Source organism: Bradyrhizobium sp. S3.7.6 (assembly GCF_054061875.1).
The window spans coordinates 1235913-1291971 of record NZ_JBSSEQ010000001.1 but is presented as its reverse complement, the minus strand read 5'-3'; the positions used below and the strand labels follow the sequence as shown (position 1 = coordinate 1291971).

Genomic DNA, 56059 nt, shown 5'->3' with positions numbered 1-56059 from the left:
CGCAGATACTGGGCGTGCGGAGCCATGCTCATGGATTCCTGGCCGCCGGCGACCACGATCTCGGAATCGCCGTTGAGCAGCGCCTGGTAGCCGAGCGCGACGGTGCGCAGGCCCGAGCCGCAAAGCTGGTTGACGCCCCAAGCCGGGCTCTCCACCGGAATGCCGGCGGCAATCGAGGCCTGGCGGGCCGGGTTCTGACCCTGAGCCGCGGTCAGGATCTGACCCATGATGACTTCGGAGACCCGGCCAGGCTCGATGCCACCACGCTCCAGCGCGGCCTTGATGGCGATGGCGCCGAGGTCATGGGCGGGAAGGGTCGCGAACGCTCCGTTGAAGCTTCCGACCGGGGTGCGGGCGGCGCTGACGATGACGACATCGTCTGACATGGGCATCTCCTGGTGTTGAAAGGGGGCAGGCGGGGCTGGGGAAACGGCTCGCCAGTCTCGAATGGCATCCTGTTAACGTCGTTGAGGCATGTCAATCGGCCGGCGACCGAATTCATGCCGCAACGCATTCAAAATAGCGTTCTTGGCGCTTTCGCAAGCACGTTTTTGCTGCCCGATTAACCGTGGCGCACAAAACGGTAGCGTGACCCCTTTGAAAATGCTTATTTTGTTGCGTTGCGTACTCTTCCCGCCCTGCGGCATTATCCGCCGGGTTCCCGTTCTCCGCGCTTGCAAGTGAGAGCCCATGGCGAAATCAGACCAACCCACCACCATCAAGAAATACGCGAACCGCCGGCTCTATAACACCGGAACGAGCACCTACGTGACGCTCGAAGACCTCGCCGCCATGGTCAAGGACGGAGAGGATTTCCTGGTCTACGACGCCAAGACCGGCGACGACATCACCCGCTCCGTGCTCGCCCAGATCATCTTCGAGCAGGAGAACAAGGCCGGCCAGAACCTGCTGCCGACCACCTTCCTGCGCCAGCTCATCCGCTTCTACGGCGACAGCATGCAGATGGTGGTGCCGAAATATCTGGAGCAGTCGATCGCGACGCTGACCCAGGAGCAGGAGAAGTTCCGCAAGCAGATCGCCAACTCGCTCTCCGGCACTCCTTTTGCTCCGTTGGAAGAACAGGTCCGCCGCAACATGGAGCTGTTCCAGCAGACCTTCTCGATGTTCAAGCCGTTTGCCCCCAACGCGGGCCGTCCGGCGACCAGCCCCGAACCGGAGGCCGACGCAAGCGCTGCGGCGCCGACGGACAGCAGCAACATCGACGACCTGCGTCAGCAGATGAAGGACATGCAGGAACGCCTCGAGCGGATGTCGAAGAAGGACGAGTAGGGATTTCGTTCGTGCCGGCGCGTCCACCTGCGGCGGGCGCGCGGGCCGCCGGTTCGTAACGGCGCGACGTGCGCGCTGTCGTCCCGGCCAGGCCGGAGCCGCCATGTCCGACCGCAGCACCCACTGGGACAACGTCTACGCCACCAAGGGCGAGGCCGAGGTAAGCTGGTTTCAGGACAGCCCAGCGATCTCCCTCGAGATGATCCGTTCGGCCCGTCCTGACCATGGCGCCGCCATCATCGACATCGGCGGCGGTGCTTCGCGGCTGGTGGACGCTCTCCTGCGGGACGGATACCGCGACCTCGCCGTGCTCGATCTCTCCGCCAACGCGCTTGAAGCGGCGAAGAAACGAATCGGCCGGGCGGCCTCAGCAGTCGACTGGATCGTTGCCGACGCCACGACATGGCGGCCGGGGCGCAGCTACAACGTCTGGCACGATCGCGCGGCATTTCACTTCCTGACCGATCCGCGCGACAGGGCCGCTTACGTCGAGCGCCTGCGGTCGGCGATTACGCCCGGCGGCCACGCCATCATCGCGACATTTGCGCTTGATGGCCCGGAGAAATGCAGCGGCCTTCCGGTGCAGCGGCACGATAGCGCGAGCCTTGCTGCGGAGCTTGGGCCGGAGTTCGAGCTGATCGAGACGCGGAGCGAGACGCACCACACGCCGTGGAAGTCGACCCAGGCGTTTCAGTTCAGCCGGTTTAAGCGACGCGGCTAGGACGAAGGAAAGTGCGGCGCCCTACGCCGCCAGCTTCACCGCATGCGCAAAGTCCCAATAGAGCTTGCGCGCTTTGGTGTAGAGCGGGCCCGGCTTCAGTTCGCGATCGTCGATGCGGATGACGGGGGCGACCTTGGCGAAATTGCCGGTCGAGAAGATCTCGTCGGCAGCGAGGAAGTCGGCATAGCGCAGCGTCTTCTCGACCACGGTAACGCCGTCGCCGCGCAGCAGGCTGATGACGCGCTGGCGCGTGATGCCGTTCAGGAACGTGCCGTTCGGGACCGGCGTGTAGACCACGCCGTCCTTGGCCATGAACACGTTGGAATTGCCGAACTCCGCGACATTGCCGAGCATGTCGAGCATCAGCGCGTTCTGGAAGCCGCGTCCGGCGGCTTCCGCGAGCGCGCGCGAATTGTTCGGATAGAGACAGGCGGCCTTGGCCTCGACCGGCGCGCATTCGGCGGTGGGCCTGCGGAACGGCGATAGCGTGATGGCGTTGCCGACGGGTTTCGGCATCGGCGCCTCGTAGATGCACAGGCACCAATTGGTCGTCTCGGGGTCGAACAGCACGCCGCCGCCCGAACCGTTCTGCGCCCAGTACATCGGACGGACGTACAGCTCGGCATTCGCGGTGAAGCGCGCGATGCCTTCGTGTGCGAGCAACAGCCAGGTGCCGGTGTCGACCACCGGCTTCAGACCAAAATTGATCGCGGATTGATTGGCGCGGGCGACGTGACGGTCGAGGTCGGGCGCGACGCCCTCGAACGCGCGCGCACCGTCGAACACGACCGAGCCGAGCCAGGCCGCATGCGTGCGCGGGCCCATGATCGGCACGTTGCCGTCGTGCCATTTGCCCTCGAAGAAGGTCCAGCTCGGCGAATATTCGATCGGTTTCTTGATCTCGGCCATGACCGGCCTCCCTTGGACATACCCGGGCACTATTGTCCCAATGTCTAAATGATTCCCTGCTGGGATATGGTGCGTTACCCTCTCCGACGAGGGAGAAGGATCCATGCCGCTCGATCCGCTTGCAAGGCGTTTGTTGACCATGATGGCTGCGGCCGCCCCGCAGGGGCGGAGCCGGCCGAGCGTCGAGGCACGGCGGCAGTCGCTGGCCAAGCTGATGCAGTTTGCACGCACTGATGCGCCGGATGTGACCACCGCCGACGGCACGCTTCCGGGTCCCGGTGGAGAGCTGCCCTATCGCCTTTATTCGCCCGCATCAGCCGGCGACCGCGCGCCGGGCTTCGTGTTCTTTCATGGCGGCGGGCTCGTGGCCGGCAGCATTGCGACGCATGACCGCATCGCGGCGGCGCTGGCGCATGTAACCGGCTGTCGCCTCGTCTCGGTCGATTACCGGCTCGCGCCTGAGCACAAATTTCCTGCCGCCGTCATTGATGCGATCGCGGCCACGGAGTGGGTCGCGCGGCAAGCTTCGTCGCTGGGCATCGACGCCGAACGGCTGGTGGTCGGCGGTGATTCCGCCGGCGCCACGCTCGCTGCGATCGTGTGCCAGGAAGCGATGCAGACCGCCGGCCTCTCGATCGTCGCGCAATGCCTGATCTGCCCGGTGCTGGATTTCGAGGAGACCTCGCCTTCACGCGAGGCATTCGCCGAAGGCCATCTGATCGATCGCGCCACCATCGAAGCCGATCTCGCCGATTACCTGCCTGATGGCATCGACACCGCCGACCCCCGCATCTCGCCCTTGCGCGCGACGCGGCTTGCAGGCCTGCCGACCGCGATCATCCACACCGCCGAATTCGATCCGATGCGCGACGAGGGCAATGCCTATGCGCGCAAGCTGCTCGCCGCGGGTGTCGCGGTCGAGCATGTCTGCCATGACGGCATGGTCCACAATTTCCACGCCATGGGCGCGATCCTGCCGCAGGCGCGGCTCGTGCTGTCGCAGATCGGCGAACAGGTTCGGCGGGCGGTGGAGAAATGAGGCACTTTCTTACCCTCTCCCCCTGTGGGAGAGGGTGGATCGCCGCGTAGCGGCGCTTCGCGCCACCTTCTCCCGCAAGGGGAGAAGAGAAGAAAGCATCACGCGCGCGCGCCGAGCACGGCCCGCGCCGCCACGACATATTCCAGCCAATGCGCATCCGCATAGCGCTCGGCCTGCCGTGCGCAGCTGACGTCAGGGGCATGGGCGGCGGCAATCGTGCGCGCGAATCGCTCTTCGGCGACCGTCACGTCGCCAGGCTCGGCCGACGGTACGCTAGCCGCCGCCGCGGTCGGAGCGACAGCGAGGCCCGCCAGACCAGTGAGCAGGATGCGGCGTGACGTGTTCATGGCTGTGTCCTTCCAATGTCCGGCCCGCACTCCGGCCGGCGCGTGTGTCAGTGCGATCACGGCAGGGTAGCCGCGCACATCCGTGCCGTCCATCGCTTACGGATACCGCTTGACCACCCGAGCGATCACGTTCCATCCAACAACGGTTCCGTCATCAAATCGCCACGCGTCGGATTGTCACGTGTCCCATCACAACCCATCGCATCGCCAGGCTTCACGCGCTGTCGCGATGGGACTGCTTTGTCTGACGATCTCGGCAGGCACTGCCTTCGCTGCCGACGATGAGGAAGACGCGCCGGCAAAGCCCGCTGTCCCCAACATCTACCTCGATCTTCGCACGATCCATGCGACCATCCCCGCCGGCACGCTCGGGCTCGGCTTCGGCAACACAACATTGTCGGCCGCATTCGAAGCGCTGGCGGTACGCAGAGGCACGACGCTGCCGAGCGGCTTGCCGGCGGCATCCGCAAGCGCGTAATGAGCGCGCAGGTCTTTGCCGACAAGGTTCAGTTCGGCCTCACCGTGAGCATCGGCATGGCGGAAGCCACCGTCAGCATGTCCGGCATCGACACGCTGATGGGAGCGGCCGATCATGCGCTCTACCAGACCAAGGCCGAAGGCCGCAATCGTTGCATCGCATGGGCGCCCCCGCCGCCTGCAAGCAAGGCGGGCGGAGTGATCGAAGGACGCGGCGTCTACTCCGGCACCGGCACGTCGAACGTGTTGAGGGTGACCGAGACCATGCAGTAGACGCCGACGAGATAGGACAGCTCGGCCGCGCCGTGCTCGCCGAACTCCTTCACCGCGGCGCGCCAGGTCAATTCCGGCAGCACGCCGCCGCCGACCAATGCGGCCGCCACGTCGTAGGCGACGGCTTCCTGCTTGGTGAGATCCACCGGCCGCTGCCCCGCGACGATGGTCGCGAGCTTCTCGTCGGAGAGGCCGCGCTGCTCGGCAACGAGCACATGAGCATAGAGCTCGTAGCCGGAGCGGAAATGCGAACCGGTGACGAGGATCGCGACCTCGCGCACCGGCGCAGGCAGCAGCGGGTTCGACGCGATTGCCTTGACCAGCTCCCACACCGGCTTGCCGAAACGTGGCTCGCAGACCCAGGGATTCCACGGCCCCAGCAGCGCGCCGTCGTCGCGCATGTTCACGAAGCCCTTGAAGTGGTCCTTGATGCCGGCTCGCATGTCGTCATAGAGCGGCTTCTGTTCGTCGCTCAGGTCTTTCGGATCGAGAATGGGAAGGCGCACGGCGGGGATCTCCTCGTTGAGAAGAGGCGAAGCTCACCCGCGTGTGCGTGCAAGGCAAGTGAAGTTGCCGTGACGATCGTGCCATTTTGGAAGTGGCAAGGAAACGTCGGCTAGGATGCCTCGGGGCTTGGTACGATCTGCGGATTTGCGACGTCGTCGACATCGAGCGTCAGCGGCTCGCCCGTCGTGAGGAACGACGACAGGGCCGCCTCGAACGGCGCAGGATCGAGGCGGCGCCCCTTCAGCCATTCGGGCTCGTAATAGGTCTGCCGGTAGCGCTCGCCGGAATCGCAGATCAGCGTCACCAGCGACCCTGATACGTTCGCCTGTCGCATCTCCGAGGCGAGGCGGCACAGTGCCAGGAAGTTGGTGCCGGTGGAGCCGCCGACCGCGCGGCGCAGTCGGCGCGACAGCACGTTCATCGCCGCGATCGTTGCCGCATCCGGGATCTTCATCATGCGGTCGACCACGCCGGGGACGAAGGAGGGTTCGCAGCGCGGCCGGCCGACGCCCTCGATCAACGATGGGCGTTCGCAAACGTGAGAGCGGTCCTGCGTGCGGAAGCAATCGAAGAAGGCGGAATGCTCGACATCGGCGACGCACAGCCGTGTCGGATACTGGCGAAAGCGCAAGTACCGTCCGATGGTGGCCGAGGTGCCGCCGGTGCCCGCACCCATGACAATCCAGTCGGGAATCGGACGCGGCTCACCCTGCAATTGCGTGAAGATCGATTCTGCGATGTTGTTGTTGCCGCGCCAATCGGTGGCGCGCTCGGCAAAGGTGAACTGGTCCATGTAGTGGCCGTTCAGCCGGGTAGCGAGCGCGGCGGCTTCCGCGTAGAGCGCGCGGCCGTCGTCGATCAGATGGCAGTTGCCGCTATAATGCTCGATCGCGGCGATCTTCTCCGCCGAGGTCGTGCGCGGCATCACGGCGTAGAAGGGCACGCCGATCATCTGCGCGAAATAGGCTTCCGACACCGCCGTCGATCCCGACGAGGCCTCGACCACGGGCGTGCCTTCGCGGATGTGGCCGTTGCAGAGCGCGTAGAGGAACAGCGAGCGCGCAAGGCGGTGCTTGAGGCTGCCGGTCGGATGCGTGGACTCATCCTTGAGATAGATGTCGATGCCTGATAGCGCCGGCACGATCAGCCGGATCAGATGCGTGTCGGCCGTGCGGCACTCGTCGGCCTCGATCGCGGCGACGGCCTCGTCCACCCAACCGCGCCGATAGGCCGGCCCGGCCGGATTGAGTTGGCGGAAGGGAAATGTCTGCATCGCCTGAATCTCCCATGATGCGGATCGCGCATCAATAGCAGCTGCTCAAAACTCCAGCGGCGCGTTGTCGACAACCTCCTTCATCACGAAGAAGGTGCGGGTCTGGCGCACGCCGGGCAGCGCGATCAGCTGTTCGCCGTGGATGCGGTTGAAATCCTCCATGTCGCCGACGCGGATCTTGAGGAAATAGTCGAAGTCGCCGGCGACGAGGTGGCAGTCGAGCACGCATTTCAGCCTGGTGATCGCCTGCTCGAAGGTGGCAAAACTCTCCGGGGTCGAGCGGTCGAGCACGACGCCGACCATCACCAGCGTGTCCTTCGCCACCTTCTTCGGCGCGACCATGGCGCGGACCGCGGCGATGAAGCCGTCCTCGAACAGGCGCTGGGTGCGGCGATGGCAGGTGGCGGGGCTGATGGCGACGGTTTCGGCCAGCTCGGCATTGCTGAGCCGGCCGTTATTTTGCAGCAATCTCAACATCTTAAGGTCGGTACGGTCGAGCCTGGCGGCCATGGAAGAAGCTTTCGCTATTGGGCTCAAGTTCGGAAGAAAATAGATCCTTTTGACGATCGACTGCAAGCTTTACGACAGTTGCTGCGCAATATTTGAAAGCACATTTGTCCACGGCAGTGCTAGGCGCTTGAGCCAATTCAACGCCAATCGGGATGACCCAATGATGCTGGACAAATTCACGCGCTATCCGCTGACCTTCGGCCCGACGCCCATCGAGAAGCTGGAGCGGTTGTCGAAGCATCTCGGCGGCAATGTCGAGATCTATGCCAAGCGCGAGGACTGCAATTCCGGCCTCGCCTATGGCGGCAACAAGCTGCGCAAGCTCGAATACATCATCCCGGACGCGATCGCCTCGAACGCGGACACGCTGGTCTCGATCGGTGGCGTGCAGTCCAACCACACCCGCATGATCGCGGCGGTCGCCGCCAAGATCGGCATGAAGTGCCGCCTGGTGCAGGAAGCCTGGGTGCCGCACGAGGACGCCGTCTATGACCGCGTCGGCAACATCATGCTGTCGCGCATCATGGGCGCCGACGTGCGCCTGGTCGACGACGGCTTCGACATCGGCATCCGCAAGAGCTGGGAGCAGGCGATCGAGGAGGTGAAGGCGGCGGGCGGCAAGCCTTACGCGATCCCCGCCGGTGCCTCCGTGCACAAATTCGGCGGCCTCGGCTATGTCGGCTTCGCCGAGGAAGTGCGCAAGCAGGAAGCCGAGCTCGGCTTCAAGTTCGACTACATCGTGGTCTGCACCGTCACCGGCTCGACCCATGCCGGCATGCTGGTCGGCTTCGCCGCCGACGGCCGCGCGCGAAAGGTGATCGGCATCGATGCGTCCTTCACGCCGGCGCAAACGAAGGCGCAGGTGCTCTCGATCGCGCAGAACACCGCCAAGCTCGTCGAGCTCGGCAAGGATATCGTCGAAGACGACGTCGTGCTGATCGAGGACTACGCCTATCCTGCCTACGGCGTGCCGTCGGAAGAGACCAAGGAAGCGATCCGCCTCACCGCACGGTTAGAGGCGATGATCACCGACCCTGTCTATGAGGGCAAATCGATGCAAGGCCTGATCGACCTGACCCAAAAGGGCCATTTCGAGAAGGGCGCAAAGATCCTCTACGCCCATCTCGGCGGCGCGCCGGCGCTCAACGGCTACGGTTACGCATTCCGGAACGGCTAGCCAAAGACCGTCGTCCCGGGCGCGACGAAGTCGCGAGCCCGGGACCCATACCACAGGATCGCATTTGGCGGAGACTCGTGGTTACCGGCTTGCCCCAACCACATCGTCCTGCGGTTATGGATCCCGGATCTGCGCTCCGCTTCGCTGCGCTTGCCCGGGATGACAGCAGAGAGATTGACCGCTACCGCGTCTTGACGATCTGGAGCAGCTCGTCGCCGTAATGCTCGAGCTTCTTGTCGCCGATGCCGGGCACGTTGCGGAGCTCGTCGAGCGTCGTCGGCCACGCCCGGACGATGCCGTCGATGGTCGCATCGTGCAGCACGACATAGGCCGGCACGCCGCGTTCGCGCGCGATGTCCGAACGCCAGGACCTCAGCCGCGCCCGCAATTCGGGATCGACATCGCCCTGCGGCGCGTTGGCCGCAGGCGCGAGGTCACCACGGCGGGATTTTGTCCGGCTCGCGCGAACGCGCGTGCCCGGCGCCTCCTCGCGCAGCCACACCTCGGTCTCGCCACGTAGCACGCCGCGCGCGCTCTCCGTCAGTTTCAGCGCGCCGAACGCCTCGCTGTCGCTGTACAAATGCCCCATCGCCACCAGCTGCCGCAGCACGGTGCGCCACTGCTTCTCGTTCAGCTCGCGCCCGATGCCGAACACGGACAATTTGTCGTGGCCGAACTGCGTCACCTTTTCGGTGAGGCGGCCAATCAGCACGTCGATCAGCTGCATCGCACCGAAACGCTGCCCGGTGCGATAGGCGCAGGACAGCAGCTTCTGCGCCAGCACCTTGCCGTCGCGCATCTTGGGCGGCGTCAGGCAGTTGTCGCAGTTGCCGCAATTGTTCGCCGTCTCCGCCTCGCCGAAATAGGCGAGCAGCCGCTTGCGCCGGCACTGCGCGGTCTCGGCGAGGCCGACCAGTGCGTCGAGCTTGCCGATCGACACCCGCTTGAAATCGTCAGAACCGCTGGACTCGTCGATCATGCGGCGCTGCTGCACGATGTCGGAGAGACCATAGGCCATCCAGGCCGCCGACGGCTTGCCGTCGCGCCCCGCCCGCCCCGTCTCCTGATAATAGGCCTCGATGCTCTTCGGCAGATCGAGATGGGCGACGAAGCGGACGTCGGGCTTGTCGATGCCCATGCCGAAGGCGATGGTCGCGACGATGACGATGCCGTCCTCGTTGAGGAACCGGTCCTGGTTGCGCGAGCGTATGCCGCTGTCGAGCCCGGCGTGATAGGGCAGCGCCGCAATGCCGGCGTCGTCGAGCGCGGCGGCAACCTCCTCGACGCGATTGCGCGACAGGCAATAGACCACGCCGGCGTCGCCCGCGTGCCGCTCCCGGATGAATTCTTTCAATTGCGACACGGCGTTGCGCTTGTCGACGATCTCGTAGCGGATATTCGGGCGGTCGAAGCTGGAGACGAATTGCGGGCTGTCGGCGAGCCGGAGGCGCTCGACGATCTCCTTGCGCGTCAGTTCGTCGGCGGTCGCAGTCAGCGCGATGCGCGGAACGTTCGGAAAACGTTCGGCGATGATGGAGAGGCCGACATACTCGGGACGGAAGTCATGACCCCATTGCGAGACGCAATGCGCCTCGTCGATCGCGAACAGCGCGACCTTCGCCTGCGCCAGCAGCGCCAGGCAGCGCGGCGTCACCAGGCGTTCCGGCGCGACATAGAGCAGGTCGAGATCGCCCGCGATCAGGCGGCGCTCGATGTCGGAAGCTTCCTGCAGCGTCAGCGACGAGTTCAGCGCCGCGGCGTTGACCCCGGCCTCGAGCAGGCCGGCGACCTGGTCGCGCATCAGCGCGATCAGCGGCGACACCACGATACCGCAACCTTCGCGCAGCAGTGACGGCAGTTGATAGCACAGCGACTTGCCGCCGCCGGTCGGCATCAAGACCAGGCAATTGCCGCCATCCGTGACGTGCCGGATGATCTCGCCCTGTGCACCACGGAACTCCGGCAGGCCGAACACCGAATGCAGCACCGACAGCGCGTCGCGGCCGTTGGCCGGCGCAGGCAGCGGGGCGGTGGAGGGAGCGGACATGGGTGCGTCGGTGCAAGGCCGTAGGATTCGTCACAAGGCCAGTCGCATGACCGCGCGGGCATGGCAAGACTGTTTGGATGGCAGGCAGGACTCTTCCCCTCTCCCCTTGCAGGAGAGGGTGGATCGCCGCGTAGCGGCGAGACGGGTGAGGGGTATCTATCCACGGATTCGGTAAAGCTTGCTCTGTGGAGACATAACCCTCATCCGGCGCCATAGCCGAAGCTTTGCTTCGGCGTTCCTAGGAACGGCGGCCGAAGGCCGCCTATGCCACCTTCTCCCGCAAGGGGAGAAGGAAGAAGAAGCTACGCCCCGATCCGTCGTAGCGCTTCCGCGACCGTCACGATCGGCATGTCGCGCTTCCCGGCCGCCTCCAGCGCATGGCGCATCAGGTGCGGCGTGCAGCCGTAGGGGCTTGGCGCGTCGGCGACGTCGTGGCCGTAGAAGATCAGCCATCCGCCGCTCGCCACCGCCTCGTCGAAATAGCGATCGACGCCAGCAATATCGATCTCGCGATCGACCAGAGGCGAGGCGCGTAGGAACTGGAGGTCGATGACGTCGCGATTGACGCCGGGAAGGATGCCGCGCGCCGAGCGAAAGGCCTTTGCAAGCTGCGGCTTGCGCCAGACCGAGGCGATTCCATAGGGGTAGGCGAAGTTCTCCAGCACGATCGAGGAATCGATGGCGTGGAAATGGCTGCGGTTACGCTCGATCTCGCGCGCCATGGCGGCCTCGTCGAGATCGGCCGAGCTCTGGTGCGAAAAGGTATGGCAGGCAATCTCGTGACCGGCCCGGTGAAGCCGCACGATCGCGTCGTTCGACAGGCCGTGCCAGTGATCCGACGGACGATCGATCAGGCTGCCGGCGAGGTAATAGGTGCCGCGGCCACCATGCGTCTCCAGAAGCGCGGCGCCCTCGCCTGCGGCGCTATCGGGCGCGTCGTCAAACGTGAAGCTCACCATCGGCGCATGCGCAGGCAGCCGGTGCGGCGCGGCACGGAAATGCCGGGCCAGCCGATTGCTCACGCGTCCCTGGAGTGCCGACCACACGACTGCGTTTCCTGCGGTTCCCTATTTCTCTACTGAAACATTCGTGCGCTGGTAGAGGCAAGCCTAACGCCCGGGTAATCCTAATGCGGAACCAACGCCCTTCGTCTAGCGTGCCAGGACCGAAATATCGGCTTCCGCACCGAGATATTGCAGCCAGTTGCGGAAAAGCGCCGCCGCGGCGCTGCCGGCAGCGATATCGGCGCGCAGATTCAGCGCAGGCAGTTCGTTGGTGAGCGCCGGGTGGCGCTGTTGGGTCGCCTTCTTCTCGAAGCGGGCGAGCTTCTCTTCAGTCGCTGCGTCAAAATAACTCACGGGCAGGTGCGGATACGCCTCGCGCTCGCGCGCGAGATAGCGGCCGATGTCGCGCAGATATTCGCGCTGGAGCGACAGCGCATCGTATTCCGGGTGGCCCTGGAAGAAGACGAAGCGGCTGGCATATTGCCTGACGAAGATATCGATGCCGGCCTTTGCCGAACGCGTCAGCACCTGATAGCCGGCCTGCGTGAGATCGCTCTCGGCGATCTCGTTCAGGCGCGAATGCGAGACCTTGAGGGGCGCAGGCGCAGCGCGCGTCAGCGCATCGTTCGTCGCAGTTTCGCAGTCGAAAATGCCGTGACATTTGGCCGGGAGCCGCCGCCGCGCGATGCCGTCGAGATGCAGCACCGCCGCATGCGCGGCGAGGCACGACCAGATCGTCGAGCGCGTGTTGACCTTGGCCCAGTCGATCAGGTCGGTGAGGTCGCGCCAATACGGCTCCTGGTCGAGCTCGGGCGCGACCGGCTCGGCGCCGGTCACGATCAGCCCGTCGAACTTGTGGTGCCTGAGCTCGCTGAGTTCCGAATATTCGCTTTCGACATGCCACTTCGCCTCGGGCGACCGCTTCACCGAGGGCAGCGAGAAACAATGGAAACGGATACGGCGCGGACCTGCGGCCGCCTGGAGCAGCTTCATGAACTGCCGCTCGGTCGCCTTCAGCGCTGGATCCGGCATGTTGTTGATCAGGCCGATCGTGAGATCGGCGAAACCGTGGTCGCGCGCGAAATCGCCCTCGGCCGGCACCAGCGCCGGGCTCGATATACCTTGATCCCTGTCGATCAAGATCGTCATCGGCGCCGGCGCCTACTCCGCGGCCTGGAGGCGGGCCGACGGGCAGGCCTTCTCGAGCGCCTGATCGATGTCCGCGATGATATCTGCCGAATGCTCGATGCCGATTGACAGGCGGATCGTCTCCGGCAGCACGCCGGCAACGCGCTGCTGCTCCGCCGACATCTGCCGGTGCGTGGTCGAGGCCGGATGGCACGCCAGCGACTTGGCATCGCCGATATTGACCAGGCGTGTGATCAGCTTCAGCGCATCGTAGAAGGTCTTGCCGGCCTCCATGCCGCCCTTGATACCGAAGGTGAACAGCGAGGAGGCGTTACCGTCGAGGTATTTCTGAACGAGCGGGTAATAGGGGCTGTCCGGAAAGCCGGTGTAGTTGACCCAGGCAACGCGCGAGTCCTTGCGCAGGAATTCGGCGACCTTGCGCGCGTTCTCGACATGGCGCTCCATGCGCAGCGCGACGGTCTCGATGCCCTGGAGCAGCAGGAAGGCGTTGAACGGCGACAGCACCGATCCCATGGTGCGCTGATAGACGCTGCGGGCGCGTTCGATATAGGCGGTTCGGCCGAAGCGCTCGGCATAGACGAGGCCGTGATAGGAGGCGTCCGGCTTGTTGTAGCCGGGGAAGCGGTCGGCGTGCTTCGCCCAGGGGAAATTTCCGGAATCGACGATCGCACCACCGAGCGTGGTGCCGTGGCCGCCCAGAAACTTGGTGAGCGAATGCACGGCGATGTCGGCGCCGTAATCGAACGGCTTAAGCAGGATCGGGGTCGCGACGGTGTTGTCCACGATCAGCGGCACGCCGTGCGCATGCGCGATCTTGGCGAGAGCCTCGATGTCGCAGACATTGCCGGCCGGATTGCCGATGGTCTCGGCGAACACGGCGCGCGTATTCTCGTCGATCAGTTTTGCGATCGCATCCGGCTTGTCGCTCTCGGCGAAACGGCCGTTGATGCCCTGCCGCGGCAGGATGTGCGAGAGCAGCGTGTGCGTGGTGCCGTAGAGCTGCGGCACGGAAACGATGTTGCCGCCGTGATCGGCGACGTTGACGAAGGCGAAATGCAGCGCAGCCTGGCCGGTCGCGACCGCGAGCGCGCCGACGCCGCCTTCGAGCTGGGCGATACGCTTCTCCAGCACCGCGCTGGTCGGATTGGCGATGCGGCTGTAGCGAAAACCCTCGGCCTCGAGATTGAAGAGCGCGGCGCCGTGATCGGCGCTGTCGAAGGCATAGGCCGCGGTCTGGTAGATCGGCACCGCAACCGCGTGCGTGGTGGCTTCTGGCTCGTAGCCGGCGTGAATAGCGATCGTCTCGTTGCGCATCGTGCCACCTCCGCGTGGAGCGGGCCGCACTTATTGGCCTGTATGAGGCATGTGCGTTCTCCGCCGTTCCTCTGTTAGAGGCGGGTGGTAAAGCGGACAATAATTCGCCTAGAGATCGAGGAAGTAACCCTAACGATTGTTGGTGAATTGGCTAAAATTTGAATCGAATTGGATTAATGAATTGCTGCGAGCAAACGCGGCAGTGACGGTGCTTTCCCTTCTCCCCTTGCGGGAGAAGGTGGCGCGAAGCGCCGGATGAGGGGTATCTGTCCATACGGCTAAATGCTCGCCTGTGGGGAGAGACCCCTCATCCGTCTCGCCGCTTTGCCATAGCCGATGCAAAGCATCGGCGTTCTAAGGACGGCGGCCGAAGGTCGCCTATGCCACCCTCTCCCACAAGAAGGGGGGAGGGTGAGAGTACTCCCTACTCCATCGTCTCCCAGAGCCGGTGAGCGAGCACACCGGCACGCTTCTCGATCGCGGCCGCCGCATCGAGCGCGAGGTCCTCGCGATAGCGGCCGGCGATGAGCTGCACGCCGATCGGCTTGCCGTCATGCAGGGTCACCGGCACCACCGCGCCGGGCAGGCCCAGCACGTTGATGGCGGAGATGAAGCGGATCTCGCCCCAGAAGATTTCCTTCACGCGATCGGCACTGACGGTGTCGTCGCGCGGACCCGGCGTCGGCTTCACCGTGGTCGGCGCCAGCACGACCGGATACTCCTCGAAGAACAATTGCCAGGCGCGGATATGGCCGTTGCGTGCGGCCGTCGCCTGCATCCAGGCCTTGAGATCAAGCACATTGGCCTTGGTCTTCATGCCGCCCCAGGCCTTGTGGAAGTCCTCGGACGTCACCTTCAGCATGCCGGCCTCCTGCATCACCACGGTCTCGTTGGTGATGATGTCGCACCAGGTCTGCCAGACGCCGTCGATGTCGGGGACATCGACCTCGGTCACGCGATAGCCGGAACGCTCCAGGTGATCGGCGGCCTGCCGCAGCGCCGCGCGGACGGATGGATCGACGTCCATATCCTCCGGAATCCTGGCCAGTGCGACCTTGATCGGTCCCTTCGGCTTCGGCCCGGCCAGCGGCGCCGGCACCCACCAGGGATCGCGCGGATCGCGCTGGCTCATCACATCGAGCGCGAGGCGGACGTCGCCGACGTGGCGGGCGAGCGGGCCCTGCGCCGACATCAGATGCGCCAGCATCGGACGCTCGGCCGTGGCGCTTCCGTTGAAGGCGGGGATGCGGCCCTGCGTCGGCTTGATGGTGGCAACGCCGTTGCAGTGCGCCGGCCAGCGCAGCGAGCCGCCGATGTCGTTGCCATGGGCGATGGTGCCGATGCCGGCGGCCACCGCCGAGCCCGCTCCGCCCGAAGAGCCGCCGCAGGTGATGTTCGGGTCCCAGGGGTTCAGCGTCAGCCCGTGCAGCGGATTGTCGGTGAAGCCGCGGAAGGAGAATTCCGGCGTGTTGGTGAGGCCGATGACGATCGCGCCGGCTTTCTTGAGATTGCGCACCACGGGCGAGTCCGACGGCGCGACTAAATCCTTGTTGGCGGGCACGCCGTTGAAATTCGGCCGGCCTTCGTAGTCGACATTCTCCTTGATCGTGATGGGCACGCCGTGCAGCAGGCCGAGCGCGCCGCCCTTGGCGCGCTGCTTGTCGGCCGCATGCGCAGCCTTCAGCGCTTCCTCGCTGAGATCGACGATAACCGCGTTCAGCCGCGGATTGACGGCGCGCATCCGTTCGAGATGCGCTTCGACGGTCTCGACCGCGGAGATCGCGCCGTTGCGGATCGCGGCTGCGGTGTCGACCGCGGACCATTGCCAGACCGGACCTTTCGGACGGCGTGCCGTGGCCGCCTTACGCGGTGCCGGCTTCTTGACCGTCTTCTTGGCCGCCTTCGCAACGGCCACCTTGCGGGCGGTGCTCGCCTTGACCGAGGTCTTCGTTACTTTCCTTGCAACACTTTTCTTCTTCGTCGCCGTCTTCTTCGCCACGCCGCATCTCCAAAAAATTGCGCGGCGGAGGTTATGGAGATCACGCGAGCGTGTACAGGCGCGTTTCTGCATGGCGCGTCGCCGCGACGCTCTGCCACGGGCCGGCGCGAGTGACGCGCATGAACCTTTGGCCCCGCTGTCCTGACCCATATACTGGTTGAATAGTGGAACAAACCACCGCCAAGATTGTGTCATCAAGATTGTGCCATGGCGATTAGGTTTTTGACGTAGCTATTCTGACAGCGACGCATCGGAGCATTTGCCATGCTCGTGGAATTCGACAGCGGATACGACCAGCAACCCTTCCGCGATCTGTGCGCCGACTATCCGGGCGCTGAAACCTACGATCCCGACGATTTCCGGATTGAATGGGGGCCGATCTTTCACCGCGGCCGGCTCGACGGATCGGCGCGTGTGCTCGTCGTCGGTCAGGATCCCGCCCCAGCACGAGACGATCGTGCGCAGAATTCTGGTCGGCACCGCGGGGCGCCGCACTCAGGGCTTTCTCGCCAAGCTCGGCATCACGCGGAGCTACGTGATGGTGAACACCTTCCTGTACAGCGTCTACGGGCAGAGCGGCGGCAACAAGCACAAGAACGAGCCGGGCATCGTCGAGTATCGCAACAAATGGTTCAAGGCCGTGCTCGCGCCGGGCAATATCGAAGCCGTTGTCTCACTCGGCGGCCTCGCCGACGAGGCGTGGAAGTCTTGGCTCAAGACGCCCGACGGCGAGGCCTACAAGACCCTCGCCTATCAGCATATCACGCACCCGACCTGGCCGGAAAGCTCGGCCCACGATAACGCGACGCGGGCCGCGAACACGAAGATCATGCTGACCAAGTGGAATGCCGCGCTCGCGGCTCTCGCGCCTGGGCTCCAGCATCCCGACGTGCCGACGACGCTCGTGCCGTACGGCGACGCCTTCAAGCCGACCGAGCTCTTCGACATCATCGCAAAGGATCTTCCCGCCGGACTGCCGGCCTGGATGCGCGGAGACACGCCATGGGCCGTGCGCCAGGGCGCCGACGCGGCCACCAAGCGGCGCACGATCACGATCACCATCCCCGACGGAGTGATCCCATGAGCCCGGCTGCCAACCCGAAACGATGGGCCCTGAGCGGGCGGATCGTGACGATGACCACCGAGGGCGACGTCATCAAGAGCGGGACGATCTTCATCGAGGACAATCGCATCGCGGCGATCGTACCCAAGGGACAGCCGGCCCCGGCAGGCTTCGAGGCCGTCGTTGCAGTGGCGACCGGCGGCACCATCTATCCTGGCCTGATCGAGCTGCATAATCACCTGAGCTACAACATCCTGCCGCTCTGGCGCGTGCCGCAGCCCTACGGCAATCGCGACCAATGGCAGAATGCCAAATCGTACAAGACGTCGGTCACCGGCCCCATGAGCGCGATCGCGCTCGCCGACGACGGCTCGCTGCTGCCGGCCCTGGTCCGCTATGTCGAAGCCAAGTGCATGGTCGCAGGGACCACGACGAGCCAGGGGATCACGCTGTCGAACTGGAGCGGCACGATCCACAAATATTACAAGGGCGCGTTGCGCGCCGCCGAGATCGGCAGCCCGCCCGATCTGCCGCGGGCACACTCGAAGATTCCCGACATCGATGCCGAGGATTGGGCGAAGTTCGACAACGAGTTGAAATCGTCATCGTGCTTCCTGCTGCATCTCAGCGAAGGCATCGACACCAAGGCGCATAGCCACTTCCTCGCCTTGCGCAATTCCGAGGGAGATTGGGCGATCGAGCCGTCACTCGCCGGCATTCATTGCACGGCACTCGATGCGACCGACTTCGGAACGATGGCCGAAAACCATGCCAAGGTCGTCTGGTCGCCCCTGAGCAATCTCCTGCTCTACGGAAAGACGACCAATGTCGTTGCTGCGCGCACGGCCGGCCTCACCATTGCGCTCGGTTCTGACTGGTCGCCGTCCGGCAGCAAGAACCTGCTCGGCGAGCTGAAGGCGGCCAAGGTCGTGTCCGCGCATTTCAATCTCGGCTTCAGCGACTACGACATCGTCTCGATGGCGACGCGCAATCCGGCCGCGATCCTCAAGTGGGATACGAAGCTGGGAACGATTGCCAATGGCAAGTTCGCCGACCTTCTGGTCGTGAAGGGAGTCACCGGCGATCCCTACGCTCATCTGATCAAATCGCGCGAGCAGGACATCGTCCTGGTCACCATCGGCGGACGAGCCCGTTATGGGACGAAGACGGTCATGCAAAAGGCAGGCGGAATCGGCGAGGCGCTCAAGATCGGCAGCAGCGCGCGAGTGATCGACTTCACCTCGCCCGACCAGGATCCCGGGATCGAGAGGATCACGCTGGCGGAGGCGACGAGCCGCCTCCGTGCCGCGCTCGGCAATCTCGGCACCTTGCAACCGCACAGCCTCGCCATGAGTGATGCGATCGCCCGCGGAGCGGTGTCACGCACCGGATGGCGTCTCGCGCTCGACGAGCAGTTCGGCAACAACGTCCAGCTCCGCCCGCGGCTGGAATATAACGGCGTCAGGACCGGTCCGGATTTGGCGGCGGTCGCGGCAGCGGCCGAGCCGCTGCACCCGATCAAGCTGGATGGCCTCACGGTATCAGGCGATCCCGCGTTTCTGGACACGCTGAAGAACGAGCCGAATCTTCCAGCGGGAATCGCGACCGCGATCGCGGCCTTTTACTAGTTCTCCGTCACACCAGCGGTGGGTTAAGGCGCGCAAAGCCTTCCTGGATGCGATAGGGGTAGTAGGGATAAGGCGGCATCACGGCGCTGACCTCGTCGAGACGCGCGATCTGCGCAGCGCTGAGCGACCAGCCAACCGCGCCGAGATTGTCGCGCAACTGCGCTTCGTCGCGGGCGCCGATGATCACCGAGGATACGGTCGGACGCGACAGCAGCCAGGCGATAGCGATTTGCGGCACGGTGCGGCCGGTCTCCGCGGCGATCGTCTCAAGCACGTCGACGATGGCATAGAGACGCTCATCATCCACGGGCGGGCCGAACTGCGCAGTGGCGTGCAGACGGCTGCTCGCAGGGAGCGGCTTTCCGCACCGGATCTTGCCGGTGAGCCGGCCCCAGCCGAGCGGGCTCCAGACCAGCGCGCCGACGCCCTGGTCGCGTGCGAGCGGCATCAGCTCCCATTCGTAGTCGCGGCCGAGCAGCGAGTAATAGACCTGATGTGCGACATGGCGCGGCCAGCCGTGCCGGTCAGCGATGGAGAGCGACTTCATCAGCTGCCAGCCGGCGAAATTGGAGACACCGACATAGCGGAGCTTGCCGGCGCGTACGAGCGTATCGAGCGTGGACAGCACCTCCTCGATCGGCGTGAACGCATCGAAGGCATGGAGCTGGAGCAGATCGAGGTAATCGGTGCCGAGCCGCCGCAGCGCTGCTTCGACCGAGGCGACCAGACGATATCGCGAAGAGCCGGCATCGAGCGGACCATCGCCCATCGGCAGGCTCATCTTGGTGGAGATCAGCACCTTGTCGCGGCGTCCCCTGATCGCGGCGCCGAGGATTTCCTCGGATGCGCCGTTCGAATAGACATCGGCGCTGTCGAACAGGTTGACGCCGGCCTCGAGGCAGATGTCGACCAGCCTGCGCGCTTCGTCGGCGCCGCTGCGGCCCCAGGCCGAGAATAGCGGGCCTTGGCCGCCAAACGTGCCGGTGCCGAAGCTGAGGACGGGTACCCTGAGGCCGGAGGCACCGAGATTGCGATATTCCATGATCATTCTCCTATTCCGCCGGGCACGCCGCGACTGCGGACTGCGTTCGATCAAGCTGAAGGCTCCATAGCGCGAGCACGAGACCGACAGCCGTGATGCCGGCCGCGACCAGCGGCAGCGCGGAGAGACTGAGCCCGCGGTCGATGGTGACGCCGCCTGCCCAGGCGCCGAGCGCGTTGCCGAGATTGAAGGCGGCGATGTTGAGGCTGGAGGCGAGCGTGCGGCCGCTTGGCCCCGCCGCCTCCAGCACGCGAAGCTGGAGCGGCGCGACGGTCGCAAAGGCCGCAATGCCGAGCAGCAGGATCAGCGCAATGGCTGCGATCTTGACCGACAGCACGGCGGCAAGGCCAAGCAGCACGATGGCGAGCGCAGCGAGCGTGCCGATCAGGGCACGCGCGAGGCCGCGATCGGCGAGCTTGCCGCCGGCGACGTTGCCGATTGCGAGACCTGTACCGAACACCAGCAGGATCGGCGACACCGCGGCTTCCGAAAAACCGGTGAAGCGCGTCAGGATCGGCTGGATATAGGTAAAGACGACGAACAGGCCGGCAAAGCCGAACACGGTCATGGCAAGGCCGAGCAGCACCTGCGGACGGCCGAGCACCGCGACCTCCTCGGAGAGCGAGATCGGCTTGTCGCCATTGCCGACATCGCCGGGCACGAATGTGGCCACCACTGCGAAGGCGATCACGCCGATCACCGTCACCGCCCAGAATGCCGCGCGCCAGCCGAGCATCAGGCCGAACCAGGCGCCGAAGGGCACGCCCAGGAGCGTCGCGACCGTCAGGCCGATGAACATGGTCGCAATCGCCGACGCGCGCTTGTCCTCCGCGACGAGGCTGGTCGCAACGACCGACCCGACGCCGAAGAAGGTGCCGTGGGCGAGCGAGGTCAGCACCCGCGCCGCCATCAGCCATTCGTAGTTCGGCGCCAGCGCGCAAGCGGCATTGCCGAGCGTGAAGATCGCCATCAGGGCGAGAAGAACGGTTTTCCGCGGCATCCGCCGCGTCGCCAGCGTCAGGACAGGCGCGCCGACGAAGACGCCGAGCGCATAGCCGGAGATCAGCAGCCCCGCGACCGGCACGGAGACGTGCATGTCGGCGGCGACCTGGAGCAACAGGCCCATGATGATGAACTCGGTGGTGCCGATGCCGAAGGCACCGGCGGTGAGGGCGAGGACGGCGGGAGGCATGCGTGGCTCCAATGCGAGGGACGAGCCACGCAGATAGCCGCAGCGCAGCAAAACCATTAGGATGTCCGCAATCCAATCATTTGTGACGTGAATTCAACATGGCCCGTTTCGACACCAACCGCTCCGCCGAGATGGAGGTTTTCGTCCGCGTCGTCGAACTCGGCGGATTCACCCAGGCCGCGCGAAACCTGCGCCTGACGCCGTCGGGCGTCAGCAAGCTGATCTCGCGGCTGGAGACGCGCCTCGGCTCGCGGCTGATCAACCGCACCACGCGCAAGCTGACGCTGACGGAGGAGGGCCAGGCCTTCTACCAGCGCACCGTGCGCATCCTCGGAGAGATGGAGGAAGCTGAGCGCGAGGCGGCTTCAGGCGCGGCGCCGCGCGGCCACCTCACGGTCAACTGCAACATCCCTTTCGGCATGCTGCACGTCCTACCGCTGATTCCCCGCTTCCTGGAACGGCATCCCGAGATCACACTCGACCTCGTGCTGACCGACACGCTGATCGACCTGATGCAGGAACGGGCCGATATTGCCATCCGCGTCGGGCCCCTGAAAGCGTCACGCCTGGTCGCGCGAAAGCTCGGCACCAGCCGCATGGTCGTCGTCGGCACCCCGAACTATCTGGCGCGCTTCGGCACGCCGAAGACGCCGGCGGATCTCACCCAGCATCGCGGCATCGGCTGGACCTTTCCGCGCATCCGCGGCGGCTGGCCATTCCGGCGCGGCGACCACACCGAGGAAGCCATGCCGCCACCGGCCGCCCGCGCCAGTGACGGCGAAATCGCCCGCCGCCTCGCCCTCGGCGGCGTCGGCCTCGCCCGCCTCGCCCTCTTCCACATCGGCCCCGACATCGAATCGGGCCGTCTCGTTCCGGTCTTGCAGAACTACAATCCCGGCGACCGCGAAGACATCCACGCCGTCTATGTCGGCCACACCGCGCCCCTGCCCGCGCGCGTGCGCGCGTTCATCGATTTTCTCGCCGAGCATGTGCGGGTGAGCGACCCCGCGCTGAAGCGCGCGGGGGACGGGAGGTGGAGGGTGGCCTAGGGACGTCGAAATCGCGGCGATAGGTGCGTTCGGTGCTGCCCATCGTGTCATGGGAGCGGACCAACTATCCGTTGGCCGTTGCGCGCTGCGATCTTCGGCAGCATGTCCATGTGCTGCTCGCGCGGCTCGGGGATCCTGTGCAGATCGCGGAAGAATTCCTCGTGACGACGCGGCGTGGAGACGAGGATGTGTCTCGCGTCGGCCGGCCCCTCATTGGTGAAGCCGTGAACAACTCCTCTCGGCACGAGAATCCGCGAACCGGGTCCAGCGACCTCGGTCTGGTCTCCCACGAGGTATTTCACCTGGCCCTCCAGGAGGACGAACAGCTTGTCCTCCTCCTCGGAGATGTGGGCGGGTGCGCCGAAGCCCGGCTTGATGGTCATGTCCAGCACCGTGAACAGGCTTTCCTGCGGATTGATAATTTTCGTCGTGAGACCGGCAAATTCGGTCGTTTCGAACTTCGTCGTGATGACGCTCTGCATTGGCCAAGGCTCCATTGACTTCGGAGCTCGATAGATTGCATGCGGGAGGGCTGCGGATTAGTCCCCTTCCGCAAGCCACAGCGGCTGTAGTTCTGGCCAATTGGCATCGGAGTTTCCCGAAGACCAGTTCAGCTGCCCGAACGGTCCACCTCAAACTGTCGGCATGAACAACGACAACAACGAAAATCACCGCCCCGCAGCTGCAAGCTGTCGCTCGAACACACGGGTAAAATCCGCGACCTTGGCGCTCAGATCGGCCCGCGACGGATATGTGAGATGCAGGCGGATCGTCCCGGAGAACTGCTCTGGCAAAACCGGCACGACGAGCCCCGATGCGTATTCCACTCTGCAGAGGGCTTCCGGAAGCAGACCAATCCCCTGGTGATTCAGCACAAGCTCACGAGCAAGAGCGAAGGAGTCGACCGCGAGATGAAAGGCGGGCCACGTCGCCCCGCCCGGCAAGGAGCGGGATAGAAGGCGCAGCAATTCCGGCCTCGATGGCCCGATCAAGGTCGACGCGTCGCGAATATCGACGGGGATCCCGTGACGGCTCACATAGTCTGAGCTCGCATAAAGACCGAACTTCATGTCGATTGCGCCCTTGATCAGGGCTTCCTGAGGATTGGCCGCTCCGATGCGGAGCGCAATATCAATATCCCGGGAGATGAGATCGAGCACGTCGTTAGTGAGCGACACCTCAAAGCGCACATTGGGGTGATCGTTTCTGAAATCCCCGATCGCGGCTGCCACGATCCTGACCGGAAAGTCGGCCGGCAGCGTGATGCGGATTTCGCCGGCATACGGGTCGTCAGCACCGCTTACCCCCCGGAGCGCGTTGACAAGCAGGGCAAGCGCGCCAGCCGAACGCTGGTAGAGTTCTCGTCCTGCGGCCGTGAGGGCAAAAGCGCGCGTGGACCTCTTGAAGAGCCGCGCACCGAGCGCCGCCTCCAGGCTGCGGATGCGCAAGCTGACGGACGACCTCGGCGTGTTGGTTTCGCGGGCTGCCGCCGCAAATCCGCCGGCGCGCACGACAGCGACGAATGTCTGCAGGGAATTCAGGTCGATCGGCTGCGCGTCGGTGTGAGCGAGACTTGAATGTTCATTCCGATCATCCTTCTCGGCCTCTTCGAGAACGCTGCTGTGTGCCTTCATGACGTCCTGTTTCCGGTGATGGTCCGGCGCGCGCGGGAACTTCATGAGGGAAGGGAGCGGCAACCGATAGCGAACCTATGGACGGCAACAATGACCGGAGCGCACCAGGACTTGCGATGCAATTGAACGTGACCGTCGATTGATTGAGCAAGCCGCGATATCGTCAGCTCATCGTTCATGGTGGATGCTCTCAGGGGAGAGGGCGGGATGAATCCCGCCCTTTCATCGTCAAATGGTCGGATGAAGGTTGCGGACCGGGCTCACCTCCTCGAGGAGCGAGGCGACCTTGAGCACCGTCGATTCCGCCAGCCAGGAGGAGACTATTTGTACGCCGATCGGAAGGCCGTCGTGGCTCGTTCCAAACCGCATTGATAGAGCGGGCATTCCCGTCAAGCTGAACGGTGATGTGGCGCTCATGACGTGAAAGGGTGAAACCGTCACACCATCGACCACGAGGTCGTTGAGACCGTGTTTGGTCGCCGGGAACGGGGTCACCGGGCATAGCAGCGCATCGTAGCGCTGGAAGTATTCGGCGAAGCTGTCGCGAAGGCGCTCTATGGCCTGCTCGGCGGCGACGAAGTCGGCTATCGGCGTGTCAGGTGTATCGAGGACCAATTTGGCGTGCCTGAAGATCTGGGCCTCATGGCCGGCAGTGACGTTCTCGAACTCGCGCCGGGATTCCATCTGCTGGAGCTGCCAGAGGACGCTGTTGGCATCGGTCTGCTCCACCACCGGCAACCGGACCTGTTCGACGTGGTAGCCGGCATTGCTCAGCGCATGTGCCGCTGCCTTCACGATCGCGACCACTTCCGGATCGATGGGTCCGAAGAAGCCCGGAGAGGCCATCCAGCCTACGCGAAGCTCACGGGTCGATTTCGTACCTAGCCCTGTATCGAGGCTGGGCGAGCTGACCGAGAAGCCGTCGGCACCGTCAGGTCCTGCCATCAAGGAATAAGCGAGCGCCACATCGCGAACGGAACGCGCCATCGGACCGATGTGCCAGAAACGGCGCGGTACCCGAGGCCAGTGGCCCGTCATCGGCATTCGACCGTGAGTCGCTTTAAATCCGACGACACCGGTATGCGCTGCCGGGCCGCGCAACGAGATTGAGAGATCGCTGCCCACACCGAGTGGCGACATGCCCGCTGCGATGGCAGCGGATTCACCGCCGCTCGATCCGCCCGGAGTGTAATCGAGGTTCCAGGGGTTGTTCGTCTGGCCGGTCAGGAGATTGTCGGTTTCGATTGAGTAGGAAAATTCCGGGGGATTCGTTTTTGCGATGAGGATGGCGCCGGCGGCCTTCAGCCTGGCCACGACGGTGGCATCAGTATCAGGCACGCGCCCTCTGAAAATCGGCGAACCGCGCTGTGTCAGCACGCCCGCCGTGTCGATTCCATCCTTGGCCGTGAACGGAACGCCATGGAGAGGGCCGAGCTGGGCGCCCGATATCACCGCCGCTTCGGCCGTCCTGGCGCCTTCCATCGCGCCGTCGGCCAGCGTCACGATCGCATTCAGCTTGGGATTGACCGCCGCGATGCGGTCGAGATGCGCCTGCATGACCTCGACGGGCGAAAGCTCCCGTTGAGCGATCAGCTGGGCGATGCGGGTGGCGTCCATTCTAACGATGTTATCCATCATATCTGTCCTACCTGCCATTTGGTAGGCTGGTCATGTCCCTCGCATTTATGGACTTCAATCCCTACCTGCCATTTGGTAGGGACACGTTGAGGTGATCACGATGAGCGAAAATGCGAAGGAAGCGATCCTGGCTGCAGCGCGCAGGACAGCGCAGGCCCACGGGTATGGCGCGTTGAACTTCCGCGACATCGGGGCTGAAGTCGGCATCAAGGCTGCGAGCATCTATCATCACTTCCCCGGCAAGGCCGAGCTGGGTGCGGCGGTGGCGAGACGCTACTGGGAGGATACGGCGGCGAACCTCGAAGCTCTTTCAAAAGCGAACGGAGATCCAAGAAAGGCGCTCCGCGCCTATCCGGGACTTTTTCGTCGATCGCTCGAGCAGGACAATCGCATGTGCCTCTGCAGCTTCATGGCGGCCGAATATGATGATCTGCCGGACGCCGTCAAAACCGAGGTGCAAGCCTTCGCCGATGTCAACGTGGCCTGGCTGACCAGAATGCTCGCTGCGGCTTCAGTTCCCGCCAGCAAGCGTGAAGCAAGGGCGCGCGCGATCTACGCGGCCGTTGCCGGCGCGCAGCTGATGGCACGGAGCCGCGCCGACCTGAAATTGTTCGATGCGCTGATCGAAAGCTATCGCGGATCAGGCTTGATCCCGACTTGAGAGCCGATCCTGCCTGCGCCGTCCAAATGGCTGGCGGAGATGTATCTGGACATCTTTGGCTCCTTGACGCCGACGCTTGCGTGCCAATTGACGGTCAATTGGAGAACGTGCTCGCCTTGCGGACGAGCAGTTCATCACCCTTTCGGCTGATTTCGAGCGCGGGTGCCTGGTATGGCGTTGAGACAACGACGCGCTGACCGGGCGCCAGTACTGTCACAAAGCGGATCGGCGTTCCCGCTGCACCCTGTGCAAGAGTCGTGACGACGCGGAATCCATCGGGCTCGACCGTGTAGTAGGCGACGCCGGATACATCGCCGAGATTGATGCTCAGGCCCTCGATCGGCCGCAGGCCGTTAGCGTGTGCGGCCCCGAGTGAGGCGAAGGTGACGGCGGCTGCGAGAAGCGAGCTGCGGACTGACATAGGAACCTCCGTTGGCTTCGGCGGCGGGCGGGTTGCCCGTCTGGCTGATCGCGGCGGAATCGCGGTTTCCGTAAAGCTCGCGCAATTTGGTCTTCAGGACTTTTCCGGTCGCCCCGTGCGGAAGCTCGTCGACGAACAGAACATCGTCCGGCATCCACCACTTCGCGATCTTGCCCTCGTAAAAGGTCAGGAGATCTTGCGCCTCGAGCCTCGCCCCCTGGCGCCGGACCGCAAGCACGAGCGGGCGTTCGTCCCATTTTGGATGCGCAATACCAATCACCGCCGCTTCGACGATTTCGGGGTGGGCCATCGCCAGGTTTTCGAGCTCGATAGACGATATCCATTCGCCTCCGGACTTGATGACGTCCTTCGAGCGATCCGTAACCTGCATATAACCGTCGCTGTCGATCGTGACGACATCACCCGTGAAAAACCAGCCATCGGCACGCTCGCTTTCCGGCATCTTGTAATAAGCGCGGGCAATCCAGGGCCCCCGAACCACGAGGTCGCCAACTGCCTTGCCATCGTGGGGGAGTTTTCTGTTGTTGCCATCGCGAATGCCGATTTCGACCCCGAAAAGCGCACGTCCTTGTTTGACCTGGCGAGACCGCCGTTCAGCTCTCGACGAGGTCATGTGCTTGCGCAGTGGCTTCGAGATCGTCGCGAGCGGGCTGGTTTCCGTCATGCCCCAGCCATGCAGAACTTCTACTCCGTATTCGTCCTGCAGCGTTTCCATCAGGGAGGCCGGACATGCCGTGCCACCGATCAGCGCGCGATTGAGCGTCGTCGGCTTCACGCCGGCGCTTTGCAGGTATCGAACATAGCCCAGCCAGACCGTCGGCACGCCGCCGGCGAAAGTCACCCCGTGGTCCTCGAACAACCTGTGCAGGCTCTCACCGTCGACGTTTTGGCCGGCCATCACCAGCTTCGAACCCGTCGCCGTTGCACAATACGGCATTCCCCAAGACATTGCGTGGAACATCGGCGAGACAAGCGCGACCGTGTCATCCAGAGAAATGCGACAAGCGTCTGGGAGCGCTGCGGCGCAGGAATGCAGCACCGCGCTGCGATGGCTATACAGCACACCCTTTGGGTTTCCTGTCGTTCCCGACGTATAGCAAAGTCCGCATGCCGTGTTCTCGTCGAACTCGGGCCATGCATAAGCTTCCGAGCACCCGGAGAGAAATCCTTCATAGGATGGGAAGCCTTTGGCTCCCACGATCTTTGCGTCGCCCGCCTCGCCCAGATATATCCACGCTTCAACAGTCGGACATTGCGGCATTAAAGAGTGTACGAGATCGATAAAAGCCAGATCGAAGAATACAACCGCATCTTCGGCGTGGTTGATGATGTATATGATCTGGTCCACGAACAGCCTTGGATTGATCGTGTGGCAAACGGCTCCCATTCCGGAAATGCCGAAGTATAGCTCCAGATGCCGATAGCTATTCCAGGCTAAGGTCGCCACGCGATCGCCTGGCTTAATGCCGATCGAGTCCAATGCATTTGCGAGCCGAGAGCTGCGCTCGAGAAGGCCGCTGTAGCTCGTGATGTGATCGGGCTTGTCGGGAGTTCGGGAGACGATCTCAACATCGGGAAAGGAGCGCGCCGCGTGCATGAGAATGGACGACAGGAGCAACGGAGTTTGCATCATTAAGCCAAGCATGGCGAATGTTCCCTCGGTTTCAACGCCTTCACTTCAGCCGCAAGCGACTGTTCGTGCGGGCAGGAGATGGTCCGCACGGGTATCCATTTGGCGAGAGGTCTTCATCAGCCAGGACGACGTCTCGCCCGCCCTCGCGCCCTTGGGTGCCCGGTCCCCGAACACGCGCCTTCGCGCGAGACCTGAGAAGGATGGCGAGCTTGAAGTGAACGACTAGCAGCCTGATCGCAAAGGACGTGACGAGCCATATGACTGACAGGGGCATTTGTCTTCCAAACACGATTTAGATTCGATGCTGTGAATGAAGCTAAGACTCTGGAAGCTGGATGTCGTGAGCCGCCGGCGCCCTTTCACCGGTACTGGCACGCACCGCTCACTGCCACGTCGCGCCACCAACTCAGCCATCAGCTATTGGAACGAAAAGATATTCTTCCAGTCGTTCTTCATGCTGATGATGGTCCAGTTTTTCTTCCTGGCCTCAGCGTAGAGCGCGGGGGTGAAGGAACCGATCTTGGTATAGGGCAGCCCCTGCGCCGGACCATAAGCGTACTCACGTATTCCATCGTCGTGCAGTACAAGCATCGATAGTCGCGCGCCCTCCCCGGCACCCGTATATTCCAGCATCTGCTGGTCTCCAGTCGAGTTGCCAAATGAAGCGTTCGGACGCCGACCAATCATCAAGTGAATGCCCTCCGGTTTCCCGGCAGCGCTGTCATACAGCATGAGCCTGGGTTCACTAATGAGGACCGGCTTGCCGTCCTTGTCATAATCATATTTGACGGCAAGCGCCGACCCGACCACCTGCTCCGGTGGGATGCCGTAGACCTGCTGTGAATACAGGCGCACAAAATCCTGACCGAAGCCTGTGACAATGTAGGTCTTAAAGCCATTCGCCCGCAGGTAGGTCATCACCTCCAGCATCGGTTGGTAGACGAGTTCGGTATAGGGCCGCTTCCAGCGTGGGTCCTTCGCGGAGGAAAGCCATTTCTTTCCTTCGGCCTCGAACTCGTCAGTTGTTATGCCGGCGAGCGTGGCAAGGACGATCTTTTCGAGGTCTCGCATCGAAAGCCCGGCTATCGCTTCCCGGTTTCCCGAGAGCACCGTCTTGAATGGCTCAACGTCCTTTAGCGCCGGCTCTTGCGCGACCAACACCGGGACCCGGTCGAGGCAATACACCATTTGGCTATAAATCGGCTGCTCCACCCAAAGCGTGCCATCCTGATCAAAAGTGGCAATGCGTTCCTCGGGAGGCACGAACTTCGGACTTGCCCGGTCTGTCGTGTCTCGGACGAAGTCGAGGATCGCTTGTTTGGCGGATCCGTTATTCCACGATGGCAATGGGCCGCTCGAAGCGGTCTGGGCCAACGCGGAGACGGATAAGGGCGGCGCGGATAGGGCTGGAAGCAGCGCCAACGTCGTGAGCAGGGTGCGACGGTCGATGCCGGAGCGCAGAATAGTTTCTTTCATGGTCGGCTATTCCTAGTTCAAATACATCGGGTGTGAGCATGTTCGGTGAAATGCGACGGTCCGCACTGCTGATGGGGCTTGCAAGCGCCATCAGGTCGGCCGTGGGGGACAAAGGCTCATGGTGACTGGAACGCAGTGCTAGTCCGCGCGCACCCAAAGCGCCTCTAATCCATTGAAGTTGAGCATCGTCCGGCGCTCCAAGGGGTGCTCGGCACTCAGGCGGAGCTTCGGGAACCGCTCGAAAAGCACCGAAAGAGCGATCTGTGCCTCGGCCCGGGCCAATGGCGCGCCAAGACAGAAATGAGCGCCGCCGCCAAATGAGATGTGACGCTTATCCGGCCGTTCGATGTCAAACCGCTTTGGGTCGGGATGCGCCTCTGAGTCGTGGTTCGCTGCGTAGAGCGCGGCATTGATCGTCTGCCCCGCCGCGACCGGGCACCCGTCGATCTGCATCGCTTCGGTTGCGATCCGAGTGCCTTGCACGACTGGCGCGTCATAGCGCAACACTTCCTCGACGGCGCTACGAACCAGGCTCGGATTAGCGAGCAGTTTGCTGAGTTCACCGGGATGCTGTAGCAGGGCTAGTACGGCGTTACCGATAAGATCAGTCGTCGTCACGTTGCCCGCAAAGAGCAAACTATGGCAAACGTTTGTGATCTCCGCTTCGTCGAGCTGCTCGCCGTCCTCTTCGGCGTCGATCAGGCTGCTTATCAGATCGGCCCGTCGTTCCTTACGACGCTTTTGGATTACCTCAGCGAAGTAGCTGGTGAGAGCAGCATTGCAGGATGCCAGGATGGCCTCCTGCTCCGGCGTGCGTTGCGGGTTGAACATTTGTAGTTTGCCGTCAGACCACTGCTTGAAGTCGTCGCAGCGGGCGGTATCGACGCCCAACATCAGCGCGATGGCGATCGTCGGCAACGGTCGGGCATAAGCCTCCATAATATCGAAGCAGGATGGATCGTCGATGTCGTCCAGCAAGCCGCATGCGACCTCAGTGATACGCGGGCGCATCGCATCGACCGCGACCTGGTTGAACGCCTTGACGACCAGGGAGCGCAGGCGCTTATGGTCCGGGTCATCCATATGCAGTATGAGCGGCTGAAATGTCTCATCCACCTTCAGTTGCACCCGAGAGAACGAACCCGGGCGGGATTTCCGTGGATCGGAGGCCAGTTCGCGATTATTCATGACGGCATCGACATCGACCGCACGGGTCAGCACCACCCGATCGAACATCCGGTCCTGGTGCACCGGCTCGCGCGACCTCAGCATATCGAGATATTCGTCTGGCCGCTCCCGAAAGACGGGATCCAAGTGGGTCAGGGAAATTCCCGTTGGCACCGCAGTCTCGTCGTTACTCATGGATCTCGTCCTTTCGCTAGGGTTTAGTTCCGATCGGCTTGGAACGAGCGAAGCCTCCGCGCATGGCAGCATCGTCGCCGAAGGTGATCGAGGCCATCCAGCGCGGGCATGACGCTAACTTGCGAAAACGCGACGCTCGGCGGGACAGAGGCCAGCGCCAGAAGCGAACACGGCGTCATGACCGCGGCCATCGATAGCGCTGATCGTCCGTCATAAAGACACGCAACGAGCCCGCTTGAGACGGCGCCTGCCATCATCTGAATGCTTCCGGACACAGCGCCTACCGCGCCGGCGATCTGCGGCAACGGATGCATCGTCGCGCGGATGGCGTTCGGTATGGTCAATCCGAAGGCAAGACCAACAGCGACCAGAAGTGAAACAACAAGGAGTAGCGGTACCCAGCCGACCAGTGTCGTGGCAAGCAATAGCCCTGAAGCCACCGCCGAGACTGTCAAACCCCTCATCAGCACATAAGCTGGTGAGACGTTCCAAGCGACGAGCCGGCGATCGAGGAAAGCCCCGGCCATGACCGATCCGGAGCACGCACTGAAAATCAGGCCATACCGATTAGGCCGTAGCCCCATGCTGTTGATGAAGAACAGGGAGGACCCGGTGACATAAGCCATAACGGTCCCGCCGGCGGCTGCACCGACCAGAATGTATGCGAACGAGATCGGATGCCTCAGGACTTGAAGATAGCTGCGGCCAATGATTGATGGTGCAAGGCGATTGGTCTGATCGATCTTTGCACTTTCGGCAAAGCCGGTGACCAATGCGATCAACAAAACCAGACCCATTACGAACTGAATCGTGTAAATCAGGCGCCAGCTGCCCAGCGCCAGTAGAGCCGCGCCAGCGGTCGGCGCGATCAATGTGACTACATTTATGGCAATGACAACGTTGGCCATCTTCGCACGCGCATTATCCCCCTCGAACAGGTCGCGGATGATTGCAAACGTCAACGTTGTGCTGGCCGCGCCGCAGCCTTGGCCGAAGCGGCACACCAGCAGCACCGGCAATGATTGGGCGAGCGCGCAAGCGAGACTGCCGACGACAAAGAGCGTGACGCCGAATACCACGATGGGCCTGCGACCGTACCGATCGGATACCGGCCCATAGACAAGCGGCGCCGTCGCCAGACTGAGCATGAAAACACTCATCGTAAAGCCGACATCCGCGGGCGGCGCGCCGAGAGCGGCGACAGTGGCCGCCAGTGCCGGTAAGCTCATGTCAATGCCCGAATACGGAACTGAGGCAAGAAGGCCCAGCAACAGCGTGAAGGCAAACGATGCGGGTTGAATACGCATGGGTTGAATATCCGATACGTTGCTGATCCCGCGCGTCGTCAGATGCGGCGCGTGTCCGCGGAGATATCGATCGCCTCCCAGACGAAGGACGGAAGAATCAACCTTCCATCCTTCCCGGGAGCGGAAGCAAGTCACCGATTGGCGGCGACACGTCGACCTTGCTTAGCGACCGTGGTGCCGCCCGGGTCGCTTATCTCATTCGACCCTTGCGCGACTTGGTTGATGATCCGCAGGATTTCGGAGCGAGTGTCGATCGTCTTGAACTCGTCGGCCATAGCTGAGGCACCCGAACGATAGTCCGGCTTGTCGAGCACGCTCCGCACGGCCTCGCGCAACGCTTGCGGTGTCGGATTGTTGGTCGCAAGATTGATTCCGACCCCGGACCATGCCACACGCGCGTTCACGTCCGCCTTGTCTTCCGTCAACCCTGCGGTCACAAGCGGAATTCCAAAGCTCATCGCCTGGTTGACACTCCCATATCCACCGTTGGTGACGAGCACGTCGACCTTGGGCAGAAGCCACTCGAACGGCAGATAGCTGGAGAGACGCGCATTGCCGGGAATTGGGCCGGGAATGTCGCCGACCGCGCGACCGCCTGCTGTGACGACCACAAGCAAGTCAGGTTCGTTCGCGAGTCCCGCGAGCGCCGGCGCGATCAACAGGTCGAAATCGTGGTTTGCCAACGTACCCTGCGTCACCAGCACAACCTTGCGCGAGCCGTCCAGTTCGTGCGCCCACGACGGAAGCGGGACCTGGTTGGGTATAATCGGAGGGGTGCCAACAAAAGTCACCGAGGAAGGGATATCGCGTGGAAACTCAAAACGCGGCACCGTCAGCTGCATATAGGCATCTGCAAGCTCTACGACGGATTCAAAGAGAGGCTTGGTCACCGGTCCAACGCCCAGCTCCCTCAGGTACCGATTGACGCAAAGGCCGAGAGGCCCGTCGACGATCTTGTCCTGTTCTCGCGCGAAGGCGGCATATTCGTCGAGTTGCGCTCGGGTGGCTGCGGGCGGCAGACCCGCAAAAACTGGCGCTTTGTCGTCGCGTTGCCAGTGCAAGATGGATGTGCCGCAAAGAACGATGGGCGGGCGTTTCGAGCGCGGTCCGAGCAGCATCGGCAGGACGCCAAAAAACATGTCGTCGCCGATGATGACGTCGGCGGGGAATTCCCGCAGGACCTTGAGCATGCCGCTGTGCTGACCGGGAATGGGATCGACGAAGAGGCGTTCGATTACTAAGCGCCGCCATTGTGGCCCGAGTGGCGCGGCCTTTACTTCGTCGGACATGACAATTTCGTTTGCATTAATATCCGCCTCTTTGGGGAGCGGACAGAAATTTGCTTTGAACCGCGCGACACGGCTACGCAGGGGGCTCCCGGTCAAAAAGGCAAGTTCGTGGCCCTCCGCGATCAAGATGTGGCCGATCGCAAGCAGCGGATTGAGATGGCCGGTCATGGGGGTCGAAACGACGAGAATCTTCATATGATCGTCTCGTCCGATTGTCGACATAGCGATCTCCTTTGGATTGCGACGCAAAACCTGTAAGGCGTCGAGGCTGAAGAGCACTGCGGCGGGCCGGCCGGGCGGCATTGCGTTCGCCCGTCCCCTTTCCGCATTGGAATCATCGTGAGAAGGCGCCAATTCGCTCGAAATTTAGTTCGAGACCGATTTCACCTTGCGGACGAGCACGCTGTCGCCGTTCCGGCTGATTTCGAGCGCATCTGCCTGGTACGGTGTTGAGAACGCCACACGCTGACCCGGTGCAAGAACAGACACAATACGGATCGGCGTTCCCGCCATGCCTTGTGCGAGGGTCGTGACAACATGGAATCCGTCGCGCCCGACGGTGTAGTAGGCGACACCGGACACTTCGCCGAGGTCGATGCTCATACCATCAATCGGACGCAGGCCATCGGCGTGGGCGGCCTCCAGAGAGGCCAAGGCGAATGCTGCGGCTACAAACATGCTACGGATCGACATAGCGATCTCCTTTGGGTTGCGACATAAAACCTGTAAAACGTCGAGGCTGAAGAACACTGCGACGAGCCGGCCGGGCGTATTGCGTCCGCCCGCGCCTTTCGGCATTTAGGCGTTCGCGCCGCCGAAGCTTGGCGGATTGATACCCATTGCTGCGATCGGCTCGCTGAAGGCTGCGCCCACACTCAGCTATATGCTGACGGGCGGTCCTCTTTGACCCAGTGCTTTTCAGCCTCAGAATCGGGGTTAGGCGGCTTCATTCCTTGGATGGTCCAGAAATCGATTGGCGTTTCGTCAATGTGGACCTCCCAGCGATAACCCCGCTCGCGTGCGAAGGGATTGAGCGTAGTGTTGACGCGCTCCAGCCACCACGCTCGCCGCTCGGGAGCAGTTGCGCGAGCAATCTGATCAATCCAAATCCGGACAAAATCGTTCGTTGCCTTTCCGCCGACAAAGAACGAGTTCTTTGGCAATTCGTGAAAGACAATGCTTGCATAGAACCGGGGCAGGCCGACATCCGCGTAGAGGTCCGTGATACGCGTCGCAAGCGCGCGCTTGTCCTCGGCTGAGTACGCATTTTCCGGGCAGTAAATATGCCACAGAGGCATTTGAGTTCTCCTTGTTAAGCTCCTGGCAGGGCGCGCCCGCCAGCATGCTGCCGCGTGAGGACGGGTCGACGGCAGGCGCCGACCCGGAACGCTCCATCACGCGAGTTCTTCGAGATGCCCGAGGCCCAGACCGTCGACGACGGCCTTCTGGACGGGCGCGATGTCGGCATTGATCTTGTCAGCACCGAACGACGTGCCCACCACCGTCCGAGCGGCGCGACTGCCCTTCGCCTGGCCGACGAGCTTGGCGACGGCCTCGGCAATGTCGTGAGGCTTCGGAGCGTTCTTTCCCTGCAGCATTGACGTGAAGGTCTTGTAGATGGCGTCGGGAATCTGGCCGACCTCGCCGTAGGACTTCGTGATGTCGCCGTCGGCAGGCCTCTGGATGCTCGAGTACAGGCTTGTCGGGTAAGCGCCAGGTTGAACTTCCACCACGTCTACGCCGAGTTGGGAGACCTCCAGCCGAATGCTGTCGGTCAAAGCTTCGATCGCCATCTTGCTCGCGCCGTAGATGCCGACGAAGGGGAACGTCACGCGGCCGAGGACCGAGCCCATGTTGATAATGAGGCCGTCGCGCTCCCGACGCATCGAAGGCAGCACTGCCCGTGTAACGCGGAGGAGCCCGATGACGTTGGTGTCGAAGATCGCCTTCGCCTGATCCGCCGTGAAGGCTTCGGTCACGCCGACCGACGCAATGCCGGCGTTGTTGACCAGCACGTTGATCTTGCCGGCCTCGGCGAGGATAGAAGCAATGGCGCGATCGACCGAGCCGTCATCGGTAACGTCGAGTTCCACGACGCCTATTTTCTGGCTTCGTAGCGCGTCGGCGTGCCTGCGATTGCGGCTGGCGATGTCGCGCATCGCGGCGAACACGCGATAGCCGTCGCGCGCCAGCCTTTCCGCGGTTTCGCGGCCGAAGCCGCTCGATGTGCCGGTGATGAGAATAGTCCTGGTCATGGTTTGCCTCCGGTGGTGAGGGTTGCGGGTCAATGCGAGATGATCAGCCGGTATGGCTGGTCAGGAACTGGCGGAGTACCGCGACCGGGATGTCCGAGAACGAGCTTCAACAGACGTCAGGAGCGGCGGGTTGGGGTGATGAAGCCTTGGATGCGAGTCAGAAGGCGAATTCCAGGCTGGCGTGTGCAACCAACGTTCCCGTAGACGCAAACGAAACGCGGGTTTCCGTGAAGGCCGACGCTTTGCCAAAGCGCAATGCTTCCGCTCGTACATGATAGTCATCGTTGACGGCTGGACGCAGGAAGTGAGTGTGCTGATACACGGTGCCTTTAGTGATGCGCCCCGTCGTGCCCGCGGACAGTGATGCAACCGAGTCAATGGCCGCCATAATTGCCTGGCCACACACCGCACAGCTTGACAATTTGAGCGCATCATTTTGTGGAAGCATCGCGGACACGATGCCCGGGCAGACCTTGAACTCACGAAGGCCGAGCATTTTCACCCAAGGCGCGAAAACATATTCGTACAACTCAAGAACGGTGGCATCCGTCACGGGCAAACAATGAAGCGGAACCGGAATTCCAAGCCGCCCAACTCCCAAGGCAGGATCGGACTCGTTTTGCGTTGCCTGCTCGGTCACAAGAGCCCGGTTCCCCGTTAGCGTCATTGTATTCTGAACTTCTGCAATCATTGTTGCCTCCGATTCTCGTCAAAGCGTGACTACCAGGATCGGAATCTAGGCGGCTGGACCTCAGGTGTCGTGAGACGATCGCGCCCAATCGTCCGTACTGGCGCGCACCGCCTGGCGCGCCTCGCGGCGATGCTGACACGATCTCGGGGGCGTGATTTGGCGTGACGCAGAGTTGAGTGGGACTCGTCCCGGGCCACGCTAGCTTGATCGACGTCTGCCCGTGGTTTCCGGCGCAGGCCATTACAAACCGTGCGATTAGGCTTGCCAAGGCTCGTTTTACCAAGACCCGTGGAGGTGATGATGCGCCCGAACGACGATTTTCTCAGCGCTCCAGAATTGGACTATGACGGTTTCCGATCTGCAATGCGCGAGGATTGGGGATGGTTTACTCCTGCTCGCGAAACCAACATCTTCGCCAGCAAGGTGCGCACGCGGCGCGTCTTCGGATTCGCTGCAGTGGATCTCACCTGCAGCGCTACCCGCCTTGAGCGGACGGAACAGGACATTCGCCGTGATAACATGGAGTACTATTTCGTCACAGTTCAGGATACCGGCGAATCGATCATCATTCACAACGACCGAGTCGTAAATATCACTGCTGGCGATGTCATCCTGCTCGATTCCACAAAACCCGTGACATTCATCTCGCGGGCCGAAGACAGCGCGCAATGGCTTGGTGTGCAAGTGCCGCGCCAGAAGCTGGCGTCGCATCTCGGCTTCGAACCGCAGGGTGGCGTGTGCGGTCCTCGGCAGGCGCAAGCGTCACGTCTGCTCTGTCAACTCGCTCTTGACCCGATCAGCGATGCAGAACCGGCGTTCGCGTCGACTGATCAATTTATGCATCTGGTGGTCTACGATCTCCTCGGCGCACTGTTTGCACCTCCCGCCCCGCTTGGCTCGCGTCACAACGACAAGCTGTTCATGCGCGTCTGCGGCATCATAAAGGACCGCTTTGCCGATCCGGACATCTCTCCGCGGGAGGTGGCTGCCGAGGCGGGAATTTCACTGCGCTATTTGCAGAAGCTGTTCACGGCCCGTGGGTCGACATGCGGTCACCACATATGTTCGGCCCGTCTGGATCATGCGGCGCGTCTGATCGAACGACGCGCGTTGATGAAGACAGGTCAGCCTCTCAGCGATATTGCCTACGCCTGCGGCTTTCGCGACTACACGCATTTTGCGCGCGGCTTCCGCCGGCGTTTCGGCACCGCGCCGGGCGCCGTCGGAGCAGGCGCCACCGGTAACGACAGCGCACGGGTGTGAAGGCTGCAGAAACAGAGGCAAGCGCAGTTAAGCTCGGCTCTCGACCGAATTCAGAAAGGATCTCGCTTTCCAACCCCTGTCGCGCCCAGAAGCAATCCGGGGGGGCGACCGTCGAAAACAGAGATCTACCTTGCATTTCGATAGGAGCTGGCGGAGAGAGTGGGATTCGAACCCACGGTACGGTTTCCCGCACACACGCTTTCCAAGCGTGCGCCTTAAGCCACTCGGCCATCTCTCCGGAGCGCCCTCTCTTGAAGGGGAGCCGATGATTTTGCAAGAGATCGCGGGGAAATCGGGTGAATTTTCCGTAAGATATTGTATTTGAAAGACAATATCTGGCGCCAGCTGGCGCTTCGGAACCGCTCAAAGGCTGAACCGGAAGCGGGTTTGGCGCGACGATTCACTCAAGACCGCCAAACACGACCGGGGACGCCATGACCATCCAAAAGACCATCGTCGCGCTGGGCCTGATTTCGGCCCTTGGCTCCGCCTTTGCCGCGTCGGCCGCCGCGCAGGTCTGCACCCGGCAGGGCGTCGACGTGAGTTGCGACGACGGGCGGCGCGGGGTGCTTTCGGGCGATGCCATCATCTGGCCGGACGGGACGCGCTCGAACGCCTCGCCGCATCCGAGCGTGATCATCGGCAACAAGAGCTCGGTGCATGTCGGACCCGGCGTGTTCGTCGGCCAGGGCAAGGGCATGGTGCCGCTGGACGATCCCAACGCGCCGAACAAGCGGCAATGCGCGATTTTGGACGGGGTGTCGTATTGTTATTGAGCGCCTCTCCCCGCGAGAACGGGGAGAGCAAGCGAGCTTAAATCAGCCGCACACCTGATATCGCCGACTTCAGCCAGCGCAGTGCCTGCGGCGGCTGGGTCTCGAGCGGCGCGACGACGGCCTTTTCGGTCCGGCACTTCTCCAGCTCGGCGACGAAGTCGGCGGACCATTGCTGGATGGTGTGGCCGCGCAGCTTCTTCATCATCGCGTCCCAGCGCATCTTGCGCTCGGCGAGCGGCATCGCGGCCGCAACCGCGATCGCGCGCGCCATGCCGTCGATGTCGTGCGGATTGACCAGCAGCGCCGTTTCGAGCTCGTTGGCGGCGCCGGCGAACTTCGACAGCACCAGCACGCCGGGATCGGCCGGGTTCTGCGCGGCGACATATTCCTTGGCGACGAGGTTCATGCCGTCATGCAGCGGCGTCACCACGCCGATCTGCGCGGTGCGGTAGAGACCCGCGAGCACGGTCTGGCTGAAGCCCTTGTTGAGGTAGCGAATCGGCGTCCAGTCGACCTCGCCGTGGCGGCCGTTGACGTCGGTGACGAGACGCGCGACCTCGTTCTGGAGATTGCCATAGGCCTCGATCGCGCCGCGCGAGGGGTTGGCGATCTGGAGCAGCGAGATGCTGCGCGCGAACTGCGGATGCTCGGTCCAGAGCCGGTCGAACGCGCTGATGCGATTGACGAGACCCTTGGAATAGTCGAGCCGGTCGACGCCGATGGCGAGCCGCTCGCCGTTGAGGCTGCGGCGCAGCCGCGACACGTCAGGATGCGAGGCCGACTTCGCGGCGTAAGCTGCGAACTTCTCCGCATCGATGCCGATCGGAAAGACCTCGCAACGCGTACGGCCATGCTGCGAGATCGCAACGCCGTCTTCGACGGCGAGGCCGAGTTCGCCCGCGACATAGCCGAGGAAATTCTGGCAATCCTCATTGGTCTGGAAGCCGAGCAGATCGTAGGCCAGCATCGCCGTGATCAGCTCGCGATGATTGGGCACGCCCTGCATCACCGCGGCGACCGGCCACGGCGTGTGCAGGAAGAAGCCGATCGGATCATCGACGCCGAGATCGCGCAGCTCCGCGCCGAGCGCGAGGAAATGATAATCCTGCACCCAGAAAGCCGTTTTCGCTTTCCGGAAGCGCATCAAGGCGCGCGCCATGAAGGCGTTGACCTCGCGATAGCTGACATAGTCGTCGCGCGAGACGCGGATCAGATCGCTGCGCGAATGCAGCGCCGGCCACAGCGCCGAATTGGCAAAGCCTTCGTAATAGCCGCCGTAGTGCGCCGCCGGCAGATCCAGCGTCGCAATCGCACCCGAGCCAAGCGCTTCGATCTCGGCGAACGGTTCCTTCTGATGGCCGTCGCGCACACGGCCCGACGAACCCACCCAGATAGCACCCGAATGTTCCACCACGGGAAGCAATGCCGCAGCCAAGCCGCCCGTCATCGGCTCGTTGGGTTTACCGCGCGCAACTCGATTTGAAACGACGACTAAATTCACAGGTCGTCCCCTCCTTCATTCCAACCCGTTTAACTGCTGTTCATCAATATGGTTCCTGTCCATCATTTGTACGAAATGAAACCAAAATCAGGCACATGCGTTGGAACCAGTTTTTCTGCTGGGAACCCGGCGGTTTCGCTCAACAAAGTCAGTTTTCGTGACTGTGTTGCCCAGCATGAATTGCGCGCGCAAGCGAACCACGCGAGCGACAAATGTGGCCCCGAGGTGTCGGTGCCTTATTCCAACCTTGTGTCGTCGAGCAGACGCGCGAGGAACGCGCGCACATCCTTCGGCTCATCGAAATGGCCGTTGACGCCGATGGCGCGGCGACCGACCGAGAAGGACAGCCCGTTCATGTCGGGCATGATCGCGAACACGGTCTCATCGGTAACGTCGTCGCCAATGAAGATCGGACGGCGCCCTTTGAAGGGCTCATGCTTCATCAATTCGCGCACGCCGGTGGCCTTGGTGAAGCCGGAATGCTTGATCTCGCAAACGAACTTGCCGGGCAGCACCTCGATCGGCGCATTGGGCAGATCGGCGCGGATCAGCGAGACGGCTTCGAAGATCGCCTTCTCCGCATGCGGCGCGAGACGATAATGCAGCGCCAGCGAATAGCCCTTGTCCTCGAGCAGAATGCCGGGGCTGAGCTTGGCGATCGCAGCCAGGCGCCGCTTCAGCTCCTTGTCCATCGGCGGCGCGTGCACGTCGTCGGCCTCATTGCCCACCGACAGGCGCATTTCCGCGCCGTGACCGGCGACCGCGCGAAACACGTCGGGTGCGAAGATCAGGTCGATGTCGTTGAGCGAACGGCCGCTGACCATCGCCAGCGCGCCGGACGTGCGCTCGGTCAACAGGTTCAGCGTTTCCGACAGGCCCGGCGGCACCCACACCTCGCGCGGCGTCGGCATCAGGTCGAGCAGCGTGCCGTCGATGTCGAGCAGGATCGCGGTCTCCCCCAGATGCGGCACGAGCGCATGCGGCACCGGCACCGCGTCGGGCGCTTCTTCGTCAACCATGGGGCGCTTCTGATCCAATTCCGCGAGTTCCGATTTCATAGTCTACTCCATAAAGGCAAGCGGCCGCGCGATTTGTTCGAGCGATTTGCGTTCCGCGGCGACGGCGTAGCGCCAGGCCACGATCGCAGCCACGATCATCAGGAAGGCCCCCAGCAAATAGCCCGCGAACACGCTGGTGCGTGATCCCGTGTCGATCAGCGCGCCGAACAGCGCGGGCCCGATCACGCCGCCGATGCCGGTGCCGACCGCGTAGAACACTGCAATCGCCAACGCGCGCACTTCCAGAGGGAACGTCTCGCTGACGGTCAGGTAGGCCGCGCTCGCGGCGGGCGAGGCAAAGAAGAAGATCACCATCCAGGCAATGGTCTGCCCCTGCGCGCTCAGCGCGCCGATCGAGAACAGATAGCCCGAGAGCGCCAGCAGCACGCCCGATACGCCGTAGGTAAACGTGATCATGACGCGGCGGCCGAGCGTGTCGAACAGGCGGCCGAGCAGCAGCGGCCCGAGGAAGTTGCCGGCGGCGAACGGCAGGAGATACCAGCCGACATGCTCGGCGCTGATGCCGTAGAAGTCGGTCAGCACCAGCGCGAAGGTGAAGAAGATCGCGTTGTAGAAGAACGCCTGCGCGCTCATCAGCACGAGGCCGACCAGGGAGCGCTGACGATAGACGAAGAACAGCGTGTGCACGACCTCCCTGATCGGAGTGTGGTCGCGCATCTTCAGGCGTATTTTCGTGAAGCGGCCATCGCTCGCATGCCGGTCATGCCCGATCACAGAGCGCTCGATCTCGTCCACGATGGCGTGGGCCTGGTCGGGCCGGCCGTGGATCATCAGCCAGCGCGGGCTCTCCGGAATCCACATCCGCATCAACAGCACGACGAGGCCAAGGGTCGCGCCGATGAGATAGGCGAGGCGCCAGCCGAGATCGGGACCGATCAATGCGGGATCGAGCAGCACGATGGCCGCCACCGCGCCCATCGCCGCGCCGATCCAGAAACTGCCGTTGATGACGAGGTCGGTCCAGCCGCGATAGCGCGCCGGCACCAGTTCCTGGATCGTCGAGTTGATCGCAGTGTATTCGCCGCCGATGCCGGCGCCGGTGAGAAAACGAAACAGCGCGTAACTCGCGACATTCCACGACAAGGCGGTCGCGGCGGTCGCGGAGAGATAAAGCGCCAGTGTGATGAAGAACAGCTTCTTGCGGCCGATGCGGTCGGTGAGCCAGCCGAAGCCGAGCGCGCCGAGCACCGCACCGGCAAGATACGCGGAATTGGCGATACCGAGATCGAGATTGGAGAATTGCAGCGACGGACTCTGCTTCAACGCGCCGGAGAGCGCGCCGGCCAGCGTCACCTCGAGCCCGTCGAGGATCCAGGTGATCCCGAGCGCCAGCACGACGCGGGTATGAAAGCCGCTCCACGGCAGCGCATCGAGCCGCGCGGGAATGCTGGTCTCGATGATGCGGTCAGCCGCGACCGCCGCAGAGACTGCAGGTCCATAATTCAGCGCTGGGCTTTGCTGCAATTCCATCGCGTTGCTGGGTCTAACCAATGGAAGCGGCCCCGGTTCACATGGTGTGGACAGGGGCGTTCCGATCATGGAGGTGCGGCATTCCGCCTGCCACCTGCGACAACGCCTGCGGCAAAGGCGGGTTCCCGCGGGAACAGCGCTTGGGATCGTCCGTTTCCGATGGAGCCGCTGGGAGTTGACGCATGGCTCACGTCAGAAAGACGACACATTCGCGCAAAACCTGGAGCGCGCGAAGGTGGAGTTGAAGCGGACGTTCGGGAGGGAGTGAGACTCGCGCTCTTTACCCCCCGTCGTCCCGGACAAGCGAAGCGCAGATCCGGGACCATAACCACAGGGAGTGGTTTGGCGAAGACTTGGAGTTACCACCGTCCGTCTCAACTATCCGCTGGGAGTATGGATCCCGGATCGGCGCGCGCCTAAGGGCGCGCTTGTCCGGGACGACAGCGGAGTATGAGGCGATAGCGAGGTCTTCAAGCGCCAAGCGCCTGACGCGCGGCGAGCCTTACGCGGCCCTGATATTGCCCATAAAGCGATCGAGCTCGGCGCGCAGGCGCGTGCTTTCGGATGACAGCGTCTTGGCCGAGTTCAGCACCTCTTCCGAGGCCGAACCGGTTTCGGCGGCGCCGCGATTGACCTGACCGATGTCGGTGGCTGCGGTCTGTGTGCCCTGCGCAACGGTCTGGACGCTGCGGGCGATTTCCTGCGTCGCGGCGCCCTGCTGCTCGACGGCGCTCGCAATCGACGTCGAGATCGACGAGATCTGGCCGATGGTCGCGCCGATCTCCTTGATCGCGGCGACCGACTCGGCGGTCGCGCCCTGCATCCCCGTAATGTGGGAGGAGATTTCGTCGGTCGCCTTCGCGGTCTGGCTCGCCAGCGACTTCACTTCGCTGGCGACCACGGCGAAGCCGCGGCCGGCCTCGCCGGCGCGCGCCGCCTCGATGGTGGCGTTGAGCGCAAGAAGATTGGTCTGCTCGGCGATCGCCGTGATCAGCTTGACCACTTCGCCGATCTGCTGCGCGGCATGGGAGAGTTTTCCGATGCGGCCGTCGGTTTCCTTCGCCTGCACCACGGCAGCTTCCGCAATACGACTGGAGTCGCGCACCTGGCGGCCGATCTCCTCGACGGAGGCCGAGAGCTCTTCCGTCGCGGTTGCCACCGACTGCATGTTGCTGGAGGCCTGCTCGGAGACACCGGCGACCTGGCTCGACAGGCTCTGCGTGGTCTCGGCGGTGCGGGTCAGCGTGGAGGCCGCCGATTCCAGCTGCACGGCCGAGGCCGAGACGTTGGAGACGATGGCGCCGACGGCGCTCTCGAAATCGTCGGCAAAGCGAATCAGCTCGGAGCGGCGGCTTGCGGCCTGCTCGCGGTTCTGGGCTTCGCTGGCGGCGGCGTCGCGCTCGGCTTTCGCGACAGCCTGAACCTTGAATTCCTCGACCGCGCCAGCCATCTCGCCGATCTCGTCCTTGCGGCCCAGGCCCGGCAGCACGACGTCGAAATTGCCGGACGCAAGCTCGCGCATCGCCTTGCACATCGCGATCATCGGACGCGAGATGCCGTTGCCGAGCATCAGGGCCAGCACGGCGCCAATGGCGAGGCCGCCGAGCGCCATCATCAGCATCAGCCGTTCGGTCTCGGTGATGGTGGAGTTGGCGCTCGCTTCGATGCGCTGCTGATCCGAGGTCAGATCGGACCGCAACTCGGCCGAGAGCTTGAGAATGCCCGCCGCCGTCTTGGTCATCTCGCCGTTCAACTTGACGATGATCTTCACGTTCTCGGTCAGCTTCGAGAAAGAGGTGCGGTACTGCTTCAGCAGGTTGCCGATCTCGGTGACGCGGTCGGTGATCTTCTGGTCATTGGCATAGATCGAGACCAGCAGGGTCTCCAAAAACTTGATGCGGGCGATCACGCCGTCGGCGGTCTTCGGCTCCGGCTTGGCGACGAAGGCGCTGACCGAGGTGGAGACCGCGAGATATTGCGAGGTGACGTCCTTGGCGGTGGTCTGAACCGAGTTCAGGCCCGCCAGCGCGGCCGTATCGGCGAGATCGTCGAACTTGAAGCGGATCTTGTTGCCGACGCTGTTGAGCTCGTCGGCGGCGATCTTGTTGTTCTCGCGGGTCAACGTGATGATCTCACCGAACACCTTGGTGAAGCGCTGGAATTCGGCCTCGAGCTTGCCGACCTGCTCGCGGCGCGCCGCGCCGGTCGTGGCCGCCACCGACTTGGCGATCGCGCCCTTCAGATTCTCTTCGGCGGCCTTGGCCGCGGTCTCGTCATCGGTCGCGCCCGTTAGCGTATAGGCCCGCGCCAGTCCCTGATAGGCGATCAGCTCGCGGTCCACGGTCCGCGCGAGGTCCGCTTCCGACACGCTGGCCCGGTAGGAGGCGACGGCGGCCTGGATCCGCTCGAAGCCGAAATAGGCGAAAGCCATGCTGACGGCGAGGATGGCCAGCACCGCCACGAAGCCGAGGATGATTTTTGCACGAAAACGCAGGGTGAAGAGCTTCGATGTGTTCGGCGTCGACTTGACGGGCATTCCCCACCCCATTCCATTCGCGGAAAACCAGGCGCAGCCCGGAAGCAGCCCGCTTCCTGACTCGTGAGCACGGTAGAGTGCAAAGGATAAGCGGCGGTAAATTTATGGCGTCGCAACTTGCGGTTAGGTGACGCGGGGAGATGCGCACTCGGCTGTCGTCCCCGCGCTCACGCGCCTTCGCGGGACGACAGCCGAGAGTGACGCGACGGCAGCGGCTTCGGACGCGGCCGAGCCTTATGCCGCCCGGATATTCCCCATGAACCGGTCGAGCTCGGCGCGCAGGCGGGTGCTTTCGCTGGACAGGGTTTTGGCCGAATTCAGGACCTCCTCCGAGGCCGAGCCGGTTTCGGCGGCGCCACGGTTGACCTGGCCGATGTCGGTGGCGGCGGTCTGGGTGCCCTGCGCGACGGTCTGGACGCTGCGGGCAATCTCCTGCGTCGCGGCGCCCTGCTCTTCCACGGCGCTCGCGATCGAGGTCGAGATCGACGAAATCTTGCCGATGGTGGCGCCGATCTCCTTGATCGCGGCGACCGACTCGGCCGTCGCGCCCTGCATGCCCGCGATGTGCGAGGAAATCTCGTCGGTGGCCTTCGCGGTCTGGCTGGCCAGCGACTTCACTTCGCTGGCGACCACGGCAAAGCCGCGGCCGGCCTCGCCGGCACGCGCCGCCTCGATGGTGGCGTTGAGCGCCAGAAGGTTGGTCTGCTCGGCGATCGCGGTGATCAATTTGACCACCTCGCCGATCTGCTGGGCGGCGTGCGACAGCTTGCCGATCCGGCCGTCGGTTTCCTTGGCCTGAACCACCGCATCTTCCGCGATGCGGCTGGAATCGCGGACCTGGCGGCCGATCTCCTCGACGGAGGCCGAAAGCTCTTCCGTCGCGGTTGCGACCGACTGCATGTTGCTCGAGGCCTGCTCGGAGACACCGGCGACCTGGCTCGACAGGGTCTGCGTGGTTTCGGCGGTTCGGGTCAGTGTGGACGCCGCCGATTCGAGCTGCACAGCGGAAGCCGACACGTTCGACACGATGGCACCGACCGCGCTTTCAAAGTCATCGGCGAAGCGAATCAGCTCGGAACGACGTGCGGTGGCCAGTTCCTTGTTCTGGGCTTCGCTGGCGGCGGCGTCGCGCTCGGCCTTGGCCACGGCCTGAACCTTGAATTCCTCGACCGCGCCGGCCATCTCGCCGATCTCGTCCCTGCGGCCGAGGCCCGGCAGCACGACGTCGAAATTGCCCGACGCGAGCTCGCGCATCGCCTTGCACATCGCGATCATCGGACGCGAGATGCCGGTGCCGAGCAGAAAGGCGAGGATCGCGCCGAGCAGCGTGCCGCCGACGGCCAGCATCAGCACCAGTTGCTCGGTCCGTCCGATGGTCGCTTCCGACTCCGAATCCAGCCGCTGCTGTTCGGCGACGAGGTCCGCCTTCATGGCGGTGGCGCCTTGCAGGATCGCACCGGCAGAACCGCTCATCTCGGTGACGAGCTCATCCACCATCTTGGCGTTGGCGATCAGCTTCTCCAGCGCTTCGCGATAGGCCACGAGGATGGTCTTGGCGTCCTTCAGGCCGGCGACGATCTTGTCGTCCATGGAATAGACCGCGCCGAGCGAATTCTCGACGAATTTCAGCCGCGCCAGCGCGCTGGTCGCGATCGCCTGGTCGGACGTCAGCACGAAATTGGTCGCCGCCGCGCTCGCGGTCTGGAACTGGGCGTTGACCTGCTTGGTGCCGAACTCGATCGACTGCGCCTCGGAATCGGAGGCATTGTTGCCGATATCGTCAAGCTTGTATTTCAGGAGATTGGCTTGGCGCGTCAGCTGGTTCTGCACCAGCAGCGCGCTGTCGCGCTTGGCCTGGAGGACCTTTGCGAAGGTTGCGGAGAAGTTGGAGAATTCCTTGGCGAGCTTGTTGAGGCCCTCCTGCCGCGCCGGCTTCTGGGCACTCTTGACCGCCTGGTCGATGGCGCTCTTCAGGCCGGTCTCGGCGTCCAGCGCTGCCTTGGCATCGTCCTCCTTGCCGGTGACGACGAAATAACGGACTGCCGAGCGGTAGGCGAGCAGCTCGCGGTCGATGTTGCGGGCGAGATCGGCCTCGGTGACGCTGCTGCGGTAGGACCCGACCCCGGCCGAGACCCGCTCGAAACCGAAATAAGAGAAAGCCATGCTGCCGGCGGAGATCACCAGCACCGCGGCGAAGCCGAGGATGATCTTGGCGCGGAACCGGAGGGTCGGAAATATTGTACGCTTCGACGGCGACGCGATACGCCCGGACATTCCAACCCCCATTTTCTATTCAGCCGTGATCCGGAGGCGCCCCGCCGGATGCGCAAAACTAGGGCAGAATGGATAAAGGGCGGTAAATTCGCCGCACCTGCGCAATTTCCGGCTTTGTCGGCCAAAAGCCGACCGGATGGGATGACGGCTGGCATCCCACATGGGCCGACCATTTTGCGGCGGTCGACCCGCTTCGCCGGCCCAAGTCATTGCCCGCTCGTCAGGATCGATAACTTTTCCATGACCGGCGTGACCAAAATCCTAGTTGCAATGTCAGGGGGCGGCGGTCTCTAATTAGAAACAATCAAAATCAATCCGGGGAGGTATATTCCGTGTCTACAGTCAAACTGACGGTGAACGGCAAGGCCGTTGCCGTCGACGTCGAGGACCGCACGCTGCTGGTCCAACTCCTGCGGGATCACCTCAACCTCACCGGGACCCATGTCGGCTGCGACACCAGCCAGTGCGGCGCCTGCGTCGTACACGTGGACGGCAAGGCGGTGAAATCCTGCACCATGCTGGCCGGCCAGGCCGACGGCGCCAGCGTCACCACCATCGAAGGCATCGCCAAGGGCGATGAGCTGCATCCGATGCAGGCCGCCTTCCGCGACAATCACGGCCTGCAATGCGGCTATTGCACGCCGGGCATGATCATGTCGGCGATCGACATCGTGCACCGCCATGGCGGCCAGCTCGACGAGCCCACCGTGCGCCAAGAGCTCGAAGGCAATATCTGCCGCTGCACCGGCTACCACAACATCGTCAAGGCCGTGCTGGACGCAGCCGGGCGCATGAAGGTCTCGCAGGCGGCCGAGTAAATCGGCGCGCCTCGAATAAAGAACCACCGCTGCCGCTTTCGAGGGAAAGCGCAGTCAAAGAAACTTCCGGTCGGGAGGACCAGACATGGGTGTTGAAGGCATCGGCGCGCGCGTCGTGCGCAAGGAAGACAAGCGTTTCATTACCGGCAAAGGCCGTTACGTCGACGACATCAAATTGCAGGGCATGACCCATGCCCATTTCATCAGAAGCCCGCATGCGCATGCCAAGGTGAAGAAGATCGATTCATCCGCCGCGCTCAACATGCCGGGCGTGGTCGCCGTGCTCACGGGACAGCAGATCGTCGACGACAAGGTCGGCAATCTCATCTGCGGCTGGGCCATCACCTCCAAGGACGGCAGCCCGATGAAGATGGGCGCATGGCCGGCGATGGCGCCGGAAACCGTGCGCTTCGTCGGTCAGGCCGTCGCGGTCGTGATCGCCGACAGCAAGAACCTCGCGCGCGACGCGGCCGAAGCCGTGGTCGTGGATTATGAAGAGCTGCCGGCAGTCGCCGATATCCATGCCGCGATCAAGGCCGGCGCAGCCCAGCTTCACCCCGAAGCCCCCGGCAACCAGGTCTATGACTGGGTGATCGGCGACGAGGGCGCGACGGATGCCGCCTTCGCCAAGGCCGCCAATGTGGTCAAGCTCGACGTCACCAACAACCGCCTCGCCCCGAACGCGATGGAGCCGCGCGCGGCGATCGCCGACTATGACGCGGCGGAAGAGCACTTCACGCTCTATACGACCTCGCAGAACCCGCACGTCGCCCGCCTCGTGCTCTCGGCGTTCTACAACATCGCCCCCGAGCACAAGCTGCGCGTGATCGCCCCCGACGTCGGCGGCGGCTTCGGCTCAAAAATCTTCATCTATCCCGAGGAGATGGTGGCGCTGTGGGCCTCGAAGAAGGTCGGCCGTCCAGTAAAATGGACCGGCGACCGCACCGAGGCCTTCCTCACCGATGCGCATGGCCGTGACCATGTGACCCATGCCGAAATGGCGTTCGATGCCAACAACAAGATCACCGGCTTGAAGGTGAAGACCTACGCCAATTTCGGCGCCTACATGTCGCTGTTCTCCTCGTCGGTCCCGACCTATCTCTACGCGACGCTGCTGTCGGGCCAGTACAACATCCCGGCGATCCATGCCGAGGTGGTCGGGGTCTACACCAACACCACGCCGGTCGACGCCTATCGCGGCGCAGGCCGCCCCGAGGCGAGCTATTTGATCGAGCGGCTGATGGAGACGGCGGCGCGGCAGCTCAAGGTCGATCCGGCAGCACTGCGCCGGAGCAACTTCATCACCCAGTTCCCGCACCAGACGCCTGTGATCATGGCCTATGACACCGGTGATTTTAATGCCTCGCTCGATGCCGCGATGAAGGCGATCGACTATGCCGGCTTCGCAGCCCGCAAGGCCAAGGCGAAGGCGGACGGCAAGCTGCGCGGCATCGGCGTGTCCTGCTACATCGAGGCCTGCGGCATCGCGCCGTCGAAGGCCGTCGGTAGCCTCGGCGCCGGCGTTGGTCTGTGGGAATCCGCCGAAGTGCGGGTCAACCCGGTCGGCACCATCGAGATCCTGACGGGCTCGCACAGCCACGGCCAGGGTCACGAGACCACGTTCTGCCAGCTCGTTGCGGAACGCTTGGGCGTTCCCATCAGCCAGGTCTCGATCGTCCATGGCGACACCGACAAGGTGCAGTTCGGCATGGGCACCTACGGCTCGCGCTCGGCGGCCGTCGGTCTCACCGCGATCCTGAAGGCCATGGAGAAGATGGAGTCCAAGGCCAAGAAGATCGCGGCGCATGCGCTCGAAGCGTCCGAGGGCGACATCGTCATCGAGAACGGCGAGTTCAAGGTGGCCGGCACGGACAAGGCGATCGCCTTCCCGATGGTCGCGCTCGCGGCCTACACCGCGCACAATCTGCCTGACGGGATGGAGCCGGGCCTGAAGGAAAGCGCCTTCTACGATCCGACCAACTTCACCTTCCCGGCCGGCGCCTACATCTGCGAGCTCGAGGTCGATCCCGGCACCGGCAAGACCTCCTTCGTCAACTTCGTCGCGGCCGACGATTTCGGCCGGCTGATCAACCCGATGATCGTCGAGGGACAGGTCCATGGCGGCCTTGCCCAGGGCATCGGGCAGGCGCTGCTCGAGCACGCCATCTACGATGCCAACGGCCAGCCCGTCACGGCCTCGTTCATGGACTACTCCATGCCGCGCGCCGACGACCTGCCCTCGTTCAACCTCTCCCACACCACGACGCTGTGCCCGGGCAATCCCCTGGGCATCAAGGGCTGCGGTGAGGCCGGCGCGATCGGCGCCTCTGCGGCCGTGATCAACGCGATCACGGATGCGATCGGCAAGAACAATCTGGAAATGCCCGCAACCCCGGACCGGGTGTGGCGCACGATCCACGCGGCCTGAGAGGAGCAACAAGATGTACCAGACCACTTATCATCGCCCCTCCTCGGTCGACGAGGCCGTCGCCCTGTTCGGCAAGAGCAGTGAGGCGAAATTCCTCGCCGGCGGCCAGACCTTGCTGCCGGTCATGAAGCAGCGGCTCGCCAGCCCGTCCGACGTGATCGATCTCGGCAAGATCAAGGAGCTGCAGGGCGTCGAGCTCTCGGGCGACGTGCTGACCATCAAGGCCGGCACGACCTATTTCGACATCATGCAGAATGCCGACGTGAAGAAGGCGATCCCCGCGATCGCCTATCTCACCTCGGTGCTCGGCGATCCCGCCGTGCGTTATCGCGGCACGATCGGCGGCTCGATTGCCAACAACGATCCCGCCGCGGATTATCCGGCCGCGCTGCTGGCGCTCGGTGCCACCGTCAAGACCAACAAGCGGTCGATCTCGGCCGAGGACTTCTTCCAGGGCCTGTTCACGACGGCGCTGGAAGACGGCGAGATCATCACCGCGGTGTCGTTCCCGGTGCCGGCGAAGGCAGGCTACGAAAAAATGCGGCACCCGGCCTCACGCTTCGCGCTGACTGCCGTGTTCGTCGCGCAGACGAAGTCGGGCGAGATCCGTGTTGCCGCCACCGGCGCCTCGCAGAGCGGCGTGATGCGGGTGCCCGCGATCGAAGCCGCGCTGAAGGCGAACTGGTCGCCGTCGGCGCTCGACAATGTCAGCATTCCGGCGAGCGGATTGCTGGCCGATATCCACGGGACCGCGGAATACCGCGCCAACCTCGTCAAGGTGATGGCGCAGCGCGCGGTGGCCGCCGCGGGCTGACCGAGTCGCTAAAGCGCGACAGCGCGTCGCGCCTTAGCGCCTCAACACAAATCTTCCGCGGCGCGCAGCAATGCGCGCCGCTTTTTATTATGCGCCCATGCATGAAAACCGCTTGCCACGCGGACATGAAGGCGAGAAAAGTTAATCAGCCAATTAACTCGTCCCCAAAGAGGAACGTCTAAGGCGATTGCCGGACCACCGGCATTCGCCGGTGACCCGAGGAAACAACAGCGTGCTCGATAAACCAGCGCCCACCTCCTCCGTCCGCACCTCCGGCCCGCTTTCGGGCTTCCGTGTCGTCGAATTCGCCGGCATCGGACCCGGCCCATTCGCCTGCATGATGCTGGCTGACATGGGCGCCGATGTCGTCACGCTCGATCGCGTCGGTGCGAAGAAGAGCATGAAGTCGGTCGCGGGCCGCGGCCGCAAGGTGATCGAGCTCGACCTCAAGGACAAGGCGGCGATCGCAGAGGTGCTCGACCTGCTTGCCAGCGCCGACGCGCTGGTCGAGGGCTTTCGTCCCGGCGTGATGGAACGGCTTGGGCTCGGGCCCGACGTCGTGCTCGCGCGCAATCCCAAACTCGTCTACGGCCGCATGACCGGCTGGGGCCAGGAAGGCCCGCTGGCCAACGCCGCCGGCCATGACATCAATTACATCTCGATCACCGGCGCGCTGGCCGCGATCGGCACCAAGGAAGCCCCGGTGCCGCCGCTCAATTTGGTCGGCGATTTCGGCGGCGGTGCACTCTATCTCGTCGTCGGCGTGCTCGCCGCCCTCCTCGAAGCGCAAAGGTCCGGCAAGGGCCAGGTCGTGGACGCCGCGATGTGCGACGGCGCGGCATCGCTGATGTCGTTCTTCTTCGACATGAAGACGATCGGCCGCTGGAGCGAGGGGCGCAACCAGAACTTCCTCGACGGCGGCGCACATTTCTACGGCGTCTATGAATGTGCCTGCGGGCACTTCGTCTCGATCGGCTCGATCGAACCGCAGTTCTACGCGCTGCTGCGCGAGCACGCGGGCCTGACCGATGCCGACTTCGACGCGCAGATGAACCCCAAGGCCTGGCCCGCGCTGAAGCAGAAGTTGCAGGCCGTGTTTAGGAGCAAGACCCGCGAGGACTGGTGCAAGATCATGGAAGGCACCGACATCTGCTTCGCGCCGGTGCTCACCATGTCGGAAGCGACCGAGCATCCGCACATGGTCGCCCGCAACGTCTTCCTCGAGCGCCACGGCGTGAAGCAGCCCGCGCCCGCGCCGCGGTTCTCACGCACGCCGTCGGCGGTGCGGGAGCCGGAGGGCGCGGAGATTGGTGCGGTGATGGCTGCGTGGAAGAGGTAGATCTAGCCTCGGCAAAGATCGCGTAGGGTGGGCAAAGGCGCGAAGCGCCGAGCCCACCACCGCTCCGCAATTCTGATAGAAGTAGTGGGCACGCTTGCGCTTTGCCCACCACGGCAGTGTGCCCGAACGCAGCGACCTACGCCGCCGTATCCACCTTCAACACGCCGCGCCGGATCTGGTCCTCCTCGATCGACTCGAACAGGGCCTTGAAGTTGCCCTCGCCAAAGCCGTCGTCGCCTTTGCGCTGGATGAACTCGAAGAAGATCGGGCCGATCGCGTTGGCGGAGAAGATCTGCAGCAGCACCTTGGTCTGGCCGCCATCGACCACGCCCTCACCATCGATCAGAATGCCGTTGGTCTGGAGCCGCGCGACGTCCTCGCCGTGCTTCGGCAGGCGCGCGTCGATCCGCTCGAAATAGGTCTCGGGCGGCGACGGCATGAACGGCAGGCCGGCTTCGCGCAGGCCTTCGATGGTGGCGTGGATATCGCGGCAGCCGCAGGCGATGTGCTGGATGCCCTCGCCGCGATAGATATTGAGATATTCCTCGATCTGGCCGGAATCGCCGGCGTCCTCGTTGATCGGAATCCGGATCTTGCCGTCGGGGCTGGTCAGCGCGCGCGAGAACAGGCCGGAGGCGCGACCCTCGATGTCGAAGAAGCGGATCTGGCGGAAGTTGAACAGCTTTTGGTAGAAGCCCGTCCACACATCCATGCGGCCGCGATGGACGTTGTGGGTGAGGTGATCGAGATAGAACAGGCCGGCACCGACCGGCTTGGGATCGCGTGCCCCCAACCACTCGAACTCGGCATCGTAAGCCGAGCCCTTGGCGCCGTAGCAATCGACGAAATAGAGCAGGCTGCCGCCGATGCCCTTGATCGCGGGCACATCAAGCGTCTTCTGCACCGACGACACATCGGCAGGTTCGGCGCCGAGCGCGATCGCACGGTCATAGGCCGCCTTCGCATCGACCACGCGAAACGCCATCGACGGCGCGCAGGGGCCGTGCGCGGCGACGAAGTCGAAGCCGTGGGTGCCGGGCTCCTCGTTGACGAGATAGTTGATGTCGCCCTGGCGGTAGACCGTGATCTTCTTGCTCTTGTGGCGGGCGACGGGCGCATAACCCATCAGCTTGAACAACGCGTGCAGCTCTTCCGGATTGGGATGCGCATATTCGACGAACTCGAACCCGTCGGTGCCCATCGGATTGTCGGCGGTGACGGTGGCCGGCGGTGCATCGTGCGGAAACGGACCCATGGTGCTCTCCAATTGCTGCTGCCATGAACTATCCTTCACCGGGCGTGCAATGAGCGTGCAAACGGGACGCGTTTTGGCTATCATATGCACGATCCGTGCATGAAATGGATAAATGACGCATGATCTCCGTAGACGCCTTCGACCTCAAGATCCTGGGCGCGCTCCAGGACGACGGCCGCCTCACCAACCAGGAGCTCGCCGATCTCGCGGGTCTCTCGGCCTCGCAATGCTCGCGGCGGCGGATGCGGCTGGAGGAGGAGAAGGTGATCTCGGGCTATCACGCCGATCTCTCCAGCGAAGCGCTGGGCTTCGGCGTGATCGCCTTTATCCAGGTGGGGCTCGCGACCCACTCGCCGGACAATTCGAAACGCTTCCGCGCCTTGGTCAACCGCATCGACGAGATCCAGGAAGCTTATTCGCTGACGGGCGACGCCGATTACGTGCTCAAAGCCGTGCTGCGCGACCTCAAGGGTCTCTCCAATCTCGTCAACGACGTGCTGATGCCGCACCAGAGCGTGGCGCATGTGCGCTCCTCGATCGTGCTCGACAGGCTCAAGGAAAGCTCGCGGCTGCCGCTGAAGGATTTGAAGGCTGGCTGAAATCGAGGGAACTACGGCATTCGCGCTTCACGCGCCGTCTGCGATGATCAAGCCAATCTGCGGAGATTCTGCCATGGCCCTCCAGCTTCGACCGAACTGCGAATATTGCGACCGCGACCTGCCGCCTGATGCAACGGACGCGCGGATCTGCTCCTATGAATGCACGTTCTGTGCGGATTGCGTGGAGACGAAACTCTCCAACGTCTGCCCGAATTGCGGCGGCGGCTTTGCGCCGCGCCCGATCAGGCCGACGCAGGAATGGCGGCCGGGCGTGTGCGTCACCAAACACGTGCCGTCCGACAAGCGGGTGCATTTGAAGTACAGCGTGGAGGATGTCGCGGCGCATTGCGCGCGGGTCAGGGACGTGCCGCCGGAGAGGCGGTGACTTCGTAGGGTGGGCAAAGGCGCCCTTGCGCCGTGCCCACCACGTCTCCGCAAGCGCGATCGTGATGGTGGGCACGCTTCGCTTTGCCCACCCTACGACACCGGAACGCGCGGCTACTCCGCCGCCAAAATCGTCCCCTCGACCTCTCCGAACCCGACCCGGTAGCCATTGCCCTGGCACCAGCCGCGCATGACGAGGCTGTCGCCGTCTTCCAAAAACGACCGCTTGATGCCGCCGGGCAATTCCACCGGCTCGGTGCCGTTCCAGCTGATCTCCAATAGGCTGCCGCGCTGGTTCTTCTCCGGGCCGGAGATGGTGCCGGACCCAAGGAGATCGCCCACATTCATCGCACAGCCACTGGAGGCGTGATGCATGAGCTGCTGCACCGAGGACCAGTACATGTATTTGAAATTGGTGCGGCTGATGCCGGCGGGCGCATTGGCGCCGGCCGCGCGCAAGGAGACGTCGAGCTCGAGATCATAGTTCTGCGGCTTCGCCTGCTTGAGATAGTCCAGCGGCACCGGCTCCTGCTCCGGCCCCTTCAGCCGGAACGGCTCCAGCGCCTCGCGCGTCACCACCCACGGGCTGATCGAGGTCGCGAACGCTTTTGCCAGGAACGGCCCGAGCGGCACATATTCCCATTGCTGGATGTCGCGCGCGCTCCAGTCGTTGAGCAGCACGAAACCGAAGATCATCTCCTCGGCCTGTTGCTCGGTCAGCATGCCGCCCATGGCAGAGGGCTGGCCGACCACGACGCCCATCTCCAGCTCGAAATCGAGCCGCTTGCACGGCCCGAAGCTCGGCACCTCGACATTCGGCGGCTTCAGCTGGCCGCGCGGCCGCTTCACCTTCGTTCCGGAGACCACGACGGTCGAGGCGCGACCATTATAGGCGATCGGCATGTGCAGCCAGTTCGGCTGCAGCGCGTTGTCCTTGCCGCGGAACATCACGCCGACATTGGTGGCGTGCTCCTTCGACGAATAGAAATCGGTATAGCCGGACACTGCGAACGGCAGATGCAATTTTGCATCGCGCATCGGCACCAGGGCCTGCTTGCGCAGCTCCTCATTGTCACGCAGCTCCGGATGATCATGACGCAGCAGCTCGCTGATCCGCGCGCGTGT

52 protein-coding genes and 1 tRNA gene (2 of these 53 only partly in view) are annotated in these 56059 nt (G+C 63.5%); 18 read left to right on the top strand and 35 right to left on the bottom strand.

The window, feature by feature from the left end; translation table 11 throughout:
- Positions 1 to 386: the 5' end (the start) of an acetyl-CoA C-acetyltransferase gene (locus ACVJ5M_RS06130; RefSeq protein ID WP_063986017.1), read on the bottom strand. It extends 793 nt beyond the left edge of the window; only the first 386 of its 1179 coding nucleotides appear in the window; it begins with the start codon at positions 384 to 386; its stop codon lies off the left edge, out of view.
- A gap of 304 nt (positions 387 to 690) precedes the next feature.
- On the opposite strand from ACVJ5M_RS06130, the gene phaR reads away from it, so the two are divergent.
- Positions 691 to 1290: a polyhydroxyalkanoate synthesis repressor PhaR gene (phaR, locus tag ACVJ5M_RS06125; protein ID WP_063980558.1), complete on the top strand. Its 600-nt coding sequence runs from the start codon at positions 691 to 693 to the stop codon at positions 1288 to 1290.
- Positions 1291 to 1393: 103 nt separating this feature from the next.
- Positions 1394 to 2011, top strand: a complete 618-nt coding sequence (locus ACVJ5M_RS06120; RefSeq protein ID WP_063980557.1) for a class I SAM-dependent methyltransferase — start codon at positions 1394 to 1396, stop codon at positions 2009 to 2011.
- Between the two features lie 21 nt (positions 2012 to 2032).
- Here ACVJ5M_RS06120 and ACVJ5M_RS06115 read toward each other — a convergent pair whose 3' ends face one another.
- Positions 2033 to 2920 carry a branched-chain amino acid aminotransferase gene (locus ACVJ5M_RS06115; protein WP_063980556.1) on the bottom strand — a complete coding sequence of 296 codons (888 nt, stop codon included), beginning with the start codon at positions 2918 to 2920 and terminating at the stop codon, positions 2033 to 2035.
- Positions 2921 to 3023: 103 nt separating this feature from the next.
- On the opposite strand from ACVJ5M_RS06115, the gene ACVJ5M_RS06110 reads away from it, so the two are divergent.
- Complete coding sequence (locus tag ACVJ5M_RS06110) at positions 3024 to 3959, top strand: alpha/beta hydrolase (protein WP_283017954.1); 936 nt, start codon at positions 3024 to 3026, stop codon at positions 3957 to 3959.
- Between the two features lie 98 nt (positions 3960 to 4057).
- Here ACVJ5M_RS06110 and ACVJ5M_RS06105 read toward each other — a convergent pair whose 3' ends face one another.
- Complete coding sequence (locus ACVJ5M_RS06105) at positions 4058 to 4306, bottom strand: hypothetical protein (protein WP_063986016.1); 249 nt, start codon at positions 4304 to 4306, stop codon at positions 4058 to 4060.
- A gap of 229 nt (positions 4307 to 4535) precedes the next feature.
- Here ACVJ5M_RS06105 and ACVJ5M_RS06100 point away from each other — a divergent pair, with 229 nt between their 5' ends.
- Both ACVJ5M_RS06100 and ACVJ5M_RS06095 read left to right on the top strand, forming a co-directional pair.
- Positions 4536 to 4784, top strand: a complete 249-nt coding sequence (locus tag ACVJ5M_RS06100; RefSeq protein WP_063980554.1) for a hypothetical protein — start codon at positions 4536 to 4538, stop codon at positions 4782 to 4784.
- Positions 4784 to 5056: a diguanylate cyclase domain-containing protein gene (locus ACVJ5M_RS06095; protein ID WP_456679265.1), complete on the top strand. Its 273-nt coding sequence runs from the start codon at positions 4784 to 4786 to the stop codon at positions 5054 to 5056. The genes ACVJ5M_RS06100 and ACVJ5M_RS06095 overlap by 1 nt, the downstream gene beginning before the upstream one ends.
- Here the strand turns inward: ACVJ5M_RS06095 and ACVJ5M_RS06090 are convergent.
- From ACVJ5M_RS06090 to ACVJ5M_RS06080, 3 genes are all read right to left on the bottom strand, one after another.
- Entirely contained in the window at positions 5002 to 5562 is a 561-nt protein-coding gene (locus ACVJ5M_RS06090; RefSeq protein ID WP_063980552.1) for a carboxymuconolactone decarboxylase family protein, read from the bottom strand. The genes ACVJ5M_RS06095 and ACVJ5M_RS06090 overlap by 55 nt on opposite strands.
- Before the next feature lie 110 nt (positions 5563 to 5672).
- Complete coding sequence (locus tag ACVJ5M_RS06085; protein WP_231143787.1) at positions 5673 to 6836, bottom strand: PLP-dependent cysteine synthase family protein; 1164 nt, start codon at positions 6834 to 6836, stop codon at positions 5673 to 5675.
- Between the two features lie 45 nt (positions 6837 to 6881).
- Entirely contained in the window at positions 6882 to 7346 is a 465-nt protein-coding gene (locus tag ACVJ5M_RS06080) for an Lrp/AsnC family transcriptional regulator (protein ID WP_456679264.1), read from the bottom strand.
- Positions 7347 to 7509: 163 nt separating this feature from the next.
- On the opposite strand from ACVJ5M_RS06080, the gene ACVJ5M_RS06075 reads away from it, so the two are divergent.
- Entirely contained in the window at positions 7510 to 8523 is a 1014-nt protein-coding gene (locus ACVJ5M_RS06075) for a 1-aminocyclopropane-1-carboxylate deaminase (protein ID WP_063986015.1), read from the top strand.
- A 181-nt stretch (positions 8524 to 8704) separates the two neighbouring features.
- Here the strand turns inward: ACVJ5M_RS06075 and recQ are convergent, their stop codons facing one another.
- From recQ to ACVJ5M_RS06045, 6 genes are all read right to left on the bottom strand, one after another.
- Complete coding sequence (gene recQ / locus ACVJ5M_RS06070; protein WP_063980551.1) at positions 8705 to 10570, bottom strand: DNA helicase RecQ; 1866 nt, start codon at positions 10568 to 10570, stop codon at positions 8705 to 8707.
- 302 nt (positions 10571 to 10872) lie between these two features.
- Positions 10873 to 11616: a polysaccharide deacetylase family protein gene (locus ACVJ5M_RS06065; RefSeq protein ID WP_063980550.1), complete on the bottom strand. Its 744-nt coding sequence runs from the start codon at positions 11614 to 11616 to the stop codon at positions 10873 to 10875.
- Between the two features lie 105 nt (positions 11617 to 11721).
- Complete coding sequence (gene metA / locus ACVJ5M_RS06060; protein ID WP_063980549.1) at positions 11722 to 12723, bottom strand: homoserine O-succinyltransferase MetA; 1002 nt, start codon at positions 12721 to 12723, stop codon at positions 11722 to 11724.
- A 12-nt stretch (positions 12724 to 12735) separates the two neighbouring features.
- On the bottom strand, positions 12736 to 14037 hold the full coding sequence (locus ACVJ5M_RS06055; protein WP_063980548.1) for an O-acetylhomoserine aminocarboxypropyltransferase/cysteine synthase family protein: 1302 nt from the start codon (positions 14035 to 14037) through the stop codon (positions 12736 to 12738).
- Between the two features lie 424 nt (positions 14038 to 14461).
- Positions 14462 to 16036 (bottom strand): amidase family protein, encoded by a 1575-nt coding sequence (locus tag ACVJ5M_RS06050; protein WP_354100024.1) that lies wholly within the window; start codon positions 16034 to 16036, stop codon positions 14462 to 14464.
- Positions 16037 to 16267: 231 nt separating this feature from the next.
- Complete coding sequence (locus ACVJ5M_RS06045) at positions 16268 to 16516, bottom strand: hypothetical protein (protein WP_456679263.1); 249 nt, start codon at positions 16514 to 16516, stop codon at positions 16268 to 16270.
- On the opposite strand from ACVJ5M_RS06045, the gene ACVJ5M_RS06040 reads away from it, so the two are divergent.
- Entirely contained in the window at positions 16494 to 17120 is a 627-nt protein-coding gene (locus ACVJ5M_RS06040; protein ID WP_456679262.1) for a uracil-DNA glycosylase, read from the top strand. The genes ACVJ5M_RS06045 and ACVJ5M_RS06040 overlap by 23 nt on opposite strands.
- Positions 17117 to 18727 carry an amidohydrolase family protein gene (locus ACVJ5M_RS06035; RefSeq protein ID WP_063980545.1) on the top strand — a complete coding sequence of 537 codons (1611 nt, stop codon included), beginning with the start codon at positions 17117 to 17119 and terminating at the stop codon, positions 18725 to 18727. The genes ACVJ5M_RS06040 and ACVJ5M_RS06035 overlap by 4 nt, the downstream gene beginning before the upstream one ends.
- A gap of 7 nt (positions 18728 to 18734) precedes the next feature.
- Here the strand turns inward: ACVJ5M_RS06035 and ACVJ5M_RS06030 are convergent, their stop codons facing one another.
- Both ACVJ5M_RS06030 and ACVJ5M_RS06025 read right to left on the bottom strand, forming a co-directional pair.
- Complete coding sequence (locus tag ACVJ5M_RS06030) at positions 18735 to 19769, bottom strand: aldo/keto reductase (protein ID WP_231143784.1); 1035 nt, start codon at positions 19767 to 19769, stop codon at positions 18735 to 18737.
- 10 nt (positions 19770 to 19779) lie between these two features.
- Positions 19780 to 20961, bottom strand: a complete 1182-nt coding sequence (locus ACVJ5M_RS06025; protein ID WP_063986014.1) for an MFS transporter — start codon at positions 20959 to 20961, stop codon at positions 19780 to 19782.
- Positions 20962 to 21059: 98 nt separating this feature from the next.
- On the opposite strand from ACVJ5M_RS06025, the gene ACVJ5M_RS06020 reads away from it, so the two are divergent.
- Positions 21060 to 22010, top strand: coding sequence for a LysR family transcriptional regulator (locus tag ACVJ5M_RS06020; RefSeq protein WP_063980543.1), 951 nt, complete (start codon positions 21060 to 21062; stop codon positions 22008 to 22010).
- Positions 22011 to 22057: 47 nt separating this feature from the next.
- Here the strand turns inward: ACVJ5M_RS06020 and ACVJ5M_RS06015 are convergent, their stop codons facing one another.
- The 3 genes from ACVJ5M_RS06015 to ACVJ5M_RS06005 all read right to left on the bottom strand — a co-directional run bounded on the left by ACVJ5M_RS06015 (position 22058) and on the right by ACVJ5M_RS06005 (position 25282).
- The gene (locus ACVJ5M_RS06015; RefSeq protein ID WP_063980542.1) at positions 22058 to 22492 is read right to left on the bottom strand and encodes a cupin domain-containing protein; all 435 of its coding nucleotides are present in this window, start codon (positions 22490 to 22492) and stop codon (positions 22058 to 22060) included.
- A 186-nt stretch (positions 22493 to 22678) separates the two neighbouring features.
- Entirely contained in the window at positions 22679 to 23644 is a 966-nt protein-coding gene (locus tag ACVJ5M_RS06010; RefSeq protein ID WP_187387881.1) for a LysR family transcriptional regulator, read from the bottom strand.
- Positions 23645 to 23872: 228 nt separating this feature from the next.
- Positions 23873 to 25282 carry an amidase gene (locus ACVJ5M_RS06005; RefSeq protein ID WP_283017952.1) on the bottom strand — a complete coding sequence of 470 codons (1410 nt, stop codon included), beginning with the start codon at positions 25280 to 25282 and terminating at the stop codon, positions 23873 to 23875.
- Between the two features lie 100 nt (positions 25283 to 25382).
- Between ACVJ5M_RS06005 and ACVJ5M_RS06000 the strand changes: the two genes are divergently transcribed.
- A complete protein-coding gene (locus tag ACVJ5M_RS06000; RefSeq protein WP_354100025.1) occupies positions 25383 to 25943 on the top strand; it encodes a TetR/AcrR family transcriptional regulator in 561 nt (186 codons plus the stop codon).
- 94 nt (positions 25944 to 26037) lie between these two features.
- On the opposite strand, the gene ACVJ5M_RS05995 is transcribed toward ACVJ5M_RS06000, so the two are convergent.
- The 10 genes from ACVJ5M_RS05995 to ACVJ5M_RS05950 all read right to left on the bottom strand — a co-directional run bounded on the left by ACVJ5M_RS05995 (position 26038) and on the right by ACVJ5M_RS05950 (position 36398).
- Positions 26038 to 26364 carry a hypothetical protein gene (locus tag ACVJ5M_RS05995; protein WP_063980539.1) on the bottom strand — a complete coding sequence of 109 codons (327 nt, stop codon included), beginning with the start codon at positions 26362 to 26364 and terminating at the stop codon, positions 26038 to 26040.
- A complete protein-coding gene (locus tag ACVJ5M_RS05990; RefSeq protein ID WP_084794930.1) occupies positions 26297 to 28030 on the bottom strand; it encodes a long-chain-fatty-acid--CoA ligase in 1734 nt (577 codons plus the stop codon). Before ACVJ5M_RS05990 ends, ACVJ5M_RS05995 begins: the two co-directional genes overlap by 68 nt.
- Positions 28031 to 28435: 405 nt before the next feature.
- Positions 28436 to 29494 (bottom strand): HAD family hydrolase, encoded by a 1059-nt coding sequence (locus ACVJ5M_RS05985; RefSeq protein ID WP_063980537.1) that lies wholly within the window; start codon positions 29492 to 29494, stop codon positions 28436 to 28438.
- Between the two features lie 138 nt (positions 29495 to 29632).
- Complete coding sequence (locus ACVJ5M_RS05980) at positions 29633 to 30856, bottom strand: cytochrome P450 (protein WP_354100026.1); 1224 nt, start codon at positions 30854 to 30856, stop codon at positions 29633 to 29635.
- A gap of 23 nt (positions 30857 to 30879) precedes the next feature.
- Positions 30880 to 32163, bottom strand: a complete 1284-nt coding sequence (locus ACVJ5M_RS05975; protein WP_354100027.1) for a multidrug effflux MFS transporter — start codon at positions 32161 to 32163, stop codon at positions 30880 to 30882.
- 131 nt (positions 32164 to 32294) lie between these two features.
- Entirely contained in the window at positions 32295 to 33647 is a 1353-nt protein-coding gene (locus tag ACVJ5M_RS05970) for a glycosyltransferase (protein ID WP_063986012.1), read from the bottom strand.
- Positions 33648 to 33818: 171 nt separating this feature from the next.
- Positions 33819 to 34250, bottom strand: a complete 432-nt coding sequence (locus tag ACVJ5M_RS05965; protein ID WP_231143783.1) for a hypothetical protein — start codon at positions 34248 to 34250, stop codon at positions 33819 to 33821.
- 77 nt (positions 34251 to 34327) lie between these two features.
- Positions 34328 to 34750 (bottom strand): tautomerase family protein, encoded by a 423-nt coding sequence (locus ACVJ5M_RS05960; RefSeq protein WP_063980534.1) that lies wholly within the window; start codon positions 34748 to 34750, stop codon positions 34328 to 34330.
- A 96-nt stretch (positions 34751 to 34846) separates the two neighbouring features.
- Positions 34847 to 35707, bottom strand: a complete 861-nt coding sequence (locus tag ACVJ5M_RS05955; RefSeq protein ID WP_063980533.1) for an SDR family oxidoreductase — start codon at positions 35705 to 35707, stop codon at positions 34847 to 34849.
- A 157-nt stretch (positions 35708 to 35864) separates the two neighbouring features.
- Positions 35865 to 36398 (bottom strand): PaaI family thioesterase, encoded by a 534-nt coding sequence (locus ACVJ5M_RS05950; RefSeq protein WP_187387880.1) that lies wholly within the window; start codon positions 36396 to 36398, stop codon positions 35865 to 35867.
- A 300-nt stretch (positions 36399 to 36698) separates the two neighbouring features.
- Here ACVJ5M_RS05950 and ACVJ5M_RS05945 point away from each other — a divergent pair, with 300 nt between their 5' ends.
- Positions 36699 to 37661, top strand: a complete 963-nt coding sequence (locus ACVJ5M_RS05945) for a helix-turn-helix domain-containing protein (RefSeq protein WP_187387879.1) — start codon at positions 36699 to 36701, stop codon at positions 37659 to 37661.
- Between the two features lie 148 nt (positions 37662 to 37809).
- Here ACVJ5M_RS05945 and ACVJ5M_RS05940 read toward each other — a convergent pair.
- Positions 37810 to 37899 (bottom strand) — tRNA-Ser (locus ACVJ5M_RS05940).
- 196 nt (positions 37900 to 38095) lie between these two features.
- Here ACVJ5M_RS05940 and ACVJ5M_RS05935 point away from each other — a divergent pair.
- Positions 38096 to 38437: a hypothetical protein gene (locus ACVJ5M_RS05935; RefSeq protein ID WP_063980509.1), complete on the top strand. Its 342-nt coding sequence runs from the start codon at positions 38096 to 38098 to the stop codon at positions 38435 to 38437.
- A 37-nt stretch (positions 38438 to 38474) separates the two neighbouring features.
- On the opposite strand, the gene ACVJ5M_RS05930 is transcribed toward ACVJ5M_RS05935, so the two are convergent.
- The 5 genes from ACVJ5M_RS05930 to ACVJ5M_RS05910 all read right to left on the bottom strand — a co-directional run bounded on the left by ACVJ5M_RS05930 (position 38475) and on the right by ACVJ5M_RS05910 (position 47297).
- Positions 38475 to 39938, bottom strand: a complete 1464-nt coding sequence (locus ACVJ5M_RS05930; RefSeq protein WP_028170078.1) for a trehalose-6-phosphate synthase — start codon at positions 39936 to 39938, stop codon at positions 38475 to 38477.
- Positions 39939 to 40174: 236 nt separating this feature from the next.
- Positions 40175 to 40996 carry a trehalose-phosphatase gene (otsB, locus tag ACVJ5M_RS05925; RefSeq protein ID WP_063980508.1) on the bottom strand — a complete coding sequence of 274 codons (822 nt, stop codon included), beginning with the start codon at positions 40994 to 40996 and terminating at the stop codon, positions 40175 to 40177.
- A 3-nt stretch (positions 40997 to 40999) separates the two neighbouring features.
- On the bottom strand, positions 41000 to 42487 hold the full coding sequence (locus tag ACVJ5M_RS05920; RefSeq protein WP_063980507.1) for an MFS transporter: 1488 nt from the start codon (positions 42485 to 42487) through the stop codon (positions 41000 to 41002).
- 502 nt (positions 42488 to 42989) lie between these two features.
- Positions 42990 to 45023, bottom strand: coding sequence for a methyl-accepting chemotaxis protein (locus ACVJ5M_RS05915; RefSeq protein WP_063980506.1), 2034 nt, complete (start codon positions 45021 to 45023; stop codon positions 42990 to 42992).
- A 234-nt stretch (positions 45024 to 45257) separates the two neighbouring features.
- Positions 45258 to 47297: a methyl-accepting chemotaxis protein gene (locus ACVJ5M_RS05910; RefSeq protein WP_231143781.1), complete on the bottom strand. Its 2040-nt coding sequence runs from the start codon at positions 47295 to 47297 to the stop codon at positions 45258 to 45260.
- A gap of 332 nt (positions 47298 to 47629) precedes the next feature.
- Between ACVJ5M_RS05910 and ACVJ5M_RS05905 the strand changes: the two genes are divergently transcribed.
- From ACVJ5M_RS05905 to ACVJ5M_RS05890, 4 genes are all read left to right on the top strand, one after another.
- Positions 47630 to 48115 carry a (2Fe-2S)-binding protein gene (locus tag ACVJ5M_RS05905; protein WP_063980504.1) on the top strand — a complete coding sequence of 162 codons (486 nt, stop codon included), beginning with the start codon at positions 47630 to 47632 and terminating at the stop codon, positions 48113 to 48115.
- Between the two features lie 85 nt (positions 48116 to 48200).
- A complete protein-coding gene (locus ACVJ5M_RS05900; protein WP_063980503.1) occupies positions 48201 to 50543 on the top strand; it encodes a xanthine dehydrogenase family protein molybdopterin-binding subunit in 2343 nt (780 codons plus the stop codon).
- A 13-nt stretch (positions 50544 to 50556) separates the two neighbouring features.
- A complete protein-coding gene (locus ACVJ5M_RS05895) occupies positions 50557 to 51357 on the top strand; it encodes an FAD binding domain-containing protein (RefSeq protein WP_028149283.1) in 801 nt (266 codons plus the stop codon).
- Positions 51358 to 51589: 232 nt separating this feature from the next.
- A complete protein-coding gene (locus ACVJ5M_RS05890) occupies positions 51590 to 52696 on the top strand; it encodes a CaiB/BaiF CoA transferase family protein (protein ID WP_063986007.1) in 1107 nt (368 codons plus the stop codon).
- 136 nt (positions 52697 to 52832) lie between these two features.
- On the opposite strand, the gene hppD is transcribed toward ACVJ5M_RS05890, so the two are convergent.
- A complete protein-coding gene (gene hppD, locus ACVJ5M_RS05885) occupies positions 52833 to 53951 on the bottom strand; it encodes a 4-hydroxyphenylpyruvate dioxygenase (RefSeq protein ID WP_231143779.1) in 1119 nt (372 codons plus the stop codon).
- 119 nt (positions 53952 to 54070) lie between these two features.
- Between hppD and ACVJ5M_RS05880 the strand changes: the two genes are divergently transcribed.
- Positions 54071 to 54550, top strand: a complete 480-nt coding sequence (locus ACVJ5M_RS05880; RefSeq protein WP_038959069.1) for an Lrp/AsnC family transcriptional regulator — start codon at positions 54071 to 54073, stop codon at positions 54548 to 54550.
- A gap of 73 nt (positions 54551 to 54623) precedes the next feature.
- Positions 54624 to 54935: a DUF1272 domain-containing protein gene (locus ACVJ5M_RS05875; RefSeq protein ID WP_063980502.1), complete on the top strand. Its 312-nt coding sequence runs from the start codon at positions 54624 to 54626 to the stop codon at positions 54933 to 54935.
- Between the two features lie 113 nt (positions 54936 to 55048).
- Here the strand turns inward: ACVJ5M_RS05875 and fahA are convergent, their stop codons facing one another.
- Positions 55049 to 56059, bottom strand: partial view of a fumarylacetoacetase gene (gene fahA / locus ACVJ5M_RS05870; RefSeq protein WP_231143778.1) — the 3' portion only. Its footprint extends 261 nt past the window's final position; only the last 1011 of its 1272 coding nucleotides appear in the window; its start codon lies beyond the right edge, outside the window; it ends in the stop codon at positions 55049 to 55051.

Excerpts from the sequence above, each read along its gene's own strand:
- ACVJ5M_RS05915 (WP_063980506.1), bottom strand. The coding sequence starts at position 45,023 with ATGCCCGTCAAGTCGACGCCGAACACATCGAAGCTCTTCACCCTGCGT.
- ACVJ5M_RS06020 (WP_063980543.1), top strand. The coding sequence starts at position 21,060 with ATGGCCCGTTTCGACACCAACCGCTCCGCCGAGATGGAGGTTTTCGTC.
- ACVJ5M_RS05935 (WP_063980509.1), top strand. The coding sequence starts at position 38,096 with ATGACCATCCAAAAGACCATCGTCGCGCTGGGCCTGATTTCGGCCCTT.
- ACVJ5M_RS05900 (WP_063980503.1), top strand. The coding sequence starts at position 48,201 with ATGGGTGTTGAAGGCATCGGCGCGCGCGTCGTGCGCAAGGAAGACAAG.
- ACVJ5M_RS05945 (WP_187387879.1), top strand. The coding sequence starts at position 36,699 with ATGCGCCCGAACGACGATTTTCTCAGCGCTCCAGAATTGGACTATGAC.
- ACVJ5M_RS06100 (WP_063980554.1), top strand. The coding sequence starts at position 4,536 with ATGGGACTGCTTTGTCTGACGATCTCGGCAGGCACTGCCTTCGCTGCC.
- ACVJ5M_RS06110 (WP_283017954.1), top strand. The coding sequence starts at position 3,024 with ATGCCGCTCGATCCGCTTGCAAGGCGTTTGTTGACCATGATGGCTGCG.
- ACVJ5M_RS05910 (WP_231143781.1), bottom strand. The coding sequence starts at position 47,297 with ATGTCCGGGCGTATCGCGTCGCCGTCGAAGCGTACAATATTTCCGACC.
- ACVJ5M_RS05875 (WP_063980502.1), top strand. The coding sequence starts at position 54,624 with ATGGCCCTCCAGCTTCGACCGAACTGCGAATATTGCGACCGCGACCTG.
- ACVJ5M_RS05990 (WP_084794930.1), bottom strand. The coding sequence starts at position 28,030 with ATGCTTGGCTTAATGATGCAAACTCCGTTGCTCCTGTCGTCCATTCTC.
- ACVJ5M_RS05920 (WP_063980507.1), bottom strand. The coding sequence starts at position 42,487 with ATGGAATTGCAGCAAAGCCCAGCGCTGAATTATGGACCTGCAGTCTCT.
- ACVJ5M_RS05995 (WP_063980539.1), bottom strand. The coding sequence starts at position 26,364 with ATGTCAGTCCGCAGCTCGCTTCTCGCAGCCGCCGTCACCTTCGCCTCA.
- ACVJ5M_RS06085 (WP_231143787.1), bottom strand. The coding sequence starts at position 6,836 with ATGCAGACATTTCCCTTCCGCCAACTCAATCCGGCCGGGCCGGCCTAT.
- ACVJ5M_RS06055 (WP_063980548.1), bottom strand. The coding sequence starts at position 14,037 with ATGCGCAACGAGACGATCGCTATTCACGCCGGCTACGAGCCAGAAGCC.
- ACVJ5M_RS05965 (WP_231143783.1), bottom strand. The coding sequence starts at position 34,250 with ATGCCGAAAGGCGCGGGCGGACGCAATACGCCCGGCCGGCTCGTCGCA.
- otsB (WP_063980508.1), bottom strand. The coding sequence starts at position 40,996 with ATGAAATCGGAACTCGCGGAATTGGATCAGAAGCGCCCCATGGTTGAC.
- ACVJ5M_RS06005 (WP_283017952.1), bottom strand. The coding sequence starts at position 25,282 with ATGATGGATAACATCGTTAGAATGGACGCCACCCGCATCGCCCAGCTG.
- ACVJ5M_RS06080 (WP_456679264.1), bottom strand. The coding sequence starts at position 7,346 with ATGGCCGCCAGGCTCGACCGTACCGACCTTAAGATGTTGAGATTGCTG.
- ACVJ5M_RS05970 (WP_063986012.1), bottom strand. The coding sequence starts at position 33,647 with ATGAAGATTCTCGTCGTTTCGACCCCCATGACCGGCCATCTCAATCCG.
- phaR (WP_063980558.1), top strand. The coding sequence starts at position 691 with ATGGCGAAATCAGACCAACCCACCACCATCAAGAAATACGCGAACCGC.
- ACVJ5M_RS05960 (WP_063980534.1), bottom strand. The coding sequence starts at position 34,750 with ATGCCTCTGTGGCATATTTACTGCCCGGAAAATGCGTACTCAGCCGAG.
- ACVJ5M_RS06105 (WP_063986016.1), bottom strand. The coding sequence starts at position 4,306 with ATGAACACGTCACGCCGCATCCTGCTCACTGGTCTGGCGGGCCTCGCT.
- ACVJ5M_RS05950 (WP_187387880.1), bottom strand. The coding sequence starts at position 36,398 with ATGATTGCAGAAGTTCAGAATACAATGACGCTAACGGGGAACCGGGCT.
- ACVJ5M_RS06015 (WP_063980542.1), bottom strand. The coding sequence starts at position 22,492 with ATGCAGAGCGTCATCACGACGAAGTTCGAAACGACCGAATTTGCCGGT.
- ACVJ5M_RS05895 (WP_028149283.1), top strand. The coding sequence starts at position 50,557 with ATGTACCAGACCACTTATCATCGCCCCTCCTCGGTCGACGAGGCCGTC.
- metA (WP_063980549.1), bottom strand. The coding sequence starts at position 12,723 with ATGACGATCTTGATCGACAGGGATCAAGGTATATCGAGCCCGGCGCTG.
- ACVJ5M_RS05980 (WP_354100026.1), bottom strand. The coding sequence starts at position 30,856 with ATGAGTAACGACGAGACTGCGGTGCCAACGGGAATTTCCCTGACCCAC.
- ACVJ5M_RS06115 (WP_063980556.1), bottom strand. The coding sequence starts at position 2,920 with ATGGCCGAGATCAAGAAACCGATCGAATATTCGCCGAGCTGGACCTTC.
- ACVJ5M_RS06025 (WP_063986014.1), bottom strand. The coding sequence starts at position 20,961 with ATGCCTCCCGCCGTCCTCGCCCTCACCGCCGGTGCCTTCGGCATCGGC.
- ACVJ5M_RS06030 (WP_231143784.1), bottom strand. The coding sequence starts at position 19,769 with ATGGAATATCGCAATCTCGGTGCCTCCGGCCTCAGGGTACCCGTCCTC.
- ACVJ5M_RS05955 (WP_063980533.1), bottom strand. The coding sequence starts at position 35,707 with ATGACCAGGACTATTCTCATCACCGGCACATCGAGCGGCTTCGGCCGC.
- ACVJ5M_RS06075 (WP_063986015.1), top strand. The coding sequence starts at position 7,510 with ATGCTGGACAAATTCACGCGCTATCCGCTGACCTTCGGCCCGACGCCC.
- ACVJ5M_RS06120 (WP_063980557.1), top strand. The coding sequence starts at position 1,394 with ATGTCCGACCGCAGCACCCACTGGGACAACGTCTACGCCACCAAGGGC.
- ACVJ5M_RS06010 (WP_187387881.1), bottom strand. The coding sequence starts at position 23,644 with ATGAAGGCACACAGCAGCGTTCTCGAAGAGGCCGAGAAGGATGATCGG.
- ACVJ5M_RS06095 (WP_456679265.1), top strand. The coding sequence starts at position 4,784 with ATGAGCGCGCAGGTCTTTGCCGACAAGGTTCAGTTCGGCCTCACCGTG.
- ACVJ5M_RS05975 (WP_354100027.1), bottom strand. The coding sequence starts at position 32,163 with ATGCGTATTCAACCCGCATCGTTTGCCTTCACGCTGTTGCTGGGCCTT.
- ACVJ5M_RS06000 (WP_354100025.1), top strand. The coding sequence starts at position 25,383 with ATGAGCGAAAATGCGAAGGAAGCGATCCTGGCTGCAGCGCGCAGGACA.
- ACVJ5M_RS05880 (WP_038959069.1), top strand. The coding sequence starts at position 54,071 with ATGATCTCCGTAGACGCCTTCGACCTCAAGATCCTGGGCGCGCTCCAG.
- ACVJ5M_RS05985 (WP_063980537.1), bottom strand. The coding sequence starts at position 29,494 with ATGAAAGAAACTATTCTGCGCTCCGGCATCGACCGTCGCACCCTGCTC.
- ACVJ5M_RS06035 (WP_063980545.1), top strand. The coding sequence starts at position 17,117 with ATGAGCCCGGCTGCCAACCCGAAACGATGGGCCCTGAGCGGGCGGATC.
- recQ (WP_063980551.1), bottom strand. The coding sequence starts at position 10,570 with ATGTCCGCTCCCTCCACCGCCCCGCTGCCTGCGCCGGCCAACGGCCGC.
- hppD (WP_231143779.1), bottom strand. The coding sequence starts at position 53,951 with ATGGGTCCGTTTCCGCACGATGCACCGCCGGCCACCGTCACCGCCGAC.